Below are 57671 nucleotides of genomic sequence, written 5' to 3'. Positions count from 1 at the left end.
AAGGCAGGCCCGGATCAGGGTCGAGGAAATCCGCCGCCCGTCGGGGCCGGAGATATCGGCAATGATGCTGGTTCCGATCCCGGCCTCGCGGCCAAGATGGCGAAGGGTTTCACTATCGCCCGCGCGACCTAGGCCAAACCGGAAATCCCGGCCCGCGACGACATGCGACACGCCCAGTCCCGACCGCAGGATGTCCGTGACGAAGGCTGCGGGCGAGAGGGCGGCAAAGGCGGCATCAAACCGGGGCGCGAAGATGAAATCGACCCCGGCGCGCGCAAGCATCTTTTGCTGCGTGCGGGGCGTGGCAAGCTGGAAGGCGGGCGCATCGGGGCGGAAGAAGGCGCGCGGATGCGGTGTGCAGGACAAGACCCCCAATGGGCGGCCGGGGGCCGCACGTCTTGCAGCGGTGACCAGCGCCAGATGACCCAGATGGAAGCCGTCGAAATTTCCAAGCAGCAGAACGCCCCCCCGCAGCGCAGAGGTCAGGGGCAGCGCCCGCGTGACAAGGGCAGGATCGCCGAAACCGCGCCCCGGCGCAGGCATCACCGCGCGGGCAGACAGGGCGGGGCTGGCAGACGGGGCGGGGCTGACAGACGGGGCGGTGCGGGCAGACGGGGCGGGCATAGTGGCCATGACTTCCATTCAGGGCTCCTGATCCGGACCCTTCACGCATACCGGTCTGCCAGACGCTGCGAAATTCGGATCTGCAACGGCTCTGCTTCGGCAAATCCGATGCAGGGTGCGACCTGCAGTCATCCTGCCGGGTTTCGGTGAAACCCGTGCACCGGTTCTCGGGGCGATGATGAAGGTGTCGCCTGCCGGAACGGGACCGGATGGAGGAGGATATGCTGGAATTCGCACTGGAACCGGATCCGGAACGCTCTCGTCTGTCCTGCCAGATCAAGGTGACCGGGGCGATGGACGGGCTGGAACTGCACCTGCCTGCAGAACTGGCCTAGGCGCTGACCAGTGCCAGCAAGGCGGTGACTGCGCGGGTGCGGTGGCGGTCGGGATGGGTCAGGGCGGCGAAGGGGCGGCGCGGCGCGGGCGCCCAGTCGACGGTGCGCGCGGCTATGCCCGGATGCGCCCCGACCGCGCGGCGCGACAGCATCGCCGCCATCCGCCCCGCCCCGACCGCCGCCAGAAGTGCCTCATTCGACGGGCATTCGAAGGCGAGATCAAGATCGGCAAGTGTCAGGCCCATGGTCTGCAGATGCGACTCGAATTCCGCCCGCGTGCCCGATCCCTGTTCACGCAGCACCCATGCCAGACGCCGGTAATCACCGGCATCAAGGAATTTCTGGGTTGCAAGCGGATGATCGGCGGCCAGCACCAGCACCAGTTCATCCCGCGCCACCACCTGCCGGCGCAGACCGCTGTGGCGCACATCACCCTCGACGAAACCGAGATCAGCCTCACCCTCCTGCACCGCGCGGGCGACCTGTTCGGTATTGCCGACGGCCAGCGCGATGGTGATGCCGGGATGCAGTTCATTCAGCCGCACCAGATGCGGCGGCAGCCAGTAGCTGGCGACCGTCTGGCTGGCATGCAGCCGCAAAAGCCCGCGCGTATCCTGTCGCAGATCCTCCAGCAGGACCTGCGCGGTTCCGGCCCGCGCAAGCACGGCCTCGGCGGCGGGAATGAAGGCGCGGCCCTCGGGGGTCAGGGCAATGCCACGGCCGATGCGGTCAAACAGACGGACCTGATGCTGCGTCTCCAGCGCTGCGACCGAGGCCGAAACGGCGGATTGGGTCATGCGCAGGTCTTCTGCGGCGCGGGTCATGTTCCCGCGACGCGCCACGGCCAGAAAGATACGAAGCTGGTCCAGCGTCATGCGGGCAGTCTGCCGGATCGCTGGATTTAATCAATCGATTTTTTCGATCATATCAAGCAGAATTAATTGATTTAATGCGTTCCAGATCCGGCGCAGACCATGGGGAGCCCTGCATGATGGATTTGACGATGCCGCGAACCGCCCTTGTCCCCCGCCGCTTTCGCCTGCCCGCTGCGGACGGGTCCATCCTGCCCGGGCTTGCGCTGGCGCTGGGGTTGGCCCTGCTTGCGCTGGCACTTCAGCGCGCTGCCGGAATTCCCGGGCTGGGGCCGATGATCCTGGGGGTTGGGTTGGGGATCGTGCTGCGTACCTGCGCCGGGCCCATCCCGCAGACCGGTCCCGGGCTTCGCTTTGCGATGCGCCGCCTGCTGCGGCTGGGGATCGTGCTGCTGGGGTTGCAGGTCACGGTCGCGCAGGTCGCGGCGGTGGGCCTTGGCGGACTGGTCGCCATCACCCTGACCCTTGCGCTGACCTTTGTCGTGACAAGGGCTGTGGGCCGCGCGATGGGGGTCGATGGGCGCCTGTGTGATCTGATCGCTGCCGGGACCGCCGTTTGCGGTGCCTCGGCGATTCTTGCCGCGAACACCGTCACCCGGGGCCGGGATGAGGACGTGGCCTATGCCGTTGCCTGCATCACTCTGCTGGGCACAGCGTCGATGCTGCTGCTGCCGCTGCTGGCGGCACCGCTGGGCCTGACGCCTGAAATCTATGGGTTATGGGTCGGGGCCAGCGTGCATGAGGTCGCGCAGGTCGTAGGCGCGGCCTTTGCGCAGGGTGATGTCGCAGGCCAAAGCGGCACGGTGGCCAAGATCGCCCGGGTGATGTTGCTTGCCCCGCTTGTGATGGCAATGGGACTGATGGCTGCGCGCCGGGGCGGCGGCAGCACAGGACGCGCGCCGATGCCATGGTTCGCGCTTGGCTTCATCGCCATGATCCTGCTGAATTCCGTGATCGACCTGCCGGATGTCCTGCGCCAGACCACGGGCAGCGTCACCACCGTCCTGCTGACCGTGGCGCTGGTGGCGATGGGTCTGGAAACCGATCTTTCGCGCCTGCGCGCCGTGGGGCTGCGCCCGCTGCTGCTGGGTGTGTTTGCAACGCTTTTCGTGTCGGCCACCGCACTGGTGCTGATCCTGCTGCTGGCGGCATGATGCGGATGACTGGGCGGCCTTTTCCGTCCGCCCGAACCTCCACTTCAGTGGCAGGATCAGACCAGCACGCGGCCCGGCGACAGCAGTGTCGGCTCCAGCGCCTCGGACCATTCGACGCGGCCGCGATCCAGCGTGATGCGATGCGCGGCAAGGCTGCGGGCAAGGGCGGCGCGGGGGGCGGCTCCGGCCCAGTCCAGCGCTTGGCCGGGGTCAGCGATGCCCCAGTCCACGATGTTGCGCACCGCCTGATCGAGGCACAGTGCCGAGCCTGCAAGATTGCTGCGACCGGGCTGCAGCACGGCACCCTGCGGGCTGTGCTCAATCGCCATTCCCGCGAATTGATAGGGCCCCGCCGGGGCAGCGGCGGCCAGCACCGCATCAGTGACAAGGATCACCCGATCCGCCCCTTTCAGCCGGATCAGGGCTGCCAGCGCCTCGGGGCCGATATGGTGGCCATCGGCAATGAGACAGGCGGACAGCCCGGGTTCGGCCAGTTGCGCCAGCAAGGTATTTTCAAGCTTGGGCAGGGTCTGCGGCAGGCCGTTGCCCAGATGGGTGGACAGCGTCGCCCCGGCGGCGGCGGCGGTCCGCACATCGGCGAAACCCGCCGCGGTATGGCCAAGCGCCACTGTGCAGCCTGCTGCCGTCAGCCTGCGCGTCAGCGCCAGTGCCCCCGCGCGTTCGGGGGCCAGCGTGACCAGCAGAACCGGGCGGAACAGATCGGCCGAAAGCCGGTCGTAAAGCGCCGGGTCCGGATCGGCCATCGCCTCGGCCGGATGACAACCGGCATAGCCGGGCGCGTCATTCAGGAACGGCCCTTCGACATGATAGCCGGGCACCATGGCCGGGCCCAGACGGCTGGTCCGCACGGCATGATCCAGCGCCGACAGCCGGTCTGCCAACGTCTCGGGCTCGGCGGTGATCAGGGTGGGAAGACAATGCGTAACCCCCGTGGCAAGGATCGCCTCAAGCGCGTGGTCCAGCGCCGCAGGCGTCAGGCCGCCATCGTTGAAATCCACCCCCGCAAAGCCGTTGACCTGCAGATCGCACAGCCCGCCGCTGACGCGACGCGCAGTCATCAGGCGGCCCCCTCCGGTGCCAGCAGCGCTGCCGAGGCCCGGTCGAGATGCAGGCTGCAGGCGGGATGGTTGCGGATGATCGAGGCGGGAATTTCGGGCGATACCGCCGCCTCGACCGTGGCACGCACGGCCTCGGCCTTCCGGGTGTCGGGCACCGAAAGCACAAGGCGGCGCGCGCGCAGAATTTCACGGATGCTCATGGAAATGGCCTCGGCGGGCACATCGTCCAGCGTGGGAAACCAGCCCTCGCCCATCTGCTGACGGCGGCAGGCGTCATCAAGGCGCACGCGCAGGAAGGGCACTGTCGTATCGAAATCGGCAGGCGGATCGTTGAAGGCCAGATGGCCGTTTTCCCCGATCCCGGCAAAGCAGACATCGACTGTTTCAGCCGCAATCAGCGCATTCAGCCGCGCGATTTCCGCCCCGGTATCGGCGGCGTCGCCGTCAATCGCGTGAAAGCCTGCCGGTGGCACCGGCAGGCGGGCCAGCACCCGTTCGCGCAGATATTTGCGGAAACTGGCAGGGTGCGTCACCGGCAGCCCGACATATTCATCAAGGTGAAAGATCGAGATGCGCGACCAGTCCAGCCCGGACGCGACCAGATTTTCCAGCATGTCGAACTGGCTTGCGCCGGTGGCGAGGATCACCACCGCACGCCCCCGCGCGGCAAGGGCTTCGCGCAGGGCCGCTGCCCCTTCATCGGCTGCGGCACGGCCAAGGGCGGCCTTGTCGGGATGGATCTGGATCTGCATGGGCTGACCTTTCTGCAAAGCGCGGCAGCCATCGGCAGGCGGCGCCGGCGGCATTTGACCTTAGTTTCCACGCCGAATATTTAATGTCAACGGCTGATAAAAAATATTGACGGCGCAGGGATCCCCGCGTTTACTCGGTCAAAACCAACCGAGGAGGTCCCGCCGTGAAACATCTCAGATCGACCCTTGCCGTCATTGCCGTTTCCGCCGTTCTGGCTCCGGGGTTGGCCTCGGCGCAGACGGTGCTGCGGCTGGCCGAAAACCAGCCCGAGACCAATCCCGTCACCATCGCGATGATGAAATTTGCCGAACTGGTGGCGGAATATTCCGACAATGAACTGAATGTGCAGGTCTTCCACTCGGCGCAACTGGGGCAGGAGCCCGAAACCATCGAACAGGCACAGGCGGGGATCGTGGATTTCGCGCGGGTGAATTCGGTCGTGCTGTCCAATGTCAGCCCCTCGATGGGGGTTTTCACGCTGCCCTATATCTTCCGCGATTATGACCACAAATTCGCGGTTCTGGATGGCGAGATCGGTCAGGCCGCGCTGAACGATCTGGGCGAGGTCGGGCTGAAAGGCTTTCCCTTCATGGAGGCGGGTTCGCGGCATTTCTACACCGTCGCGGGCAAGCCGGTGCGCAGCATCGACGATCTGAAAGGCATGAAGATCCGCGTGCAGCCCGCCCCGATTGCCCTGCGGATGGTCGAACTGCTGGGCGCGGTGCCGACGCCGATGAACTATGGCGAGGTTTATTCGGCGCTGCAGACCGGTGTGATCGACGGGGCCGAGAATGATTTCGTGAGCTATCAGACCTCATCGCATTACGAAGTTGCGCCGAATTACACGCTGGATGGCCACCTGAGCCCGCCTGCCGTTCTGGTGATGAACGCGGCCCGGTTCGAGGGGCTGAGCGATGCGCAGAAAGAAGCCGTGACGCGCGCCGCACAAGAGGCCGCGATCTATGAGCGCGAAATCATGACGGCGGCGATGGATACCGCGCGTGAGGCGGTCGTGGCGGCCGGGGCCGAGATCATCGAGATCGACAATGCCCCCTTCCGGGAGGCTGTGGCCCCGATCTTTGCCGAATTCCCAGATCTGGTGCCGGTGATCGAGGCCATCGGTCAGGTCGAGTAAGCGCGCAAAAGGGCGGACAGCATGAACCTGCGGGCGCGGGCATCAAGGCTGGTTGATGCGGTCAATTCGGCGGCGGCGGTTGCCTGCTATGGGCTGCTGATCGCCATTACCGGCGTGACGGCGATGCAGGTCTTCCTGCGCTACATGCTCAACCGGCCCACAAGCTGGTCCGAGGAGATCGCGCTGTTGCTGCTGATCTGGTTCGGGTTGATCGCGGTGGCAGTCGGCATCCGGCGCAATGAACATCTGGCGATCACCTTTCTGCGCGACCGGCTGCCCCTGCCGATCGCGCGGGCGCTGGATTACGGCGCGCAACTGGGAATGCTGGTCTTCATGGCGGTCGTGATGTGGTTCGGGCAGGATCTGATTGCTCTTGCGGGCCGGCAGTTGATGCCCGCCTCGGGCCTGCCGAAAAGCTGGCTTTATATTCCCGCACTTGTGGGGGGTGGTCTGGGCGTCGTCAACGCACTGGCCAATCTGCTGTTGCGGCAGGTGCCGACCGGGGCGCAGGAAACCCTTGCCGACAATGTGGCCGACCTGACGAATAAAGGAACAGGCAATGCCGGTTGATTATGGCGGCATCGCCCTGCTGATCGGGGGATTTTTCGGCTTCATGGCGCTGCGGGTGCCGTTGGCCTTTGCGCTTGGGCTTGCTGCACTGATCACGGCGGCCTATCTGGGCCTGCCCTTGCTGCTGGTGGCGCAGCGCATGATCAACGGGCTGAACTCTTTCACCTTTCTGGCGGTGCCCTTCTTCATCCTTGTCGGCAATATCATGACCGAAGGCGGAATCTCGGACCGGCTGGTGCGGCTGGCGGATGTGCTGGTCGGGCGGATGCGGGGCGGGCTGGCGCAGGGCAATGTCGTGGCCTCCACCCTGTTCGGCGGCATTTCAGGGTCGTCGATCGCCGATGTGGCCTCGGTCGGGTCCTTCCTGATCCCGGCCATGGTGCGCAAGGGATATACCCCGCAGTTTTCCGTCGCGGTGACGGTCACGTCTTCAGTGCAGGGCGTGCTGATCCCGCCCAGCCAGAACATGATCTTCTACGCGCTGGCGGCGGGGGGGCTTCCGATTTCAACGCTGTTTCTGGCAGGCTATGTGCCGGGGCTGCTGCTGGGCGGATCGCTGATGGTGATCTGCTGGGTGATGGCGCGCAAACACAACCATCCGCAAGGTGGGGTCTACGGCTTCCGGCAGGGGATGGGTATCGTCGCTGATGCGCTGATCGGGCTGTTTACCGTGGTCATCATCATCGGCGGTATCGTCGCGGGCATCTTTACCGCAACCGAAAGTGCCGCCGTCGCGGTGATCTATGCGCTGCTGGTCACGGGGCTTTACTACCGCACGCTGAACCGCCGGGCGATGGGGCGCATCCTTGCCTCGACCCTGACCACGCTGGCGATGGTGACCGCGATCATCATGACATCGTCCGCCTTCGGGTTCCTTTTGTCCTATCTGCAGGTGCCGTCCTTGCTGGCGCAAACCATTCTGGGCCTGTCGGACAACCCGATCATCATCCTGCTGGCGATCAATGTCCTGCTGCTGGTATTGGGCATGGTGATGGATATGGGCGTGCTGATCCTGCTGCTGACGCCGATCCTTCTGCCGATCGCGACCAGTATCGGCGTCGATCCGGTCCATTTCGGCATCATCATGATCCTGAACCTCGGGATCGGGCTTTGCACGCCGCCGGTGGGCACATCGCTGCTGGTCGGCGCGAGTATCGGGCGTATTTCATTGGAGCGCACGACGCCCGCGCTGATCCCCTTCTATATCGCGATGTTCGTGGTGCTGATGCTGGTGACCTATGTGCCTGCCCTGTCGATGACATTGCCCAGCCTGATGAAATGATCCTATCCTCGGCTCCGATGGAAACCGATGTCAGGGACCTGCTGGACGTGTTTGATGTGGTGGCCGCAGGTCGGGCCAGCACAAGGACCGAGGTTGCGCAGCTTTTATCGGCAAGGCCGACCTCGGTTTCGCTGCTGGTGGGGGAACTCGTCGCCCGCGACCTGATCCGCGACAGCGCGGTGAAGGGGCAGGGGCGCGGGCGGCCCACCGGGTTTCTGACCGAGAACCCCCACCGCATGGTGGCGCTTTATATCCATATCGTTTCCAGCACGGTCTTTGCCCGGGCTGTGACACGCAGCGGCATTGTACTGGCGGTCGCCTCGGCCTCGCCGCCGCGCGGGGCGGATAATGCAGTCATGGCGGCGGTGCTGCGCGATCTGGCAGGCAGGGCGCTGGCGGCGCTGCCCGAAGGGGCGCAGCATGTGGCGACGGTCTGTTCGCTGTCGGGCCTTCTGGATGTCGAGCACCGGCTGTGGTGTTTCACCTCGCGCTGGCCCGAACTTGCCGATCTGGACCTGCGCGACGTGTTGGCGGGCTTCGGGCCTGATCCGGTCTTGCTGCGCAATCTGGATGCCGAACTTGCGGGCCGAATCGCGGCCGAGGCGGACCTGCAGGCCCCGTCGAATGTGCTGCTGCTGCATTGGGGCTATGGCATCGGTGGTGCCTTTGCCACGCCGGACGGGATTGTCAATCAGGGCAAGGGGCGGTTCTGCGAGATCGGGCATTGGCGGCTGGACAACAATGCCGGGCGGCGCTGCACCTGTGGCAACGAGGATTGTCTGGAAACGGTCGCGGCCCTCTGGGCGCTGCATCCGGGGCTGAAGCAGCACTTCCCCGATCTGCCGCTGGATGAAGAGGCGATGGGCCCGATGGTCGAGGGGCTTGCCCTGCTGGACAGCGCAGCCCTGCGTGAGGCGCTGCGCCAGACGGTGCGGATCACCACCAACCTGTGCCGCCTGCTGTTTCCCGAGCGGATCATCCTGACCGGCCCTTTCCTGCGCAACAAGGCGATTTTCGCGCGGTTCTCGGAAAGCCTTACCGCCGCGCCGATCCTGCGGTCGATGGACCGGCCAGTGGTTGTGCAGGGGCAACAGAATGCGGCCCTACTGGAGATGCAGGGCGCGTTGCGCGCGCCCTTCCGCGCGGCGCTGGTCGCGATCCTTGCGGCCTGATCCGGTCGCGCAGCGCCTGACCCTCCAATTCCGACTGCCGCGCCGGTCCGCTGCTTTGTCAGGAGGGCATCCGGATCAGGTGAGCCCTTGCCGAGATTGCAGGGTTGTGCCGGATCCCATCCAATTCCGGGTGAAACCTGAATCCGCCGTGCTGCGTCATTCCTGACGGATATTCCGCATGCTCGGGGAAAAGCACCGGGTTACATATTTTTAAACGGTATTAATTCGATCAAAATACACGCTATGGTTGTAAAATGAACCACTGAGCCGGATCTTCAATGCCGAAGGGGTCGTGACAGCGCAAGTTCGACAATGTCCGACAATTGCCGCCGCCGGAACGGTTTGGCCAGAAAGTTCTCATTCTGACGGATCGTTCCATCCACAAGAAGGGACGAGTCGGCATAGCCCGACATGAAGATCACCGGCAGATCCGGAAACCGGATTCCTGCCTCATCCGCCAGATTGCGCCCGTTCATGCCGCCGGGCATCATGATGTCGGTCAGCATCAGGTCGGGCTGTTCCTCTTGCTCCAGCAGGCTCAGCGCATCGCTTGCGTTTGACGCGGTCCGGACATTGTAGCCCATGGACCGGAGCAGTTCCGAAACATGCTCGCGCACCTGGGTATCGTCATCGACAACCAGAACACTCTTACCATTCATTTGACTTGCCTCACTCTTCCGCACGGCAGTTCCAGTCCCGGAAATGTTGAGAAGAATACGCGTTACCTGTTGAAGCAAGTCAAGTTGGCTATCTGGACAGGTCGCGGAATGATGCCGACCTTGTGATCGCGGTGCTGCCGCGTCTTGGGGTGCTGTGGTCTTCTGCTGCCGTTTATCCCGGGGGGCCGCATCCCAAAGGGGCGGCGGGCCCTCTGGTCCGGGCCACAGGGGAAAAGCGCGCCCCGTGCTGCCCCAAACGTATCGGCTGACGCATTCCGTCAAGGCCGGGCTGGTCGTCAAAAGACCTGCAATCCAAAATCCACAAGGTTTTTGCACGGAAAACGTGACCGCCTGATTGCCGCCTTGGTTGCCGACACAAACCTGCCCCAGTTTTTCCTGATCTGGGCGGGGCAACCGAGTTTTGGAGAATCCAAATGGCTAACCCACTTGCGACCGGAATTGTCTTTGTCGATGCAGCCCTGCCCAATTTTGATGAGATCATTGCGCAATTGGGGTCCGATCTTATTGTCCACACGATCCCGGCCGACGGGGATGGGCTGAGCTTCATTGCTGATACGCTTGCAAATGAAACCGGGGTTGAGGCGGTCCACATCCTGTCGCATGGCGCGCCCGGAATGCTGGTGTTGGGCGATCTGGCCCTGACCGAAGAGATGATCGCGGCGCGTCCTGTCGAAATGGACGCCATCCGTTCGGCCCTGTCCGCAAATGCCGATCTTCTGATCTATGGATGCGATCTGGCCGCCGGCGAAACGGGCCGCAGCTTCGTTGATGCGTTTGCCGCCGCAACCGGCGCCGATGTGGCGGCCTCGACCGATCTGACGGGTCTGGGCGGCGACTGGGATCTGGAACATTCCACCGGACCGATCGAGGCCGCACCGCTGAGCTTTGATGCGTTCAACGCGACGCTGCTGACCACGCCCTATACGGAAAATGCTGCAGCAGTGCAGATCGACCCGACGCTGGCCCTTGCGCCCACCGGGGTGGGTGACGACTATTCCGGCGGTTCGCTGCTGATCGAAGGCAGTGGCGCTGCGGGTGAAACCCTGGGCTTCATGCAGTCGGGATCACCTGATTTCACGCTGGGCGCGATCAGCGTCGTCGGCGCGGGCATCTATCGCGGGACCGGCAGCGGTGCCGAAGTGATCGGCGGTGTCGATGCCGTCAAGAACGGTCAGAACGGCGCGGACCTGCTGGTGAATTTCAGCGTCGGCTTCACGAATGGTACGATTGATGCCGGGACGCCCGGTTCAACCGATATCGAAGGCTGGGTCGTCGGAATGACCCAGATCGTCATGGGCAGCAGCGAGATTGCAGGTTGGACCACACCGGTGGATACGACCTATCCCGGCAGCAATTCCAACGGCGATGTGTCTACCGGGGTTGATCCAAGCCAGTTCTCGGTCATCCTGTCCGACTATGACGCCGGTTATGTCGGCGATCTCGCCCTGCGGCTGGGAACAGGCAATAACCAGTGGATCGGCGAAGGCTATGGCGTGATCCGCGGGCCTTATGTCTACTCCGAAGGCACTGTCGTTCTGCAGCAGGGCGACTCCGTGTCCTTCGCGTGGAAGGCTTTGTCGGGGGGAGATGCCTTCGATGCCTATGGTTATCTTCTGAATGTGCAGACTGGCGAAACGATCACCATCCTTGACCAGACCGGCACGCAGGCAAACCAGGAAACCGCCTGGGCGACCGTATCGCGTTCCGTGGGTGCGGGTCAGGAAGGTGAATACAGGTTTGTCTTCATTACCGGTTCCTATGACCTGACCGGGGGCACGCTGGTTGGCGCCTCGCTGATGGTCGACGAAGTGACCGTGACGCAGGCAAACCCGCCCGCGCCGGTGCAGGAATTCAACGTCAACGATCTGGCGAAACTGGCGACCTTCTCCAGCACCGCTGATGATTTTGACGATACCGCCGTCACCATCACCTATACCGCGACGCCGGGAACACCCGCGGGGGCCACAACCAGCTATAGCGGCAGCAACACGATTGCGATCACCGAGACCAATGACGCGCCCGAATTCACCGCAGGGCTGTCGATGGGCAGCGCGCTGCCGGGCGGTGCCATCGAAAGCACGGTGTCCGATTTCGCCACCGCCGCCTTCAGCGACCCGGATTCGCAGTTCGCCCCCTTCGATACGCTGGGCGGCATCGCGATTGCCGGCGTTTCGAATGACCCGGAAGACGGCACATGGTTCTACTCGGCTGATGGCGGTGACAGCTGGTCAACGCTGCCAGCGGTCTCGGCCGGTTCGGCGCTTGTGCTGGACGCTGCGGCCATGCTGCGCTTTGAACCTGCGCCCGGTTTCACCAGTTCGGTAAGCCTCTCGGTCCATGCCGTCGACAGCACCTGGTCGGCAGGGTTCTCGACCGGCATCAATGCGGTCATGCTGGATACCTCCACATGGACCGACAGCGCCGCCTTCTCGGCCAATGCGGTCACTGCGCAGGCGGTCTATGAACAACTGATCAGCCCCACCGCGTCCTTCAGCTATGCCGATACGACTGCGGTGGATGACTTCACCGCGCAATCCGGCACCGTGTCCGGTGTGACGGACACGCTGAATACCGGCCGCAGCTACAGCTATGCGCTGGATGGCGGCACGGATGCCGGGGACGGCACCGATACGGTGAACTCGCCCTATGGCACGCTGACGCTGAACCGCAGCACCGGTGCGTGGAGCTTTGAGCCGAATGACGCCTCGATCAACGCCCTGGGCAACGGGACTATGGCCTCGGTCACCTTCGGTCTGATCGTAGAGGACGGCACCGGCGGTGCGCTGACGCAGAACTTGACGCTCAACCTGACGGGTGCGGATGACCCGATCCTGTTCGAGGCCGGGGAAGGTGCGCAGTTCCTTGCCCGTGGTGAAGCTGTGGCCATTGCCTCCGAGCTTGCGCTTTCGGATGACGGCGCGGCCATGGTCGGCAAGGCCACGGTGACGATGGAACAGGGCGTGCGCGACAATGCCTTTGGCAATGTTTACGAATCCCTGTCGCTGTCCTCTGAGGCGCTGGATGCTGCGACACTGGCGGGGGTGGCGGTCGACATCGTCAATGGTGATACCGGTTCGGTCGTGACCCTGACCGGCGACGCCATGCCGGCGGTCTATGAAACGATCCTGCGCGGGATCATCTATACCAACTCCAACCCCAATGCCGTGGTCGGAACCCGCACCGTCGCGTTCGAGGTCGAGGATACCGGCGGCAATGTGATCGAAACCGACAGCGTGCCGGTGCAGGTTGCATGGGCGCCGTGGTTCGACATGAACGGCCCCTCGGGCACGGGCCTGTCGCATGAGGTCACCCATGTCGAAGAGGCCCCCCCGGTCTATATCGCGACCTCCGACGCGCAGATCCTTGATCAAGACGGCACGATTTCCAGCGTGACCGTGACCCTGACCAACCCGCTGGACAATACCGAGGGGGCGCCGGTCGAATATCTGTCGATCTCGGCTCCGGTCCTGACGCTGCTGGCCTCGCATGGCATCCTGATCGGCGAAAGCGACGGGGTGCTTGACGGGAACGGCAATCTGACCGGCGCGACCGAAATCACCTTCAGCGCCGCCGCCGGGCAGACCGCAACCCGCTTCCAGATCGCGATGCGCGGGGTGCAATACACCAACACCGCAGACAACCCGACCGCAACCGACCGGATCGTTACGGTCAATGGCGTGGACTCGGATGGCAATACCGGCCTTGGCGGGCAGACCATCATCCATATCGAAGGCAGCAATGATGCCCCGGTCGCCACGCCGGAAACCGCAACCGGCAGTGAGGACACCGATTATGTCTTTGCAACCGGTGTCTTCGGCTTCTCCGATCCGGTGGATGGCGGCGCCAATCATCTGGCCGCTGTGCTGATCGACACGCTGCCCGCCTCGGGCACGCTGATCCTTGACGGGGTGGAACTGACCGGCCCGACCGAGGTTTCGGCGGCCGATATCGCTGAGGGCCTTCTGGTCTATCGCCCTGCAGCCGATCAGTTCGGCCTTGGCGTCGCCGCGTTCAATTACCGTCTGCGCGACGACAGCGGTGCAGCGAATGACCTGTCCGAAGCGGCAACGCTGACCATCGACCTTGCCCCGGAAAACGATGCGCCGGTGCTGTCGGTCATCGAGGGCGGTGCGCTGAACCCGATCGACGAGGATGTGAGTCTTGCCTTGAATACCGGCTCGACCGTCGCCGAAATTCTTTCGGCGTCCGGTCTGACGATCTCGGATGTGGATCTGGAGCCGGGCACGGAAGCGCAGGCCATCGCGGTCACTGCGCTGGACTCGACCAATGGCAGCTGGCAGTTCAAAATTGCCGACGGGCAATGGTCGGCGGTCGATATCGGCGCGGTGAATGCGGGCAATGCGCTGTTGCTGGATGCGGGCGATGCGCTGCGTTTCCTGCCCAGCCTTGACTGGAACGGCACTGTCGAACAGGCTGTGACCTTCCGTGCCTGGGACAAGACCGCGGGCAATGCGGGCGACTATGTCGATCTGGCGGCGAATGCCGGCGGCACCGGGTCGGTCTCGCTGGAAAGCGGCACTGCGGATATCACCGTGGAAGGGGTGGACGACGCGCCCTTTATCTCGGGCCGCGCCTCGGTCACGCTGAACGAGGACGGCACCGCAACGATCAACGGCTTCACGATCGGCGATGGGGACGGCGACGCGCTGAGCGTGCGCATCACCATGCCAGATCCGGCCGCCGGTACGCTGGACCTTGAAACCACGACCGGGATCACCGGCACCACCAGCGGCACCGTTCTGGAATTTTCGGGCAGTATCGCGGATCTGCAGACGGCGCTGAACTCGCTGCGCTACACGGCAGCGACCGATTACAACGGCAGCTTCGATCTGCAACTGGAGGTCAGCGACGACGAGGGGGCGACATGGCAGCCCTATTCGGTCTCGCAGACCGGGCAGTTCTTCTGGGCAGGCAACGGGCATTATTACGAATTCGTCAGCGCCCCGGGCATCACCTGGCAGGATGCGATGGCGGATGCCGAGGAGCGCAGCCTGTTCGGGCTGGAAGGCTATCTGGCCACTGTCACCTCGGCCGAGGAAAACGCCTTTATCGCCCCGCTTCTGGGTGGTCAGGGCTGGATCGGTGCCAGCGATGAAGGCGACGAAGGCGCGTGGATGTGGATGACCGGACCCGAGGCCGGAACCTACTTCTGGCAGGGTCTGTCCGATGGCGGCCCGGTGAACGGCGAATACAGCAACTGGTCCTATGCCGAACCGAACGATCTGAACGGTGAGGACTATGCCCATTATCTGATCGACGGGACCTGGAATGACTTCCCCCTGTCGAACGGATCCATCCAGGGTTATGTCGTCGAATATGGCGGCATGCCGGGCGATGCGCCCGTGGCGCAGGCGGCCCCGCTGACGATCACCGTCAATGCGGTGAACGATGCGCCGGTGCTGGCGGCGAATGATGTCACCTTGCAGATGAGCGAGGATGATCAGGGCAATTCGGGCCATCTGGTTTCCGACCTGCTGGGCGCGGCTGTCTCGGATGTGGACAGCGGCACACATTCGGCCCAGAACGGCACGCTGCAGGGGATCGCGGTCTATGCGACTGAACCCGGAAACGGCGCGATCGAATACAGCCTGGACGGGGGCGAGACCTGGGACACTGTCCTGCTGACCGAGGGGGAGGTGCTGCTGCTGCGGAGCAGCGATCTGATCCGGCATGAACCCGACGGGCAGAACGGCGGCACCGCAAGCTTCGGCTACTACGCCTGGGATCAGTCCACAGGCATGACGGGCCATGTGGTTGCCGGGATTGCGGGCGATCAGAATGCGGCCAATCGTGGCGGCGACAGCGCCTATTCGACCGATGCGGCTACGGTCAGCTTTGACGTGGCCGATGCCGATGACGCCCCGACCCTGACGGCCAGTTCTGATGCGGAATATTATGCCCGCGGCCCGGCGGTGGCGGTCTTTGGCCCCGGCGATGTGGTTCTGTCGGATGTCGATGGCGGTGCGACCCTGACCGGGGCAACCGTCACGCTGGACCCGGTCACTGCCGTGGACAACCTTTTCGGCAACTGGGAGGCGCTCAGCTTCGAGGGCGGTCCGGTTCTGACCACCAGTTCCGGCGCGGTTCTGACCGTCGCGGGCAACGGCACCGCCCTGACCCTGTCGGGCAGCGGCACGCTGGAGGATTATGCCGAAGCGCTGGAAGCGCTGCGTTATGCCAACGGCAACCCGAACATGACGGTGGGGGCGCGGTCGGTCATCCTGACCATAACCGATGATACGGGCCTGACCTCGGCGCCGGTCACGGCGACGGTGGATGCCGAATGGGCAACCGTGGTCGATCTGAACGGTGCAGGCGCAGGCCGCGATCATGCGGTCAGCTATACCGAAGGTGCGGCGGGTGTTGCCATCGCGGCGGCGGATGCCGAACTGATCGACCAGGACGGTGTCACGCTGACGATCACCGCGACGCTGCTGGACGCGGTGAATGGCGAGGACGAGACCCTGTTCATCGCCCCCTCCACAGCGACACAGCTGCACAATCTCTATGGCATCACGATTGATGGCAGCGGGACGGCTGCCATCACCCTGACGGCGATCAACGGTCTTGATCCGACCTTCTTCCAGGCGGCGTTGCGGTCGATCCAATATGCCAATGCCTCGACCAACCCGACCGACGCAGCCCGCCATGTGCTGGTTGAGACGGTGGATATGGCCGGACATCCCGGCATCTCGGCCACCACGACGATCAATGTCACCCCGGTGAATGCGACCCCGGTGGTGGGTGAGATCGAGAACCTGGTTGCGGTGACCGAACTTGCCGATGCCTCGGCCCAGATGGTCGAACTCAATGGCAGCGTGACGCTGAGCGATGGCGACCTTGGTGAGACGGTGGAACTGGTCGCAACCGGTCCGGCCTCGGTCCTGTGGTCGGGCGGTGCGGAACTGCCCGAGGGCGTGGATGTGGCAGCCCTGATCGACCCGGCAGCCCTGACGCTGGGATCGGTCGTGGCGGATGGCACGGCCCAGACCCTTGGCTGGACCTATGCCGCAACCGCCAATCTGGACTGGCTGGCCGACGGGGAAACGCTGACGCTTGTCTTCAACCTTGCAGGCGATGACGGCCATGGCGTTTCGGAAGGGCAACCGCTGGAGATCACCTTCATCGGGACCAATGACGCCCCCACGGACATCACCCTTTCGGCGACCGAGATCGACGAGAACCGGCCCGATGGTGCGGCCCGTATCGTGGCAACGATTGATGTGCTGGATGCCGATATCTCCGACCACGCCCATACGATCGGGATCGCGGCGGGCGGTGACGGCTTCTTCTTCGAACTGGTCAATGGCAATGAACTGAAATTCCGCGACGGGGTCACACTCGATGCGGAAGGCAAGTCCAGCTATACCGTCAACCTGACGGCGACGGATGCTCTGGGCCAGTCGGTCACCACCCAGCATGTCATCACGCTGGGGGATGTGAATGAGTTCGTGCTGACGACCCCGGTCTTCGACGTGACCCCGATCATTCCGGGAATGCGTGCGAACCTGATCCCGGTGGATACTGCCGATGGCAGCTTCGTCGGTGTCCGGGCAATCTCGACCGATGCCGATGCAACGGATGAGGTTGTGCTTTACGAACTGGTCGCCGATCTGGCCGGAAGCCCCTATGCGGGCGGAAACTTCCAGATCGACGCCACGGGACCGGGTGCCGGGCGGATCTATCTGGCGGAAGGCGCGGACCTTGTCCCGGGAACCGCCTATGACCTCTTCGTCCGGGCAACCTCGACCGATGGGTCCAGCCAGATCAGCTCGATCCGGATGCAGGCCTCACCCGGTCTTGTGACGCTGGGCGATAAGACGATCAATGCCGCCGAGGCAGATGCTGCGCCCTTTGTGATCGCAGGACTGTCCGCAGGGGCGACTGTGATCGTCACCTTCTCTGACGGCATGGACAGCGTCTCGGTAACGGTCACGGCAGATGGCGCCCACAGCGCCGATCTGACGGGGCTGGCCGATGGCCCGGTCACGGTGTCCTATGAGGCGACCAGTGCAACCGGAACCCATAGCGGCAGCATCGCCGCCGGTGAGATCACACTGGACACGGATGCGCCGGCCGGAGTGCTGAACGTCACCTTCGAAGGACCCGCCTTCCCCGGTGGGCCGGTTATCGGCACGGTTACAGGTGTCGATGAAGGCGCGGGCTGGGAATATAGCCGCGATGGTGGTGAAAGCTGGATGACCGGAGACGGCAACAGCCTGATCCTGTCCCAGGACAGCCAGGGCGAGGTTCTGCTGCGGCAGTTCGATCAGTCCGGCAACCATGGTGCCGAGATCACGCGGCTGATGTCCGGCAGCATGCTGGATGACAGCATGACCGGAAGTTCCGGGGCCGACAGCATCTATGGCTGGGACGGGGCGGATATGATCGCGGGCGGTGACGGGGCCGACATGCTGGTTGGCGGTGCCGGAAACGACACCATCGCCGGGGGCGCCGGGGCCGACATGATGCTTGGCGGAGACGGAACCGACACGCTGGACTACAGCGCCGATACCACCGGCGTTGCGGTTCGGCTGTGGAACCTGACCGCCATGGGCGGCGATGCCGAGGGGGATGTCTACTCGGGCTTCGAGAATGTCACCGGGGGGTCGGGCAACGATACGCTGAACGGCGATAACGGGGCTAACATCCTGACCGGCGGCGAGGGCCACGACTTCCTCTTCGCGGTCAACGGCAACGATCTTGTCTATGGCGGCGCGGGCAATGACACGCTCTATGGCGGGATCGGGGATGACCTTCTGAACGGCGGCACTGGCAATGACCGTCTGTATGGAGATGCCGGAAATGACACCCTTATCGGGGGTGCCGGTGCCGACACGATGCATGGCGGTGACGGGATCGACACGCTGGATTACAGCGCCGATACGACTGGCGTTGCGGTGCGGCTGTGGAACCTGACAGCCATGGGCGGTGACGCCGAGGGCGATGTCTATACCGGTATCGAAAACCTCATCGGCGGATCGGGCAACGATACGCTGAACGGCGATAACGGGGCCAATGTGCTGACCGGTGGAGAGGGCAATGACTTCCTCTTTGCGGTCAATGGCAACGACCTTGCCTATGGCGGTGCCGGGAACGACACGCTTTACGGCGGGGTCGGTGACGACACGCTGGATGGCGGCACGGGTCATGACCGTCTTTACGGTGACGCGGGTGCAGACCTGCTGATCGGCGGGGCGGGCAATGACACGGTGGCCGGCGGTGCCGGTGCCGACACGATGCATGGCGGCGACGGGATCGACACGCTGGACTACAGCGCCGATACCACCGGCGTCGCGGTGCGGCTGTGGAACCTGACAGCGCTCGGCGGCGATGCCGCAGGGGATGTCTATACCGGCTTTGAAAACCTTATCGGCGGATCGGGCAATGATACGCTGAACGGCGATAACGGGGCCAATGTGCTGACAGGCGGGAATGGCAATGACTTCCTCTTCGCGGTGGGTGGCAATGACCTTGTCTATGGCGGCGCCGGGAATGACACGCTTTATGGCGGTGCGGGCGACGACACGATCGAGGGCGGTTCGGGCAATGACCGGCTCTATGGCGATGCGGGGGCGGACAGCTTCATCTTCAAGTCGGGCCATGGGCAGGACACGATCCTCGACTTCTCGGTCGCCAATGACAGGCTGCAACTCTCTGCGGCGCTGGTCGAAGGTCTGACAACCGGGCTTGATGTTCTGGCCGAACATGCCAGCATCACCTCGGCAGGGGTCACTCTCGACTTCGGCGGCGGCAACAGCATCCTTCTGCACGGGGTGAACAGCCTGACCGGGTTGGAAGACCGGATCGACATCTTCGGCGATACGCTTCTCTGAGCTGACAGCAAACCAGTTTCCCCGCCTGCCGCAAGGCGGGCGGGGAATGCCTTACAGGTGGGATGTTCTGTTCTGCGGTGACACCACGCCCGGCCCAAGCGGACCATCGACCAGCATGATCCCCACGCAAGGCGGCCCAAACCGGAAGACCGGATCCGGACAGGTCAGGAACCGGCCGCATTGCACGGCAACCATCCCGCAGCGCCCGCAAGGCGAAACCGGCGTCGGATGGTTTCACGGATGAATCGGCCCAGCACTGCGCAACCGCTGGGCGTCACCGGATCAAGCCACATCCTCTGATTGTGACAGCCTTGCCCCTGGGTTTTCCGGCCTTGTCTGGTCGCCACGATCCGGCGCATTCAGCCAAAGCGACACCGACCGCCATGCAGGCCGCCGCCATGCCGTTTCAGCCCCCGAAGACATATCCGATATTGTGGACCGTCCGGATGAAATGCCCGTTTCCGGAAGGATTGGGCAGTTTCTTGCGCAATCTGCTGACCAGACCGTCAATGGCGCGGTCATAGCTTTCCCAGTCCCGCCCCTTGGCCAGCGTCATGATCTGATCGCGGGTCAGCACGCGGCCGCGGCTTTCCATGAAGGCCTGCAGCACCGAGAATTCGGCGGTGGTCAGCAGGATTTCCTCACCCCCGGCGGTCCAGACGCGGCGTGCACCGATACTGACGCGGTAGCCTTCGAATTCATGGTCGATGGCAGGCCCGCCAGAGGTTTGTTCAACCCGGTTTGCGGGCGCGGCGAGTTGGGCCGAGGCCCGGCGATGCAGCGCATTCACGCGGGCGGCCAGTTCCCGGGGCCGGAAGGGCTTGGTCACATAATCATCCGCACCGATTTCAAGTCCGACGACCTGATCCGTTTCATCGCCCCGCCCTGTCAGGATGATGATTCCCGCCTGACTATGCGGTCGCACCTCGCGGATCAGATTAAGCCCGTTTCCGTCCGGCAGGGTCAGGTCAATTATGAAAAGATTGTATTCGACCTTGCTGACACAGTCCCGGAATTCACCAGCCGAGCCGACGGTGTCTATGCTGTAGCCTTCCCGGATCAGGGAGTGTTCGAGAAGTTCAAGAATGGCGGGCTCGTCGTCGACAGCCAGGATTTTGGGCTTTGACACGTTTTTTCCGTTCCAGGCAAAAAGAGTCGGACAGGTTGCACTGATGTTTCAGAACTATACACATCATTCACAAGCGGTTCCAGACTTTTACATTATATTCAAATTCTTTTAAATTCAACGACTTATTTTAAGGACGCATCCATATTTCAACCTTTCTGACTGTTTGCGTGAAAGCGTTTTGAGATTTCCGCGCAAAATTTCGTGACCGGGACGAGTTATCCAAATCGCCCGACATCCCGGCAAGAGTTGCGACCCGCCCGGCATATGGGTCGGACAGCCGTTTCTTAGCCTTGCTTCGCAAGCGCAGGACAACGGGATCGGGAGTTCCTTCCTTTTTACGCGGTCCGCGCAAGGCGCGAGAGGGAAGGGGATCTGCCTTGCCCCTCGCGCAAAGCGTCGGGGGCAAGACAAAATGTCGGATATCAGTTTCAGGATCGATCCGGGTCAGATCGCGCAGAATCTGACGGATGGGGGGGATGCGGTTGTTTCCGGGGGGCTTTTCGGGGGGATCGCGATCTCGCGCAGCGCGGCGGAGGTGGAGAGTTTCCGCCAGTCCGTGGAAGAGCTTGGCCTGACCCATATCCGCTGGCCGGGCGGCACGCTGTCGGAAACGGCGGTGATCCGCGAGAATGGCAATATCCAGCTCAATACCAATCCCGACCTGCCCTATGCCTATGATCTGGGCTATCCCGAACTGCTGCATCCGCGGGCGCTGCAGGATGCGGCGGGCCTGCCGACCGGGCGCGACAGTTTCACCGATATGCTGCAACTTGCCATTGCAAAAGGGGCCAGTTTCTCGGTCATCCTGCCGACGCAGCGCTATGTCGATGCCCCCGAGGAGGCGGCTGCGGATGTGCAGGATTTCCTGCATGCGCTTTTCGTCGAGGACCGCTGGAACGGCGGTGAACTGCCCGAGCGGATGATCCTCGATATCGGCAATGAGAATTATCACCCCGAGGAGTATGCGAAGGTTTCGGTCGCCATCCTGAAGGCGGTGCGGGAGTTCCGTGACGCCCATCCGGATGAGGAATTCACCTTGGCCCTGCAGGCCATGCAGGACGGCCCCGACACACAGGAACTTGTCAGCCATCTGGAGGATTACAGGGGGCCGGAGGATGAGGGCCTGCTGTCGGAGGTGGATTCGGTGCGGATCCATGTCCTCAAGCACAGTCTTTCGGCGCTGCGCAAGGTCGAGCATGGCAAGAAGGCCGAGGCGATCTCGGAACTGCTGGAGGCGGTGCAGGCGGATCGCGACCTGATGGGCTTTGACCCCGCAGAGGAGGTCGAGGTCTATTTCTCGGCCTGGACCGCGACGGCGAATGATGTCGAGGCCGGTCTGGCCCTGCCGATGTCCAGCGCCATCGCGACGCTGTCGCTGTTCACCGGAATGGCGGAACTGGGCGCCGATCATGCCGCCGCCTGGGGGGTCGGGATGGGGGAACTGGGCACCCATGTCACGATGACCTGGCTGGATCCGGAAACCGGTGAATTGCAGCTTTCACCGCATGGCGAGGTGTTCCGCCAGATGGCCGAGACCCTGCCGGGGATGAAACTGCTGACCCATCGCCATCTGGATGCGGGCCGCGACATGCCCGCCACCTATTTCGCTTTCACCGATGACACGAAAGCGGTGATCTTTCTGGCGGCGAATGACATTCCGGATGACGGCATGGAGATCGGGTTCGATCTCACCGATTTTCCGGCCTTCGTGGGGTTCGAGGCCGAAAGCGTCAGCGTGCCCGATGGCTGGGCCGGCGCGCCGGTGGTGTCGGAGCCGCAGATGGAGATCGACGGCGCCCGCCTGACGCTGCGCCTGAGCAGCGATTATCAGGTCATCCGCATCACCGGCCATTATGCCGGAGCGGAGAATGAGGACGGCGGAACCGCAGCGCCGGAGCCGGTTCTGGTGCCGCCCCTTGGGCTGGAAGGAAGCGGCCCGACCGATGGAACCGATGGCGATGACAGCCTGACCGGCACCGCGCAGGATGACCGGCTGCAGGGTGGTCCGGGGCAGGATACCCTGACGGGGGGCGCGGGGGATGATGCGCTGTTCGGGGGCTGGGGGGATGACCATCTGTATGGCGGCGCGGGCAATGATGCGCTGCATGCCGGGCTGGGTCAGGACAATCTCTGGGGGGGTGCGGGGGCGGACAGGTTTGTGCTGGATCCGCGCGCCGGGTCCATCCTGCAGGATTTCCGCGCCGATGAGGGCGACCGCATCAGCTTTGGCGGGACTTACAAGACGGTCGAGGATCTGCTGGCCGCCAGCAGCCGGGGCGATTTCACCGGCAGTGGTGAGGAACGCGACCTGATCCTGAGCCATGCCGCCGGGGGGATGACGGTGCTCTTGGGCGGCGCGGGCCTTATGGCCCAACTGCCGCATCTGGTGCTGGATCTGTCGGCCCCGTCTTTCGAAAACCTCACCCCGATCGCCTCGCCCTTGGGCGAGGGCGATATCCTGCTGCCTCCAGCAGTGGAGGACGGGGAGGAGGAGGACGAAACGGCCGATGAGGACGAGGAGGAAGACGACGCAGGCGATGCCGCGCAGGGCACCTGCTTTGTCGCGACCGCCGCCTTTGGCGACCGGATGCATCCCGATGTGGTCTGGCTGCGCCACTGGCGCGATACCGTTCTGATCCGCAGTGCGGCGGGGCGCTGCTTCATCCGGGCCTATTGGAAGATCGGCCCCGTCATGGCCCGCCATGTCCGCGCCAACCGCCCCAGCGGACGCATCTTCCGAAAACTCATCACCGCCATCATCCGCACCTTGCAAACCGCCCGCCCCGGCACAACCGGGCAGACCGGATCGGCCTGACCAGAGGGCGGGACGGGCAGAACATGCCCGCGATATCCCGCAGAGGCCGGATGCGGCCTCAACAAGACGCTGTGCCGCAGATCCTGGGCAACGTCGTTGATCGGCATGAGGAAGCGTCCCCTGATGCCCGCCAGCCGGTCGGCGACCCTCCTCGACCTTTGCGATGCCTATGCGCCGCACAGCAAAACGAGCCACTGGGGGATGCCGTTCCTCGCCCGAGGTTGGCAGGTCGATGGAGGATGTCCGCGATATCCTGGCGGTGTCCAGCGCCACCCCTGTGGCGCTGCCGCCCCGGGAAAGCGCACCGAAGCCACGATCTTCGGCCGGCTGAAACACTCTGACTTGGCAAATGTCAGAGGAGCATTTACTGAGACCCCCGGAGCAGTGGTCGAGTGGTCTAAGGCAGCCGACTTGAAATCGGCCGGGCCAGAGATGGTCCCGTGGGTTCGAATCCCACCTGCTCCGCCACTTGCCCCCGCGAAAGCGTTCTCCCGATCCAGCTGCGGCCGAATTTTTCCGTTGTTTTCGGGGGTTATGCGGGTGAGGCTGTTAACCGGCACATTCCCCATAAGGTCAGAAAGTGTTCTCTCCGGGCCGATATTCTCCAGACCTGTTGCCTTCGCTGTTTTGGTGAATTTTCCGCAACTCCCTGAATAGATGAGGTTAAAGTCCGGTTTGGCGGTGAGTTCGACCGCAGTCCCGCCTGCGGCTGTTGTGACTGGGATCGGAATGTGTCAGGCGCATTATGCGCTCCAGGCGCTGCTTGCGGTGCTGCCAATCGGGGAGCACACGATCCAAGAGTTCGTAGAAGGCGGCCCCATGGTTTGGCTCGGCGATGTGGCACAGCTCGTGGGTAATGACGTAGTCAATGGTATCAACTGGTGCCTCGATCAGGCGACGACTGAGGAGCAACCGCCCAGCCGGAGACATAGAACCCCAGCGCTGCTTGATCTGCCTGACAATCAAGCCTCGCGGCCGGAATGCCTCGGGATCTGGAAATATCGTTAGATTGTGCTCGGTTCGTTCGGCGAACTTCACATGGGCCCGTTCCCGATACCAGGGATCCACAAGCTCGCGAGTGACTTCAGAGCTGTTAGGGCGATGCGTTTGCACAACGATGAAGCCGCGGGTTAGCTTAACCCCTGCTTGTACATGCGGCACAACCTTCAGCCGATACTGCCGTCCGAGGTAGAGGTGCGTCCCTCCGGGGCTTCGCCATGGCGGGATAGTGGGCCATGATGGCCTTGCATGTTCGCAAGAGACATCCATATACCATCCATGCAGATGGTTTATGGAGTTATTTTTGGCAAACAAGTCTGAAAACGCGATACCGGCCAAGGCGCCGGAGTCTGAAAAACTGACGATCAATCTTGGCTTTGTGGACCTCGGCCAGATCGAACTTCTGGTGCAGGAAGGGTTCTATTCCAACCGCAGTGATTTCATCCGCACTGCGATCCGCAACCAGATCGAACGCCATGCCGATACCGTACGCCAGATTGTTCTGCGCAAAAGCGTTGATCTGGGCCTGCGGCACATCACGCGGGAGGAACTGATGACAGCGCAGGCGGCGGGTCAGATGCTGGATATCCGCGTTCTGGGGCTGGCTGTTTTGGCCCCGGATGTCACCGCCGACCTTGCCCGCGCCACAATTTCCGCCCTGTCCGTTCTGGGCACCCTGCAGGCTTCCGCCGAGGTAAAGGCCGCCCTTGCAGACCGCATCACCTGATACCAAACCCCCGAAAGCACATCATGACCCGATTTTCCCGAAGCGGTATGGCCCGCGCCACTGAACTGACGCGCTCCGGCAATCTGGCCGAGGCGACGGCCCTGATCAATTCGATGTTGCGCGCGAAGGACGCGCCGTCTGATGATGTCACGGCCCATGCCGGAATTGCCGACAAGGATGTGATCGAGGGAACATTTACCCCCGCTGGCACCCCTCCTGGCACCCCCGCTGGCGATCCCCAGCCAAAACGCCCGGCGCGCACCCGGTACAAAGGCTTGCGCGAAACCCTGCGTTCCATCGCAGCAGGCGGGATGCCGCAAAAGGGCGTGGTGATACCTGCACCGCTGGATCTGCCCGCCGGTGCGCAGTTTCTGTCGCTGATCCATGACGGTCCGCAGGGCAGCCGCGACTATCGGTTGTATGTTCCGGCGCGCAGGGTTGATGGGCCGCGTCCTTTGATCGTCATGCTGCACGGCTGCACCCAGTCGCCCGAAGATTTCGCCGCCGGAACCGGAATGAATGCGCTGGCTGAGGAGGCGGGCTATCTGGTCGCCTGGCCCGCGCAGCCGCAGGGCGCGAATGCGCAGAAATGCTGGAACTGGTTCCGCCCGGAAGATCAGGCCCGTGACCGGGGGGAGCCCGCCGTGATCGCGGGGATCATCCGCGATATCCTGCGCGACCATACCGCCGATGCAAGCCGGGTCTATGTTGCCGGTCTGTCGGCGGGCGGTGCGGCGGCGGCCATCATGGGCGCGGCCTATCCGGACCTGATCGCGGCGGTCGGCGTGCATTCGGGATTGCCGGTCGGCGGCGCGCAGGATGTGATGTCCGCCTTTTCGACCATGCGCAACGGACCATCCGGCAAGGAACGACCCAGTTCGGTTCCGGTGATCGTGTTTCATGGGCTGGCCGACAGGACGGTACACCCGGACAATGGCACGGCAGTGATTGCGCAGACTCTGCGGGTGCATAAAGGCCTGAAACGGGTGCGCAACCCGGGAACATCCGATCAGGGACGCAGCTATCGGCACGCATGCCATGACGACAAGACAGGCCGGAGCATCGCCGAGCATTGGGAGATCGAGGGCGCAGGCCATGCCTGGTCCGGCGGGCAACCGGGCGGGAGCTATACCGACCCGAAAGGTCCGGATGCGTCACGCGAAATGCTGCGCTTTTTCGCACAGCACCGGCAGGTACAATAACGGGCGTGTTTCAGCCCGCTTTTCGACCCGCCCCTGTCCGGGCGACAGCATGATCAGCAACATCTGACCGCATCGCTTGCAGGGACATATTGGAGCGCGGAACCCGGGGCAGGATGAACGTCTCATCCTGCGCCGTCAGCCGTTCAAGCGCGGCCCTGCCCCGGCTGACCCGGCTTTTGATCGTGCCGACCGTACAGCCACAGGCATGGGCCGCCTGCAATTGCGAAAACCCCAACACCCCCATCAGCATGAGCGGGCGACGCTGATCAAAGGGCAACCGGGCAATGACGGCCAGCAGTTCATTCAGCGCAACAGCGTGTTCCTGCGACGGTTCTTCGAACAGCGCGTCGGCGCGGACGCCGTCAACATCCTCGACCTCACGCCGGTATTTCCGAATTTCGGAAAAGAACGTGTTGCGCAGGATCGTGAACAGCCACGCGCGCAGGTTGGTTTCAGGACGAAAACTGTCGCGGCTGCTCCAGGCTTTCAGAAGTGTGGTCTGAACCAGATCTTCGGCCCGGTGCTGGTTCGACGTCAGTTTGAGCGCGCGACGGCGCAGTGTCACCGCCTGTTGCGGTAGAAGCGCGTGAAACGAATGCGTGTCAGTCATGGGATGCGTCTCGCTTTCTGCAAGGGCAGACATGCAGTGTCACCGCCGTCCTGAAGGCAGCGGGGTGCAGCGTCTGATGTCAGGGGCGTCATCGTTGCCGCGGTCGGGTCATCATGCGGAGGAGGCCCCCATGATGACCGTGCCGTCAGGCAGCGGCGGCAGCGTTCAGGCGTTGCTGGGCGAGTTTGGACAAGGCTTTGTCTGCACCGTATTCCTCATCCAGCGTGGTTTTGAGCAGGGTTTCTGCCTGCGGATGGCCAAGTTGTCTGGCCCACGCAACCAGCGTGCCATAACGTGCGATCTCATAGTGCTCGACCGCTTGCGCCAGTGAAATCAGGGCGGCATCCATTGTTTCCGGATCTTCGATATCGGCCATCAGGCCCTCGGCTTCTTCGATCAGGCCGACCATGGCGTCGCATTTCGCGCCGCGCGCCGGTTTGCCAAGGATGTCGAACACCTCTTCCAGCCGTACGACCTGCCCTTCGGTCTCATCGCGATGGGAGGACAGTGCAGTCTTGAGCTTCGGATCGGTTGCCTTGCGCTCCATCTTCGGCAGTGCCTTGAGGATCTTGCGCTCGGCGTAGAGCACATCTTTCAGCGTGTGAAGGAAAAGGTCGTCAAGGGTTTCGATGGTCATCGTTGTGCTCCTGAAATGGATACTGTCGGGGTACAAGAAGGGTGGAGGGGCCTCAGTCGGCCCAGTTCCGGCCCTGTGCTTCACGGTCCATCCGTCTGGACCTTGTCGGCCAGGACAGCGGTTGCAAGCCGTCGTCGGGTTCATTCCGATAGGTCTGGATGAACCGTTCGGCATGCGCCTTGTTCTGCCGCCGCAACCGCAGCGACCGCAGGGCACGCTGGCTCTCCAGCATTTCGGTGAGTGTGCTGATAAAGACCTGAGCAGTGACTTCTCGGATCATGGGGTTCTCCTCAGCGAGGGTGGAAGGCGGTTCGGATCGGGCGGTGGGTTAAAGCAGCAGGGCGATGATGATTACGACAAGGAGCGGCGCTCCGAGCAGCCAGGCGATTAGTGCGGGCATGGGGTATTCCTTTCTGGACCGGGACTGTGTCAGGGAAATCGCTTCAGCGTCGCTGCATCAGGACATCCAGCCCCAGACCTTCGTCACGATGACGGCCACCTGCGGTGGCGGCAAAGAACGCGGCTACGGCGCCGATCAGCAGGGTGGCGGCGGCGATGAAGCCAAAGACCACACCCGCGACACGGGCCTTTTCGACAGCGGCCATGGCGGTGGTGCGGGCGTCGGCGATTTCGGCATTCACTTCATCGACACGCGTGCGCGCGGCGGTTTGGTCAAGATCGCTGTTTGCGGCAATGGTCTGCGCAAGATAGGTGCTGTCACGCTCGGCCATCTGGCCGTCAACTGCACTGCGGGCGAGGATGGCAACCACTTCGCGCTGAAGGACGGGAGCTTCGGTTGTCGGCGGTTGGCCCGGTGCGGTCGTTGCTGCGTCCGTTTCCGACGCCGCGACGGTATCGCGCAACATCAGGTCGTCGAAATAGTCGGATGACATCGCCTCGCCCGCTGCATCAACAACCTGCGCGGTGCCGGTCGCCCCGGCACTCAGCACTCCACCCACGCCAAGGGTTGCCAGAATTGCCGCAGCCAATGCGCCCGTCGCCCAGACAATCAGCCCGTGCATTCCGTCGCGTGCTTCCACCTCGGGCGCGGTGGCATCGCCTGCGCGGCGCCGCATCCGCCCGGCAAGGTAGCCGCCCGCGCCAAAGCCGGTGACCATCACCCAGGCAAACCAGATGCCTGCCGCGATGGCGAGCCAGGGGGCAGAGACACCATCACCGCGATAAGGCGAGGTCAGCGACAGGCCAAGCCCAGCCCCGAAACTGATCAGCAGAAGCGAGATCGACAGCGCAAAGATGCCACCTGCAAGAATGGCGGACCAATCCACATAGGACACGTCGCTTTGGGCCATCGCGGGCACCGGGCCGAGTCCGGGACGGGTGGCGGATGCGTCAGAAATCATGGGTTTATTCCTTGTATTTACAGGCGCAATCAGCGCAGGCCGACAAAACTGAGCAATGCCAGCACAATCACGACAGCGCCGACGATATAGATGATCTGGTTCATGGACTTTCCTTAGGTTGGTGGCAAAGCGGGGAGAAAGAACGGGCTGTGCAGGTCGGCCCGATGGGGTCGCATGGGGGGCCTGTCAAAGGCGCGCGCCCCGGTACGAACCGAGTTTTCCCGAAAGACCGGGCAACCGGGGTTTTCCGGTCTTTCGGGCACTCGCAAAAAGCAACAGGTCGTTCTGCATTTCTGCCTTAACGGGAGTAGACTGTGCAGCATCGGAATCTACGCAGTCGCAGAACATACCCCCCCATTCCTGAAATGAGGGGGGGACAGATAGACGTTTCCGCCTGCGGCAATAACTGATACAATTGAGTGAAGTATTGTGACGATCAAGCACCGGCGGCGTCACAGAACGACAGATCCACCATTCCCTTCGACAGTCGGCCCGATCAGGAGACGACCATGTCAGAGGATAAGCCGCGCACCGTTCTGCCTGTTGTCGCGATCGGTGCCTCTGCCGGCGGACTGGAAGCCTGTCGCGAGCTGATAAAGGACCTGCCGGGGACTGTTCCGGGGGCCTTCATCCTGATCCTGCATCTTGATCCGTCGCATGACAGCATGATGGTGGATCTGCTGGCAAAGCATACCGGGCTGCAGGTCGTTCAGGCCACCGAAGGTCTGGCGCTTCAGGCCGGGGTGCTTCACGTCATACCGCCCGGCGTTTTTCTGACCGTGAAACGGGGGGTCATTCACCTGCGCGACCCGGAGGGCGGCAAATCGGTTCGCCTGCCATTTGATGTGCTGCTGCGCTCCCTCGCCCAGGATGCAGCAAAGGCCTCGGCCTGTATAATCCTGTCCGGAAGTGGCACCGATGGCACGCTGGGGCTTGCGGATATGCAGGCCGCTGGCGGGCTGGTGATCGCGCAAGACCCGACCGAAGCAGGCTATCCCGGCATGCCGGACAGCGCAATTGCAACTGGCCTTGTGGCAAAGACCCTGCCCATCAGCAAGATGGCCGCCGCATTGCGCGCATTTTTTGAAACCGGCGGAAACCCGGCGGCCGATAAACCGGAGCCAAAACGCGGCAGCGCCCTGCGTGCGGCCAGCGTGGCGACCACCGGATATGACGATGTGCTGGCCTTTCTGCGCGAACATGTGGCGCAGGACCTCTCGCTTTACAAACGCGGCACACTGGAACGGCGCATCGCCCACCGGATGGCACGGATCGGACTTGGGTCTGATGAAACTGCACGTTACCTTGGAATGCTGCAGTCCGACAAAGATGAGCGCAGCCAGTTGTCAGCCGATCTTCTGATCCATGTCACCAGCTTTTTCCGCGACTCAGCGGTGTTTGAAAATCTGTCGGCGAAGGTCGTTCCGGACCTTCTGGCGGCGATGGCCGGTGATCGTCCGCTGCGGGTCTGGGTTGCCGGGTGCAGCACCGGCGAAGAGGCCTATAGTCTTGCCATCACCTGCATTGAGGCGATTGAGGCCGCAGGCGCCACCGCCCGGTTGCAGATTCTTGCGTCCGATGTCGATCCCGAAGCCGTCGCCACCGCCCGCGCCGGGTTCTATTCCAAGGATATTGCGGCCCATGTCTCACGCGAGCGGCTGGACCGGTTCTTCGTGGCCGAAAATGACGGCTGGCGGGTCACGTCGGCTCTGCGGGATCTGGTCGTGTTCACCGTCGCCGATCTGCTGTCCGACCCGCCGTTTTCAAAGATTGATCTGGTGTCATGCCGCAACGTGTTGATCTATATGGGCCCCGAGGCGCAGGCACGCGTCATCGCGCGCTGCTGTTTCGCCTTGCGGTCCGGTGGGCTGCTGCTGCTGGGGGCGGCGGAAATGCCGGGGCAAAGCGATGCCTGCTTTGCGATCGAGGACAAGGCGGCGCGTCTGTGGCGGCGCGTCGGCAAGAGCCTGCCCGGGGACCTGAATTTCAGTTTGGGCAAGCGCGGGGAAGCCCCGGCCGTGCCGGGGCAAACTCCGCTGAGGCGGTCTGCTTTGGCCGAGTTGTGCCGCCGCATCGTGTTTGAAACCTATACGCCCGCGGCTGTCTTGCTGAATGACCGGTTGGAATGCCTGTATCTGCTTGGCGAAACCGAGAAATATCTGAAAGTCACCCAAGGCCACCCTGATCCGGGTATTGCCGGCATGTTGCCAAAGGCGCTGCGCGCCCGGTTCCGTACGGCTGCGGCGTCCTGCACCCCGGAAAACCCGCTGGTGACGATTTCAGGGGGGCGGCTGCAGGGGGCGGACGGCTTTGATATTGCCCTGCATTCCGTGATGGCCGGGGACGAGCCGCTGGTGCTGGCCTGCTTTATCAGCACCGCGCGCCCGTCATCGGGCCAGACCACCGGCCCGGACCAGCGCAGGGGCGATCTGGAAGCAGATCTGGAAGCGGCGCGCGGGGATCTGTCCGACGCGCTGCGCGATCTGGAGGAGGAGGTGGAAGCGCGCAGCGCTGACGCCGCCGAAGCGCTGTCGGTCAACGAGGAGTTTCAGTCCACCAATGAGGAGCTGTTGGCCTCGAAAGAGGAACTTCAATCCCTGAACGAAGAACTGACAGCGCTGAACAGCCAGTTGCAGGAAACGCTGGAACGTCACCGCACCACCGCCAATGACCTGCAGAATGTGCTGTTCAGCACAGATGTGGCGACCTTGTTTCTGGACCCTGATCTGAACATCCGCTTCTTCACGCCCGCCGCCCGCGCGATCTTTCGCGTGATCCCGACCGATGTGGGGCGCCCGATTGCCGACCTTGCCTCGCTGTCGAAAGATGATGACCTGTCTGCGGATATCCGCGCCGTGCTGGCAACCTGCGATCCGCAGGAGCGGGAGACCGAGGGGCTTGGCGGTCAGTTTTTCCTGCGTCGCATTCAACCCTACCGTGCCGAAGGCGGGCGGGTCGAGGGTGTGGTGATCACCTATGTGGATATCACCGAACGCAAACGCAGCACTGCCGCCTTGCACGCCGCCATGGCCGAGGCCGACCGCGCGACCCGGGCCAAGTCGCGGTTTCTGGCCTCGGCCAGCCATGACCTGCGCCAGCCGCTGCAATCCATGGCGCTGCTGCACAAGCTGATGGCCCCGCATAAACGATCCAGCGAAGCGGCACGGCTGGCCGCGCTGCTGGATCAGACGCTGAACTCGATGACCGCGATGCTGGATTCGATGCTGGATGTGAACCGGATCGAATCCGGGATCGTGCATCCCGAGATGCGCCCTGTGGCCATTGCGCCGCTCATGAAGCGGCTTGTCGATGAATTCGGACCGCAATGCGGGCTCAAGGGACTGAAACTGCGCGCGGTGCCGTCCAGGGTCTGGGTGCAGACCGACCCGCAACTGCTGGAACAGATGCTGCGCAACCTGTTGTCCAACGCGGTGAAATACACACCCAAAGGCGGCATCCTGATGGGGTGCCGACGGCGCGGCGACGTTGTGACCATCCTTGTCTGCGACAGCGGCATTGGCGTGGCAGAGAAGGATACGAAGACCATCTTCGATCCCTATCAAACCGTCAGCAAATCAGCCTCACCTTTCGGGCAGGGCCTCGGGCTGGGCCTGTCGATCGTGCAGCGGCTTGCCGAACTGATGGATCATCCGGTGACTGTCCGGTCCACCCCCGGCAAGGGGTCTGCGTTCATGATCACGCTGCAGGTGGTTGACCCGGTTCCCGATCCCCCGGCTGCCGTGCAGACAGGACCAGAGGTTTTGACGGCAACGCGACAGACCGGCACGATCCTTCTGGTCGAGGATGAAGAATCCCTGCGCGATCTTCTGGCAGATGTGCTGCAAGGAGAGGGCCATACGGTTGTGTCCAAAGCCACGGCCCAGCAGGCGCTGGCATGGGCCAGCGGTGATGTGGAACGGCCTGATCTTTTGCTGGCGGATTTTGATCTGCAAGGCGGCACAAACGGTCTGACGCTGGCGCAGGATCTGCCCGATGTTCTGGGCGGCACGGTGCCCAGCATCATCCTGACCGGCGATATCACCTCGGCCACCCTGAAAAGCGTCACAGCCTCGGTCCATCACCATCTCGTAAAGCCGGTCATGCCCGAGGTCTTGCTGGCCCTGATTTCCGACCTGATGCAGAAGGCCCGTATCGAACAGGGCAAAAGCGCGCAGCGACCGGACACGGACATCACCACGGTTTACGTCATCGACGACGCCTCGATGATCCGCGAAACCACCCGCCGCTTGTTCGAGGCCGAGGGCTGGAGGGTGTTTACCTATGCCACTGCCGAAGATTTCCTGGCCGCGCCGCATGCCCGTTCCGGCGCCTGTCTGCTGGTCGACAACCTGTTACCCGGCATGGATGGGGTCGCTCTGATCACCCTGCTGCGATCACAGCAATCGAAACTGCCCACGGTCATGCTGACCGGACATGGCGATGCGGCAACAGCCGTTGCGGCGTTGAAGGCGGGGGCCTCTGATCTGATCGAAAAGCCGGCGAGCGCCGCCGTTCTGCTGGCCAGCGTGCGCCACGCCATCAAGTCGGGCGACAACAGCCAGCCGGTCCTGGAAACGCGCAAGGCCGCGCAGCAGCGCTTCTCCGGCCTGACAACGCGTGAGCGCGAGGTTCTGGCGCTGGTGCTGACCGGGGCGCCCAACAAGATCATCGCCCATGATCTTGGGGTCAATCAGCGCACCGTTGAAAACCATCGCGCATCGGTGATGCGTAAAACGCGCGCGGCATCCTTGCCGGCACTGGTGCGGCTTGCCCTTACAGCAGAGACGCCCGGCGGGTGAGGTCAGGACTGCCCGAAAAAGGTGCCTGTCCGTTCTGTTTCTGCACCGGACGCGTGCGCCGTCGCGTCCGGGGTAATTTGCGCCAGTTCCCCAAGGCCCGCTGCCCAGGGATCAGCACGTCACCCGAAGACTGTGCCTGCCCTCGGGCAAACGAAGCCTGAGCCGACCCTTGTCGGGCGTCAGGGGCACGCCATCGAGCAGGGCAGAATGAATGCCATGTCCGGTCCGGCCTTCGTTCTTTATGGTGATGGCAATATCGCTGTCCCCAAGCCGGACCGTTGCACGGATCTCTGGCCAGTCCTTCGGGAAACAAGGGTCAAGCAGAATTTCCGATCCTTCGCGGGTCAGCCCCAGAATGCCCTCGATCCCGGCACGATACATCCAGCCGGCCGATCCGGTGTACCAGGTCCACCCGCCGCGCCCTTCATGCGGAGCCATGGAATAGACGTCCGCGGCCACGACATAGGGTTCGACCTTGTAGCGCATGGCGGCCCCGGGTGTCAGGGCATGGTTGATGGGATTGACCAGCGAGAACAGCCCCGCCGCCGCATCGCCATCTCCCATGCGGCAATGTGCAAGGATTGCCCACATCGCCGCATGGCTGTACTGCCCGCCATTCTCGCGCAATCCCGGCGGGTAGCCCTTGATGTAACCCGGGTCGAGCGGGCTGCTGTCGAAGGGCGGCGTGAACAGCAGCGCAAGCCCCGGATCGGGGCGGATCAGGTGCTCTGACATGCTGGCCATGGCCGTGGCTGCACGCGCCGGGTCAGCCGCAGCGGACAGGACGGCCCAGGATTGCGCGATGCTGTCGATCCGGCATTCCTCGGACGCCGCCGATCCCAGCGGCGTGCCGTCGTCATAGGTGCCACGGCGATACCATGCGCCGTCCCAGCCTTCGCTTTCGATGGCCTGCAGAACGGTGGTCCGGTGGGCGCGCCAGCGCTCGGCGCGGACCGGGTCGCGGATATCTGCATGGGGGACCATCGCGTCGATGGTGGCAATCAGCAACCAGCCCAGCCAGACCGAGGTGCCCTGACCGCCTTCGCCAACACGGTTCATGCCGTCGTTCCAGTCGCCCGTTCCGATCAGCGGCATGCCGTTCGCGCCCGTCAGGTCGACCGCCTGATCCAGCCCGCGCGCGCAATGTTCGAAGAGACTTGCTGTCGTCCCCGAGATTGCGGGCAGGAAGAAATCATCATGCGCCCCGGGGGGCAGCGCCGGACCTTCCAGAAACGGAATTTGCGCGTCGAGGATCGCGGCATCGCCGGAAACGCAGATGTATTGCGCAACGCCGAAGCCCAGCCAGAGGCGGTCATCCGAAATCCGCGTGCGCACGCCCTGACCCGAATGGGGCAGCCACCAGTGCTGCACATCGCCCTCGGGAAACTGCCGTGATGCCGCACGCAGAAGATGGGCGCGCGTCATGTCCGGTCGCAGCGCGGTCAGTGCCATGCCATCCTGCAACTGATCGCGAAAGCCATAGGCGCCGCTGGCCTGATAGAACCCGGCACGCGCCCAGATCCGGCAGGCGAGCGTCTGATAAAGCAGCCAGCCGTTCAGCAGGATATCCATGGCGCGGTCGGGCGTCGTGACCTGCACGGCGGTCAGAAGATCGGTCCAGTGCTGGCGAACGCCCTGAAGCGTCGTTTCGGGATCGGTGGTGCGGTGGCACGCGATCAGGGCGCGCGCGGCCTCGGTTGACTCTGCCTGCCCAAGCAGGAACAGGATTTCCACGCTTTCCTGCGGTGCAAGTGTCACATGGCGCTGCAGTGCGGCGCAGGGGTCGAGCGCGGGCCCGGTGCGCCCCGACAGCCGTCGGGCGCCGATCCCGGCGGGGCGTGCCATGCTGCCCTCACGGCCCAGAACCTCTGCCCGGTCCGCGCTCACGCTGCTTGTCTCCGCGCCCAGATCGACAAAGGCGACGCGGCCCGGAAATCCAAGGCCAAAGGGGTTGCGGGCGAAAACAGCCCCGGTTTCCGGGTCCCTTGTGGTGGTTATATGGGCCGCCGTGGCGCTGCGGGACGTGCCAAGAACCCATTCCGCATAGGCGGTGACCGCAAGGCGTCGCATGGTGTCGCCGGTGTTGCGCAGCGTCAGGCGGGTAATCCTGACCGGATCGTCCAGCGGCGCGAACTGCACCATATCCGCCGCGATGCCATGGGCGGCATGTTCGAAGCGGCTGTAGCCGAAGCCATGCCGCGCGACATAGGTGCCGCGCCCCCGGATCGGCAACGCGGTCGGCGTCCACAGCGCGCCACTGTCGAGATCGTGCAGATAGAGCGCCTCTCCCGCAGGATCGCAGACCGGGTCGTTCGACCATGGCGTCAACTGGTTCTCGCGGCTGTTTTCGGCCCAGACAGCGCCGCTGCCTTCAGCCGAAACCGCAAATCCGAAGGCCGGATTGGCGATGACATTGATCCAGGGCGCGGGCGTGGTGTGCCCGTCGCGCAGGATGGTCACATATTCGCGGCCGTCTTCAGCAAATCCACCGGTGCCGTTGAAGAACTCCAATTCTATGTCCGGGGCTGCGCTGGCCGGTGACGGGACCGGCGCCGCAAGGCGCGGCGGCGCTGGCGCCGTTTCAACCGGCGGCACGGCGTTGATCTGGGCGCCGATGCCCCCCCGGCTGGCCAGCAATGTCACGCGCGCCACGGCGCTCAGCATGGCACGCTGTTCGGCTGTGACAAGATCGGCGCGCAGGGTGTGGATCGCACCCTGTGTCGCGCCTTGACGGACCGTATTGCGCGGGCGGGTCTGGGCCGAGCGCACAGTCACGTCAATGGCGCTCTGCAGATCCTGTACATAGGACGACGCACGGTCGTTCAGGATCACCAGATCGACATCCAGTTGCCGCATCCGCAGGTATTCATGCGCGGCCAGTACCTCATGCAGGGCGGCGGTGTCTTCGGTGTCGCTGATCAGGAACAGGATGACCGGCAGATCGCCCGAAATGCCCATCGCCCAGAGGGTCGATTGCGGCCCCATACCGGCGTCGATCTGGCCGGGCGTCGCCCGCAAGCGCGGATCGTCGCGCAGGATCATGCCGCCGAGGCGCTGAAAATCGACCGCAGCGGCGGGGGTGACACCCAGATGGCGCAGTTGCACCTGGCTTTGTGTCCAGGACAGGGTCACGGCGCGCTCGAAGGCCGAGGGTTCGCGGTGGCGATCCACCTGATCCAGAAGCGCCTCGGGCGTTTCGGCGACCACGGTCCAGAACGTCACGCGCGCCATGCCGCCGGGAGGCACGACAACCCGGCGGCGCAGCGCAAAGATCGGATCAAGAACCGTGCCCGTGGTGCCCGATAACGGACTTTCCGCCATCGCCGCAGTGCCGATATCCCGTCCTCGGCCAATGAACCGTGCGCGGTCGGTCTCATACTGGACCGGGGCGCTCTCAACGCCTTCGACGACGCCGATATGGGCGACCCAGACCTCGGGGTCGGTGGTGGAGCGTCGGCGGCGGGTGGCAATGATGGCTCCAAGTTCGGCCATGTAATCCGTCACCACGAAGAGCTTCGAGAATGCCGGATGCGCCAGATCGGATGCCTGTGGCGCCAGCACGAGTTCGGCATAGGATGTCAGGTCGATCTCGCGCGTATGGCGGCCGGTATTGGTCAGCGTGACGCGGCGCGCCTCGGCATCATCCTCAGCCGAAACCACGATTTCGGTGGTCATGCCCAGCTTTTTCTCATGCAGGCGGAATGAGGCCTCGTGTTCGCAGAACACCGCGCTGTGCTGGTGGTCTCCGGATCCGGCCGGCTGCCCCGCCGCGGACCAGAGCGCACCGGATTTCACATCCCGCGCAAAGATGAATGATCCCATCACCGCCTGTGATGGATCGGGCCGCCAGCGGGTGATGGCCAGATCGCGCCAGCGGCTGAAACCTCCGCCCGTGGGGGTCAGCATCACGCCGTAGCGCCCGTTCGAAAGCATATGCCCGGTGGGCGTTGTGTTGCCCGGGCCTTCGAACTGGCGCACCATCGGAGCGTTGTCGATTTCGACCCTCGTGACCGGAACATCCTCGGCCCGGGGTGGCGCTGCAGTTGCGTCGCGCGGCACGCGCTCTTGCAGCAGAAGGTCGACCGCCCGGATCATCGGTTCCGCGTGGAACCGGGTCCGCAACAGCCCGTCCTGCACTGTGTTGGCGATGGCGGTGATCGTCATGCCCTGATGATGCGCCATGAAACTTTGCACCAGGGCGTGATCTTTCCCGGCAGGTAGGCGCTGCGCCGTGAAATCGACCGCCTCGTAGAATCCGAACCGGCCTTCGGCCCCAAGGGCGGCAAGCCGCTTGAAATTGCGCAGGGCCGCCTGCGGTGCGATCATCGTGGCCAGCCCCGTGGCATAGGGCGCGATGACACGGTTTTCATTCAGGCCCCGTTTCAGACCCAGCCCCGGCACACCGAAGTTGGAATACTGATAGGTCATCTCGAGATCCCGCGCGTTGTAGGAGGATTCCGACACACCCCAGGGCATCCCATGCGCCACGCCATAATCCCTCTGGCGCTCCACGATCAGCCGGTTGGTCTGTTCCAGCACCGACCCCGCAGGCGCTCGCATCACCAGTGAGGGCATAAGATATTCGAACATGCTGCCCGACCACGAGATCAGCGCCGATCCCGGCCCCACGGGTGTCGCGGCGCGGCCCAGCCGGAACCAGTGCCGGGTCGGCACGTCGCCCTTGGCGATGGCCAACAGGCTGGCCAACCGCGCCTCGGAGGCCAGCAGGTCATAGCAGTTGGGGTCGCGCGTGTTCGTCGCCACGGAAAAGCCGATGGACAGCAGCCTTTTCTCGGGGTCGAGCAGAAAGGCAAAATCCATCTGCATCGCAAGATCGCGGGCCAGCCGTTCGACATTGGAAAGGCGGGGGTCCGCGCCACGCGTCGCATCCTCGACATGCCCGGTAATGCAATCGCGCACAGCACTGCACCAGAAGGCCAGATCGGATGCGGGATCGTCCAGAGCGGCCAGACCGGCAGCCTCGGTCGCCAGGGGCAGCAAGGTCGGGAAAGCCTCATGCCGCGCATTGGCGGCGATCAGTCGGTCCAGCAGGGCCGAGATCGCAGGGGCCCCGGGTGTGCGCGCCAGTCGAGCCAGCGCCAGCGCATCGCCAAGCCCTGCGCGCCGTTCCGGTTCTGCCAGCCGCATTTCCCGCCAGTCCCGGCAGGCCTGCGCCACGGCGATCAGATGACCGGCCAGATTGCCGCTGTCCACCGCCGAGACATAGGCCGGATCCAGCACGCGCAGATCACGGGTATCATGCCAGTTGAAAAGATGCCCCCGGAAGCGGGGCATCCGCTGCACGGTCAGCAGCGTCTTTTCCAGCCGGGTGACGGCCGCGGCCTGCCCGATCCACCCCATGTCGCGGGCCACCGTTGCGGACAGCAGATAGAGGCCGATATTGGTGGGCGATGTGCGGTGAAAGACCGTGGGCTCCGGGGTTTCCTGAAAGTTGTCGGGGGGCAGAAAATTGTCGGTCTCGGTCACGAAGGTCTCAAAATACCGCCAGGTGCGGCGGGCGATGAGGCGCAGGGCCCGGATTTCGCTGTCCTTCAGGGGCAAGGGGGACAAGGCTGCCTGCGGGCGACTGATCCGATGGGCAAGCGCGGGCGCCGCCAGCCACAGAAATGCGAATGCTGTGACCACCGGCCAGACCGTAGGGTTGAGCGCCGCCGCCGCTCCGCAAGCGCTGAGGCCAAGTGCCAGCCCGCCCGCCATCATGCGATACTGCGCCCCTGGTCCGGGCTGCATTTCTGCGCCTGCGGCGGCGGCCGTCACCCATTGCAGCAGGTGTCGGCGCGTCACCACCAGCCGGATCAGCGTGCGCAGCGTGGCATCCGTCATCTGCCACGCCGTATCGGCCAGAAACGCCGTGTTCAGCGCGATCAGACCGAAGGCACGGCGCGCATCGGCCAGCAGCGCCGCAAGGTGGCTGCGTGACGTGATCCCGGCCCGGCCCGGCAGCACGGCAAACGGCAGCCCGACCAGATGTGGCAGGGCCAGCATTGTCAGCACCGCGACGGACCAGACAGCTGCCACCGGCAGCGGCAACATCCAGCCTGCGAACAGGGTGACAAGCGTCAGCGGTGCCACAAGGGCGCGCCGCAGATTGTCGGCCATCTTCCAGCGTCCAAGCAACGACAGGCCACTGTGCGGCCGTATCAGCCATGGCAGAAGCTGCCAGTCGCCCCGCACCCACCGGTGCTGCCGGCGCATCGCGGTGTCGTAGCGCGCGGGAAAGGCATCGACCACGTCAATATCCGAGGCCAGACCCGCGCGTGCAAAATCCCCCTCGAACAGATCATGGCTCAGCATGCTGTTATCGGGCACGCGGCCCGCAAGGCTGGCGGCAAAGGCATCCACATCATAGATGCCCTTGCCGGTGAAAGACCCCTCGCCGAACAGATCCTGATAGACGTTGCTGTCGGCACTGGCATAGGGCTCGATCCCGCCGGGGCTGGAATAGATGCGCTGAAAAAGCGAGCCTTCCGTGCCCGTCGGCAGTGCTGGCGTCACGCGGGGCTGCACTATGCCATAGCCCGCGATGACACGCCGCGTCACCGGATCGAACACGACCCGGTTCAGCGGATGGGCCATCTTGCCGATCAGCCTTGCAACGGTTTCGCGCAACAGGCGGGTATCGGCATCAAGGGTGATGACGAAGCGCACATCCTGCGGCAGGCGGGCATGGGGCAGGAAATTCGTGTCGGTGGCGCCGCGCAGCATCCGGTTCAACTCGGTCAGCTTGCCGCGCTTGCGCTCCCATCCCATCCAGACAGCTTCCGCCGCGTTCCATTGCCGGTGACGATGCAGGAACAGGAACCGATTACCGCGATCAGATGGATACCGCGCGTTCAGGCGCCCGATTGCCGCCTCGGCCGTGGCGACGAGCGACGCATCCTGAGATGTCGTCTGGCTGGCCGCATCGGGCCCGTCGGACAGCAGCGCATAGTGCAGCGCGCCGCCGGTGCTGGACAGGTAATGGACCTCAAGCTGGTCGATCTGCGCCTGAAGATCTTCGGCGTCGTGCAGCAGAACGGGCACCGCCACCAGCGTCCGCAGGGTCGGAGGAATTCCCTTGGACAGATCAATCCCCGGCAACAATCCTGGCCGGACAGTCCGGGTCACGGCCAGATTGACCAGCGCGATACCGGCCTCGGACGCGGTGACAAGACCTGTGATCGCAAGGAGCAGCAAGGAAAGCCTCTCTGCACCCGTGGCCCAGAGAGCGGCGGCAAGAACTGTCATCGAAACCAGCACAATGGAGCCGAGATAGCCACCCAATCCGAGCTGGCCCGCGACACGGCCCAGCCGCATCCTCAGCGTCGGCACAAAACCGACATCGCGTTCCAGCGCAGTGCGGCCGGGTCCGATCAGGCTGAACCCCGGGTCGGACAGGGCACCGGGCGCACCTTTTGCTGCAAGTCGCAATGCAGCATCCGCGATGGCGATCTCGCTTATGCCGGAGCCGCGCGCCAGCACCTCGATTTCTGTACGATAGCTGTTGCGCGTGTTGAAATCCATCGCCGCGAAATCGGACCGGGCGCGCAGGCGGTCGTCGATCAGGCTGACATCCTCGACAAAATCCGTCCAGTCCAGCTCTGACGCCAGACGTATGCTGGTCACGATATTGCGCATGGTGACGTTTGACGCGCCTTGGCGGAGTTGCGCATTCCGCACGACGGTTTCGATCGTGGACCCCTGATGATGCAGCCGGTCTTCCAGCCAGGCGTGCAGGGGTGTTTCGGCCGGATCGAACCCTCGCAGGCGCTTGGCAATCTGGGCCGCCACGATTTCATCCAGCGGTGCGCGGGCAAGAAAGGCTGTCGCAGAATGAAGCGCGTCCTGTGGCGACACCGCCTTGTCGTTCTGCGCCGCCAGAACCCGGTCGACGATGCCGTCGGCCACGGCCCGCTGTTCGTTGCCAAGGGTGATCTGTTCGGCCAGACGGCGCATGTTCTCGATCAGCACGATCCGCAGCGTGATCGCCACGGCCCATAGTTCACCGATCGTGAGCGGGCTGACCTGCTGATAGGACTTCACGAACCGGACAAGGACAGAACCCGACAGAAGACTGTCGGTATGGGCGACATAGGCCCATGCCAGACCGAACACGCGCGGATAGCCCGCAAATGGACCATCGGCGAGCTTGGGCAACTGCCGATAATATCCTGCCGGAAGATCGTCGTCGATCTGGCGCAACTGCTGTTCGACCAGATGGAAATTGTCCAGCAGCCATTCGGCGGCGGGCGCAACGGGACGCCCCGCCTGCAGCGTTTTCGCGCAGGATCGGTAGGCCATGAGCAGATAGCGTGCATTGTCCTTGACCCGCGCCGTCAGCGGACGGACAGGCGGGCCGCGCCAGGGCGCAACCGCCTGTGCGGCGGCCAGGGTCAGCGCGTGATGCTCCAGCCTTTCGGTGCCGAAGATCTCGGACCGGATCGGCGTTGTGTCCCGCCACAGGTCACTCCGGGATGGTCGCCACCCGATACTGTGGACCATGCGCTGTCGAAGTCCGCGCAACAAGGTTACAGCCGTCACGCCACCTCATGAGCGATTGGCGTCAGATCCCCCGCGCGCGTCCGCGCAGTATCACTGACCAGGGTTTCCGCCCCGTTGGCGGGATCCCCGGGCAGATCTTCAAGTCGGGCATCGCCGGGGTTCGGTGCAGGCAGGCCCGACCGCATCCGTCGGGTCATGGTGTCCCAGTTGTTTTCAATCTCATCCCAGTTCATCACAGGTCCTTTCGGGTATCGGCGGCTGCCCTTTTGCAGCGATGCTCGGCATCGGGCGCGGCACAGCCTGAGGGTGTGCGGACATATCCCACCCTATCGGCCCCGTGGCCTTGGCGCGCTATCCCAGATCAGTGCCGCCGGAATTTCCGAAGGCGGACGCGGGATTCCCGCCTGTCCCGGGGCTCCGCCTACCGGCGACGAACAGAATTTCCGCCCGCAAGAATGCCGTTGATCAGGGCTGCGACGGCGGCGTGAAGCTCGGTCTGGCCGTCCGACCCTGTGTCATTCGAATGCGCCGCAGCGGCATCGCGAAGGATGCCGACAATTTCATGTTCCGGCAGAATGTTGCGGTCATTCATCGCCAGCAGAAGCGACTCGCAGATCGCCAGTGCGGCCACTCCTGACACGTCGGGGATGTTGGGCATTGACGAAGCCTTCCAGTTGCAGATGCCGGGGATGCGGCGCGCGTTGATCGGGAACGTTGCGCCAGCTTCGCAGTTCTTGGTTCACGCGGGCTGAGGCAGATCAGTCCGAGCGGTTTTATTCGCGCCTATCTGACGATCGCACGGACACGCACCTGTGTGCCCGCGACCGTCCTTGGCGCCTGACATAAAAGGAGCGTTGGCATTGAATGCCAGTCACAGCCCGTTCGCGCGAAAGCTCGGCGCATTCGTCGCCCTGTCCAAGAAAGAGCACCTGACGCTGGACCGCTTGCATGGTCGGCGCAAGGTCTTTCCCGCGGGAAAGGATATGGTGCATCAGGGACAGACCAATCAGGCGGCCTATATCCTGGCGTCGGGTTGGGTCTGTTCCTACAAGATCCTTGCGGACGGAACCCGCCAGATCGTCGATTTCCAGATCCCCGGCGATTTCCTGGGCCTTCGCTCGGTGCTGTTCCGCACGTCGGATCACAACATCGAACCGGTCACGAAGGTCGAGGCCTCTGAAGTGCTGGTGCGCGACCTGCTGGAAACCTTCAGCGAGACGCCGCGCCTTGCCACCGCTGTTCTCTGGGCGGCGTCGCGTGACGAGGCGATGGTGGTCGAGCATCTGGTCAGCATCGGCCGGCGCGACGCAAAGGAACGTACCGCACATTTCCTGCTGGAACTGAGCGCAAGGCTAAAACTGGTGGGCCTGGGCTCGCTTTCGGGATATGACTGCCCGCTGTCGCAATATCTGCTGGCAGACACGTTGGGACTGAGCGCCGTTCATGTGAACCGCGTCCTGCGCGAGTTGCGCGAGGACGGGCTTGTCACGTTCCAACATGGCCATGTCGAGATTCACGATCTGGACGGGCTGGTGGAGTTTGCGCATTTCGACAAGACCTATCTTGATCACGACGGGCCGCTGCTCAGGTAATCAGGCGGCCGTCATGCCGCCATCGACGGTATAGGCGGCCCCGTTGACATAGGCGGCATCGTCGGATGCGAGGAACGCCACCACTCCCGCCACTTCGTCAGGGGTGCCATAGCGTTTCATCGGGATCGTGGCGGCAAAACCGTCATGGACGGCAGCGGCAGCACCGGGGCTGGCGCCTTCCTCGATCGACTCCATCATCCGGCTGTCGATGGGGCCGGGATTGATGCAGTTCACACGGATGCCCTTGCCCCCCCATTCGACCGCTGCCGCCCGTGTCAGACCAAGAACGGCATGTTTGCTGGCGACATAGGCACAAAGGCCCGCCGATCCGGTCAATCCGGCCACGCTGGACGAATTGATGATGCTGCCATGCCCGGCCTTTGCCATGACCGGGATCACCAGTTTCAGCCCTATGAAGATGCCGGTCACGTTGACGTCCATCACCTTGCGGAACCCGTCGGTCGGGAAGTCGGGTATGGGCGCGACCGGGCCTTCGATCCCGGCATTGTTGAAAAAGATGTCGATGGTGCCGAATTTTCCGACAGCTGCTGCCACGACTTTGCCGAACGCGGCCTCATCGGTCACATCCGCCTCCACGACCAACAGTCGCTCCTCCTCCGGGATTGCTGCACGCAGCGGCCCGAAATCCGCGCCCGCAATGTCGGTGGCGGCGATCAACGCGCCGCGGGCGGCCATCAGTCGTGCACTCGCCATGCCTATGGCACCGGCCGCGCCGGTAATGAGGGCAACCTTGCCAGTCATGGTTTGGGTCATTGTATTTCCTTTTCATAAGAATCTGCAGCCGCATCACAGTGGCCGTTGCAGTTGCGTCCACCCGATGCACAGGACGAGGGGAACAGGCACATCGGGTGGATCAGTCTTTTCCCGGCGGTGCCAACAAGGACGTGGCCGCCGCAGGGCCGTAGCTGATGATGGGCTTTCAAGCAGGTCCTCGCACTGCTTCAGGTTGGTGTTCTGATCGGCGGGCAGACTTTTTCGTCCGCAAGACGGTTCTCAGGCGCCAGCGGCTCGATGCCTACCTGCGCGTGCGTCGATGGGGATTGCGGGGCTGGTGGTCCGGGCCGGACGGTTTCTGTCACGACCTCGATGACGTGCTGCGCCAAAGGCAATGGAGGGCAGCCTTCGGCCGTTTCAGACGGACGGCCCGTTCCGGCGTTGCGCCACCTCATCCACCTCGGCCAGAATGTGTTTCCACAGCAGATGCGCCCCGGTGCTGCGCCGCGCAGGAGGTTCCTGACCATAATAGGCCCAGGGGCTTGGCGGTCGGATGGCGAAGGGTTCAACCAGCAGGCCCCGGTCAATGAACCGATCACAAAGCGATGTCAGGGCGATGGTCACGCCCATGCCATGCACGGCCATTTCCAGCGCCACATTGGTTGAATTGGTCTTGAGCGCCGCCCCGGCATCGGTCACCGCAAGGCCGGGCGCATCCTGAAAGATCTTCCAATATTCCTGCCGCCCGGCAATCAGGATTCTGGTCCGGGAAGACAGGCCCTTGCCCTCGTCCAGATCCCGGGCCAGCGCCGGGCTACAGACAAAGGACAGGGTTTCGCCCCAGAGCGGTGTCGCGCCCATGGGCACCTCGTCATTGCGGTTCACCGAGATTGAGATATCGGCGATCTCATCGTCCGGATTGTCCCAGATCGTTGCATTCACCACGACCTCGATCCCCGGGCTTGCGGCCCGAAACCGGGCAAGGCAGCCCGGAAGCCAGTTTTCGGCAAGGCTGAGCGGGCAGGCCACGATGACCGACCGGTCGCGGGAGGTGGTGGCAATGCCCTCGGTCGCGCTGTCGATCTGATGCAGGGCCTGCCGCAGCGTGGGCAGAAACGCCTCACCGATTTCGGTCAGCGCAATGCTGCGCGTGCCGCGCACGAAGAGATCGCGCCCCAGATATTTCTCAAGCCCCCGGATATGGGTGCTGATCGCGGCCTGCGTATAGCCCAGTTCCTGCGCGGCCCGGGTAAAGCTGAGATGCCGCGCCGCAGATTCGAACGAGCGGATGAAATTCAAGGGGGGCGGAGGCCTGTCCATTGATGAAACCGATTCTTCCGGGTGTTTTCACTCAACGCATCTTTGCAGAGATGCATAAATAAAACCACGTCATTGGCGCCAGATTTATCGCGTGTTCTTCCCTGAAGGATCACTATTTTCGACACATCAGGATGGCGGCGGGGCTGTGGCGGCTTGTCCGTCGCGCAACGCGCGCCATCCGACCGTTGAAATCACGTTTCGAATGCCGGGCGACCGGTCAGCGACAAAGGCAGACACTCATGCGCACCCATGCCCAGGCCGTTGTTATCGGAGGTGGCCTTGTCGGCTGTTCGATCCTCTATCATCTGGCCAAGAAGGGATGGACCGATGTTGTGCTGCTGGAACGGTCGGAGCTGACCAGCGGTTCCACCTGGCATGCGGCGGCGAATATCCATGGGCTGCATGATGTGACCAATATCTCGCGGCTGCAGCATTACACGATGGGGCTGTACAAGCAGCTTGAGGCCGAAACCGGTCAGGGCTGCGGGATCTTCCAGCCCGGGTCGCTTTATCTGGCGCAGACCGAGGCGCGTGAGCATCAGTTGCGGATTCAGGCGGCCAAGGCCCGGCGCTATGGCATGAATTTTTATGAAATCACCCGCGATGAGGCCGAACGCCTGCATCCGCTGGTCGATTTCAACGGCATCCGCTGCATCATGTATGAACCCGAGGGCGGCAATGTGGACCCCTCGGGCGTGACGCATGCCTATGCCACCGGCGCGCGGAAGCTGGGAGCGGAAATCCTGCGCTTTACCCCGGTGACGGGCACCGAACCGCAGCCCGATGGCAGCTGGATCGTGCGCACGGAAAAGGGCGATATCGCGACGCCCTGGGTCATCAACGCGGCCGGGCTTTGGGGGCGTGAGGTGGGTCGGATGGCGGGGCTGGAATTGCCCCTGATCCCGACCGAACATCAGTATTTCGTGACCGAGACCATTCAGGAAATCGCAGGGCTTGACCGCCGCCTGCCCTCGGTCGCGGACCGGGACGGCGAATATTATCTGCGTCAGGAAGGGCTTGGCCTGCTGGTCGGCGCCTATGAAAAGCAGATGAAGTTCTGGGCCGAAGACGGCACGCCGCAAGGCTTCGGGCATGAACTGTTCGCCGATGATCTGGAACGGATCGAACCCAACATGCTGCGCGCGATCGACCGGGTGCCTGCGGTCGGCATGGCGGGGATCAAGCGGGTGATCAACGGGCCGATGATCTGGTCGCCCGACAGTTCGGCGCTGTTCGGTCCGGTGCCGGAACTGACCGGATACTTCTGCTGCAACGGCATCATCCCCGGCTTTTCGCAATCGGGGGGACTGGGCAAACTGGCGGCGGAATGGATCGTCGAAGGCGAACCCTCGCTTGACATGTTCGGCTGGGATCTGGCGCGTTTTGGCCATTGGGCCGACAAGTCCTTCACCAAGGCGCGGGTCGAGGATCAATATGCCAACCGTTTCAAGATCCATTTCCCGAATGAAGAACGCGCGGCGGGCCGCCCGGTGCGCACCCGCCCGGCCCATGCGCTGCAAAAACGGATAGGCGCGATCTTCGGCCTGAATTTCGGCTGGGAGCATCCCTTGTGGTTTGCCGCCGAAGGAGAGCCGGATCATGAAACTTATGGCTTTGTGCGGCAAAACTGGTGGGGTCCGGTCGGGCGTGAGGTCCGGATGCTGCGTGAGAATGCGGGGATCATCGACATCTCCAATTTCGCGAAATACAGCGTGAAAGGGCAGGGGGCCGAGGACTGGCTGAACGCGCTGTTCGCCAATCGCATGCCGGTTGCCGTGGGCCGGTCCTGCCTGACGCCGCTGATCGGCAAGCGCGGCGGCGTGGCGGGTGATTTCACCGTGACCCGGCTGGCGCAGGATGAATTCCTTGTCGTCGGCTCGGGCATGGCCGAACGCTTTCACCAGCGGTTTTTCAAGGCGGTGCCGCTGCCGCAGGGCACCAGTTTCGAAAGCCGGACCGAGGCGCTGTGCGGCTTCAACCTTGCCGGTCCCAAGGCGCGCGACATTCTGGCGTCGCTGACCAATGTCGACCTGTCCGACGCGGCCTTTCCCTTCATGCGCTCGGCCCGGATCACGGTGGCGGGGGTCGCGGTGGTTGCAATCCGCGTCAGCTTTACCGGTGATCTGGGATGGGAACTGCATTGCGACGCGGGCGATCAGGTCACCCTTTACAGCGCGTTGCTGGCGGCTGGCCGCGATTTCGGCGCAGGCCCGGTGGGCAGTCGCGCGCTGATGTCGCTGCGGGTGGAAAAGGGCTACGGGTCATGGGGGCGGGATTACAGCCCCGAATACTGGCCACAGGAAAGCGGGCTGGATCGTCTGGTCAAGGCCGACAAGGATTTTCTGAACAAGGCCGCCTGGCAGGCCATCGCCGCAAATCCGCCGCGTGAACAGATGGTGATGCTGGAGATCGACGCAGGCAACGCGGATGCCTCGGGCGGTGAGCCGGTCTTTCTGACGGATGGGACGCCCGCAGGGCAAGTCACCTCGGGCGCCTATGGCTATTCGGTCGGGAAATCGCTGGCCATCGCCTATCTGAAGGCCGGAATGGCCGGCCCGGGAGACACGGTTCATGTCGCCATCCTGGGGCAGGACCATACGGCCCGCGTTCTGGATCGCCCGCCCTTTGACCCCGATGGCACCCGCCTGCGGGGGGCTGCGTGACCGCAGGATCAGAAAATATAGGCCCCGCTCAGCCGGCGCGCGTCATCGACCGCTTTCAGCCGGTCCTTGGTGGCGGTGCCGCGCGAACTGGCAATGGCGGTCAGCAGATTTTCCACGATGTAGAATGCGGCCACCAGCGACGGGTAGTAGTGCGGGCTGTCGGTGGGGGCCAGAAAAACGGTCGATGCCAGCGCGGCAAGGGGCGAGCTGCGCCTGTCGGTCACCGCAAAGACGGGGGCATTGCGCGCCTTGGCAAAAGCGACCGCTTCGATGGTTTGCCGGGAATAGGGCGCGAAAGACAGCGCCAGAACAACATCGCCCGGCCCCACATCCGCCACCAGTTCACTGGCGGTCTGATCGCCCGACAGGGTCAGGATGGTGCCCGGAACCGCGATACCGGCCACCGACTTCAGCAATCCGGCCATCCAGTACATCGACCCCGTGCCGATGACAAAGGTCCGCTCGGCCCTGATGATCGCCTCGGCGCAAAGGACCACGGCGGCGGGGTCAAGATGGCTTTGGGCCTGCTTGAGGTTCCGGACCGCGACTTCGGCGATCTGCGGTCCGGCCTTGCCGCCTCCCTCATCGGCGAGGGAGGCCCGCAAGGCGGCCACACGGGGGCCGAACCCCTGTTCCAGAAGCTGTTTCTGAAAATCGGCGCGCAGCTCGTCATAGCTGTCATAGCCGATCTTGCGGGCCAGCCGCACCATGGTCGGCGAGGTCACGCCGCAGGCCACCGAGACGCTGCGCATCGAATCGAGCGCCACCTGATTGGGGTTGTCGATCATGAAACGTGCGGCTTGTGCCAGTTTCGTGGGCAGGTCGGGCAAGGCCTGCGCCAAATGCGCCATCGGATCGTTCATCTGCTCTGTCACCATCGGGATGCTGTCGGATTCCACGGTATTTCGGTCGCGAAGCAATTGAAAGATAAAATACAAGAACGTAGCATCTGCAACATCGCGTCGACAAAGGCGATTCTGTCTTGTGGCCGACATGCAGAGGTTCCGAACGTGCCATCGGCATGACTGTCACCAACTGAAAACAGGGAGAATACCAATGAAAAAGACCGTGAAAATACTTGCCGCCCTTGCGATGACCGCAGGCTTTGCCGGTGCGGCGCAGGCCGACAAGCTGGATGACATCAAGGCCGCCGGTAAGCTGGTCGTCGGCATCAAGCAGGATTACAAACCCTGGGGCTATCTGACCGTCGATGGCGAACTGGCCGGGCTTGAGATTGATCTGGCCAAGGATGTGGCCAGCCGTCTCGGGGTCGAGGTGGAACTGGTTCCGGTTGTCGCGTCGAACCGGATGGAGTTCTTGCAGCAGGGCCGGATCGACTTGGTTATCGCCACGATGGGTGACAATCCGGACCGTCGCAAAGTCGTCGGCATGATCGAACCGAATTATTATGCGGGCGGCACGAATGTGATCGCGCCCAAGGCCGTGGGCCTGAAATCATGGGAAGACCTTCGCGGCAAGGATGTCTGCGCGCTGCAGGGATCCTATTACAACAGGCGCGTGACGCAGCTTTACGGGCCGACCCTTGTTGCCTTCGCGGGCATCCCCGAGGCGACCTCGGCGCTCACCAATGGCAACTGTGTCGCCTTCCTTTACGACAACACCTGGATCGAGTCGCAACTGGCGACCGAGGCGCAATGGGCTGATTTTGAAATGCCGCTGGTGACCGAAGATCCGCAGGCCTGGTCGATCGCCGTGCCGCTGGAAGAGCTTGACGCCCCCTATGGCAAGATGATGAGCGAAATCGTCACCGACTGGCACAAGACGGGCTTCCTGATCGAACGCAATGCAGAAAACGGCATTGCCGCCAGCCCGTTCCTGCAGGAACAGCACGACCTGCTGAAATAAGCCCGGCTGAAATAGGCATCGGGTCACCACTCAACGAAACCGGGTCAGCGCCTTGATTGGCGCTGTCCCGGACGAAGTGCGAGGGACTTCATGGAAACCGTGCTGGATTGGCTGCAACCGGACTGGCTTTTGAGTCTGTCGGTCGTCAGCGACGATTACAACCGGGGAAGATATCTGAGCGGCCTTTGGATGACGGTCAAGCTGTCGGTCATCTGCATCGTGCTGTCTTTGATCGTTGGTATTGCAGGGGCCGCAATTCAGGGTGCCAAGAGCCGTGCCTTGCGCGTTTCCGTCGGTTTCTTCGTGGCCTTCTTCCGCAATACCCCGCCGCTGGTGCAACTGTATTTCTTCTATTTCGCGATCGGTACCGTGCTGCGCATTACCGGTGAAAACGGCTTGCCCCAGCCGTTGGTCAGCAATTTCGGCTGGGCCGTCATTTCGCTGTCGCTGTTCGCGGGGGCGATGAATATCGAGATCTTCCGCTCGGGCGTCGAGGCGGTTCCCAAGGCGACAATCGAGGCGGCCGAGGCGCTTGGCTATACCCGCCTGCAGATCTATCGCTACATCGTCTTGCCCCTTGCGCTGCGCATCTCGATGTCGGCGCTGGGCACCAATCTTGTGAACCTCGTCAAGACGACAACGCTGGTCTACGCGATTGCGGTGCCCGAGCTTTTGTATGTCGCAGCGCAGATCTGGTCGGAAGACCTGAATGTGCGCGAGATGATGAACGTGCTGCTGCTGTCCTATGTCGGCATCGTCGCCGTTCTGGTCTGGGTGCTGCATCGCTGGGAAAAGGCGCTGCGCATTCCGGGATATGGGGGCTGAGATGCGAGAGACCATGAACCCCGGGCGGATCAAGGGGCATCTGCCCGTGCTGCTGCCCGCCCGCAAGCTGATGCTGTCGGACATTCCCCTGCATGACCGGCTGTTCAATGTCTGGACGGCCGGCGCCCTGCTGATCGCCTTTCTTGTCACCGCCATCGGGCCGTCCTTTGCTCAGGCCGAGGCGGCACCCGCGCGGTCAATCCTGACCATCCTGTTCGAATGGACGCCGTCAATCGCAAAGGCCTTCGGATTCAACGTCCTGATCTCGATCATGGCGATGGCCATCGGCACCGTGCTTGGGGTGGGGCTGGGGGTCCTGCAGGTCTCGCCCCGGTCCATGATCCGCCGTCTGGCCTGGATCGTGACCCAGTTCTTCCGGAACTCGCCTTGGCTGGTGCTGCTGTTCTATTGCATCTTGCTGATCCCGTTCAAGATTACGCTATTCGGCATGTCGGTCCCGTTTCCGGGCTGGATCAAGGCCGTGATCGGCCTGTCGCTGCCGGTGATGGCCTACATGTCCGAATACATGCGCGGCGCGATCAACTCGATCCCCTCCGGACAATGGGAATCCGCGCAATCGCTGGGCTTTACCCGGTTCCAGACCATGCGTGACATCATCCTGCCGCAGACGATCAAGCGGGTGCTGCCGCCTTGGATGAACCTTTATGCCGTTCTGACGATGGCCACACCGCTGGTGTCGATCGTCGGCGTCAATGAGGTGATGAGCCTGACACGCGCCGCGCTGAGCGCCGAAAGCCGCGTCGATCTGCTGATCCCGATGTATCTTTATATCCTGTGCTGGTTCTTCCTCTACTGCTACCCGATCAGCACCCTGACCGGCCGTCTTGAACGCCGCTATTCCGTCAAACTCTGAAGGAGAACGGGTCAATGCCCTGGACACCCGATCAACCAATCATTTCGCTGAAGAACGTGCATAAATCCTTTGGCCAGACCGAGGTGCTGCGCGGCATCAGCATGGATGTGATGAAGGGCGAAGTCGTCTGCATCATCGGGCCGTCGGGTTCGGGCAAATCGACGCTGATCCGCTGCATCAACGCGCTGAACGATATTCAGGGCGGGTCTATCACCGTCGAAGGGCAGGAATTGCGGGATCCGAAACTGGATCTGCTGGCGCTGCGCAAGAAGGTCGGAATGGTGTTCCAGCAATACAACCTTTTCCCCCACAAGACCGCGCTGGAAAACGTCATGATGGCCCCGATCAAGGTGCTGAAACAGAACCGTGCCGAGGTTGAGATCCGCGCCCGTGCGCTGATGAAAAAGGTGCGGCTTGAAGGCAAGGAAGACGCCTATCCGGGTGAATTGTCGGGCGGGCAGCAACAGCGGGTCGCGATTGCCCGCTCGCTGGCGATGAACCCGGATGTGATGCTGTTTGACGAGGTGACCGCGGCGCTTGATCCGGAAACGGTCAAGGAGGTGCTGGTCACCATCAAGGATCTGGCCGCCGAGGGGATGACCTGCATCCTTGTCACCCATGAAATGGGCTTTGCCCGTGAAATCGCGGATCGCGTCTATTTCACCGACAGGGGCGTGATCGTCGAATACGGGCCGCCGCAGAGCTTTTTCGACGATGCCAAAGACCCGCGCACCAAACAATTCCTGAGCCAGATCCTGTAAGGCATCCCCATGCGTTCCGAACAAGACAGTCTTGGCAGCGTCAGCCTGCCCTCCGATGCGCTTTATGGCGCGAACGCCCTGCGCGGCGCCCGGAACTTTGCTGGCCTTGGCCGCAGCATGGCCGCCTTTCCGGTCTTTGTGACGGCTATGGCCCGGGTCAAGCAGGCCGCCGCCAGGGCCAATCAGGCGGTGGGCGCCCTGCCGCCGCAGATTGCCGATGCGATCTGTCAGGCCTGCGATGAAATTGCGTCGGGTGCCTATCACGACCAGTTTCCTGTTCCCCTGGCCGAAGGATCGGGCGGCACCTCGCTCAACATGAACATGAATGAGGTGATCGCCAACCGGGCCGGGCAGCTGCTGGGCGACGCATTGGGCAGCTATGCCAATGTGCACCCGAACGATCATGTCAATCTGGGCCAGTCGACCAATGATGTGGTGCCTACCGCCGTCAAACTGGCCTGTATTCTGGCCTCGGGGCCGCTGATCGTCGCGGCCGGGCATCTGGCAAGCGCCTTTGAGACCAAGGCCACGGAATTCCGCGATACCCTGCGCGTGGGCCGCACCTGTATGCAGGCCGCCCAGCCGATGACCTATGGCCAGTTGTTCGGCGGCCATGCTGCCGGCATCCGCCGCGCCACCGGGGCGCTGCAATCGGCCTGCGACGGCCTGCGCGTCGTGCCCATGGGCGGCACGGCCATTGGCACGGGTCTTGGGGCCGCACCGGGCTATGATGCGACGATTGCCCCGGCGCTGTCGCAGGCCTTTGACATGCCGGTTTCCCGCGCCGACGATGCCTTTGACGCCATGGCCTCGGCAGATGGCTTTCTGCGACTGTCGTCTGAACTGCGCAACTTGTCCTCTGTCGTGTCCAGAATTGCCGCCGATCTGGTGATCCTTGGCAGCGATGGAGCCTCGGGTCTGGGGGAGGTCATCCTGCCCGCCGTTCAGCCCGGATCCTCGATCATGGCAGGCAAGGTCAACCCGGTCATGTGCATGAGCGTGCAGCAGATCGCCTTTGCCGTTCATGGTCGTGATGCCACGGTCGCCCTGGCCGCGCAGGCCGGGCAAATGGAGATCAACCATTTTGAACCCGTGATGGCTGAGGCCCTGTTTGACAGCATCGAGTTGATGACGAAAGGATACATCCTGTTTGCCGAACGCTGCATCAGCGGCCTGACCGTTGATGCCGGCCGGTCCTATCAGAACCTTGCCGCCTCCTTTGCGGTCTCGACCGTTTTCCTGCGGCAACTGGGCTATGCGCGGCTGTCGAAACTGGTCAAGCAGGCGCAGGCGATGCAGATGCCCCTTGCCGCCCTCGCCGTTCAGGAAGGGCTGATTTCCGAGGCGGAACTGCGGGAGGTTCTGGCGACCGCTGCGGGATAGGCCGACAGGCGGCAGGGCGCGATCCGGCATTGACACCGGGCGCGCCCGGACGTTCCATGCGCCCCGCATCCGGCCCGGGCCCTGCGCTGCGGTCCGGCCCTTCCCTTTGAACCACAAAAGGCAAATTCTCATGCCCCCCCTCCATGATTTCCGCTCGGACACCGTCACCCGGCCTGGCAAGGCGATGAAGGCCGCGATGGTCGCGGCTGATCTGGGCGATGCGGTCTATGACGACTGCCCGACGACGAAACGGCTTGAAGCGATGGCAAGCGAAAGGCTGGGCAAGGAGGCGGGCCTGTTCTTTCCGACCGGCACGCAGTCCAATCTGGCCGGGCTGATGGCGCATTGCGGTCGTGGCGATGAATATATCGTCGGCCAGCAGGCCCATACCTATGTGAATGAGGCGGGCGGGGCCGCCGTTCTGGGCTCGATTCAGCCGCAACCCCTGCCGAACGAAGCCGATGGCACCATCGCGCTGGACGCGATCCGCGCCGCGATCAAGCCCGATGATTTCCATTTTGCCCGCAGCCGGTTGCTGGCGCTTGAAAACACCTTCAATGGCCGGGTGCTGCCCGCCGCCTATGTCGCCGAGGCCACCGCGCTGGCGCGTCAGCACGGGCTTGCGACCCATCTGGACGGCGCGCGGCTGTTCAACGCCGCTGTCGCCTCGCAGACCGATCCCGCCGATCTGGCCGCCCCCTTCGACAGCCTGTCGATCTGCCTGTCCAAAGGGCTGGGCGCGCCGATTGGATCGTTGCTGCTGGGCAGTCGTGACCTGATCGAACGCGCGCGGCGGCTGCGCAAGATGCTGGGCGGCGGCATGCGCCAGACCGGGGTTCTGGCCGCTGCTGCGATCCATGCGCTGGATCATCATGTCGCGCGTCTGGCCGATGACCATGACCGCGCAGCAAGGCTGGCCGAGGGGCTGCGCGCCTTTCCCCGGCTTGGCGTGCGGGAAGCGCAGACGAATATGGTCTTCATGTCGCCCCAAGGCGTCGATACAGCGGCCCTTCTGGCCTTTCTGGCGGAACGGGGCATCGCGGTTTCAGGGCGCTATGGCACCCTGCGATGGGTTACCCATCTCGACATCGGCGATGCCGGGATCACGGCCGCGATTGATGCCTGCGCGGATTTTCTGCAGCAGAAGGCCGCGTAAGCAGTTTTGTTGACTAGGAAACTTGCGTAGGCTAGTTTTCGGGTCAACATGAGCGCAACCGCATCCCCCTCTGATCTCACCGACCATCTGGGCTATTGGCTGCGGATGGTTTCGAATGCTGTCTCGCATGGCTTTGCCCGCAGGGTTGAGGCCGAGGGCGTAACGGTTGCCGAATGGGTTTTCCTGCGCGCGCTTTTTGACAGTGAAGGCATGGCGCCGACGGTGCTGGCCGACCGGATGGGCATGACGCGCGGGGCGATTTCCAAACTGGCCGACCGGGTAGAGGCCAAGGGCCTGATCCTGCGGCAGGGTGCTGCCGGACGCGGCCAGATCCTGTCGCTGACCACGGCGGCCCGGGCGCTTGTGCCGCGACTGGCAGCACTGGCCGATGCGAATGACGCGGCATTCCTTGCGCCGCTTTCCGCAGCAGACCGCCTTGCGCTGGCCGGGATCCTGCAAAGCCTTGCGGCGGCGCATGGGCTGACCGCCGCGCCGCTGGATTGACCCCCAGCCATGAAAGGACCCGCCATGGATGCAGACCAGATCGCCCTTGCCGAAACCTGCCTGCAGGCAGCCCATGATGGCAGTCTCGGCTTTCCCCAGATCCTCGGCCGCCTGATCGCGGCGGGGTTTGAAGGTTACAGCGTCGATTACCGGCAGAACCTGCAGACCTTCTTCCTGCCATCGGGTGAGGCCACGACCCACGCGATGATCGGCCCGGGACAAAATGTCGCGGAACGCTTCGATCCTGTCGCCATCGAAGGGCTGGTCCGCTGGGCGCAGTCCGGGGCGCCCGATTACAGCTATGCCGCCTTTTCGCAACGCGCCGCCCAGGCGGGCTGCGCGGGCTATCTCGTGTCCTTCCCGGGGCGTCGCGTCCTGTATTTCGGCCGCAGCGCCGAAACCCATGTGGAACATTTCCCGTCCTGAACAGGCATTTTCCGCTGCGGCCCGACCGCACCGGAAAGACCCCCGCCAAGGGCCGCTCACCCCGTCCGGGACCGATCCCGTTTTCCGTATCCGGTCCATGGCCCTGCGCTGTTCAGGGCCGGTGTGACGCCATTCTGTCGCTCTCTGGTTACGGTACGGAACCAGAAAGTGTCATGCGCCTATTGCATATCGCTGCACTTTTAAGGATTTAAGAAGCTGGGGGGTTTCGCCTCGATCCCGGTTGGTTCCGGCGGCGCGAAATCAGAATGGTGTGGGGCAGATCCGATGGGTTTCGAAACGAACAGGGCCGCTGCCGCGGATTGCCGTTTCACGAGTCCTGAAACGGCGCCTTCGTGCCCGACAGAATGCCGCGTTTCCCCGTCCTCCCTCCATGCCACTGGCTGAATTCAACGACAGGTAGATCTATGACGAACAGCATGCTTACCCTCAAGGAAAACGGTCAGGTGACGCAACTCGCGCAAGAAGGCGTGCTTCCCGAGCGGATCATTCTGGAAGGGCCAAGCGTCGTGACCCTGCCCGTCGGGCCCGAGGCGGTTCTGCGCTATGACCGGGTTGGCCTCGATCTGGTGCTGGTCCTCGCCGATGGCAGTCGGATCACCATCGTCAATTTCTTCGTCACTGGTCCCGATGACGCCCGCAACGACATCGTTTTCGTCGATGGGAATGAGGTCATGTGGTGGGGCCAGTATACCCAGCCCTGGCAGGGGTTCCAGATCGCCGAGATCGAACCCGGAGCGGTTCCGGGGGCATTCGGCTTCTTTGGTCCGGGTCTGCTGGCCGGCCTTGCGGGCGGCGGCGCGCTGATCGCAGGCGGGGGCGGTGATGATGGCGGGAACAACCCACCTGTTGCGACGGACGACGCGGGTTCGGTTCGGGAGGCGGGTGTTCAGGCGGGGGGCAATGCGGGTGATCCGGGTGTTGCGCAGGCCTCGGGGAATGTGCTGACGAATGACAGCGATATTGATGGCGGCACGCTTGTTGTGACGGGTGTTGCGCTGGCGGGGGGCGGGTCTGCCGCGCCGGGCGATGTTCTCGTGGGTGTGCATGGCGATCTGACCCTGGGGTCTGATGGTGTCTGGACCTATGTGCTGGACAATGGCCGGGGCGCAACCGAAGGGCTGGCTTTGGGTCAGACGGCGCAGGAGGTGTTCACCTATACGGTCTCGGATGGTCAGGGCGGCACGGCGGTGGCCGATCTGGTTGTGACGGTGACGGGCACGAATGACCTGCCGGTGATCGATGCGGCGGCAA

The 57671-nt window shown here is 63.4% G+C and carries 38 protein-coding genes, 1 tRNA gene and 1 pseudogene (1 of these 40 running past the window's edge); 23 read left to right on the top strand and 17 right to left on the bottom strand.

All coding sequences use genetic code 11. From position 1 onward, the window contains the following. A protein-coding gene (locus JL811_RS17450; protein ID WP_202689991.1) for an FAD synthetase family protein crosses the window boundary here: on the bottom strand, positions 1–633 show its 5' portion. It extends 252 nt beyond the left edge of the window; 633 of the gene's 885 nt are visible here — the first part of the coding sequence; it begins with the start codon at positions 631–633; its stop codon lies beyond the left edge, outside the window. Positions 634–812: 179 nt separating this feature from the next. On the opposite strand from JL811_RS17450, the pseudogene JL811_RS17445 reads away from it, so the two are divergent. Further along, positions 813–959: pseudogene (locus JL811_RS17445) on the top strand (2Fe-2S iron-sulfur cluster-binding family protein); the annotation flags it as partial. Here the strand turns inward: JL811_RS17445 and JL811_RS17440 are convergent. Further along, positions 956–1834 (bottom strand): LysR family transcriptional regulator, encoded by an 879-nt coding sequence (locus JL811_RS17440; protein ID WP_202689990.1) that lies wholly within the window; start codon positions 1832–1834, stop codon positions 956–958. The pseudogene JL811_RS17445 and the gene JL811_RS17440 overlap by 4 nt on opposite strands. A 128-nt stretch (positions 1835–1962) precedes the next feature. On the opposite strand from JL811_RS17440, the gene JL811_RS17435 reads away from it, so the two are divergent. After that, a complete protein-coding gene (locus JL811_RS17435) occupies positions 1963–2985 on the top strand; it encodes a YeiH family protein (protein WP_237685038.1) in 1023 nt (340 codons plus the stop codon). A 56-nt stretch (positions 2986–3041) separates the two neighbouring features. Here the strand turns inward: JL811_RS17435 and JL811_RS17430 are convergent, their stop codons facing one another. Then, a complete protein-coding gene (locus JL811_RS17430) occupies positions 3042–4064 on the bottom strand; it encodes an N-acetylglucosamine-6-phosphate deacetylase (protein ID WP_202689988.1) in 1023 nt (340 codons plus the stop codon). Then, positions 4064–4816: a glucosamine-6-phosphate deaminase gene (locus tag JL811_RS17425; protein WP_202689987.1), complete on the bottom strand. Its 753-nt coding sequence runs from the start codon at positions 4814–4816 to the stop codon at positions 4064–4066. Before JL811_RS17425 ends, JL811_RS17430 begins: the two co-directional genes overlap by 1 nt. Before the next feature lie 164 nt (positions 4817–4980). On the opposite strand from JL811_RS17425, the gene JL811_RS17420 reads away from it, so the two are divergent. From JL811_RS17420 to JL811_RS17405, 4 genes are read left to right on the top strand one after another with little or no spacing between them, the layout of a single operon-like run. Continuing rightward, positions 4981–5952, top strand: coding sequence for a TRAP transporter substrate-binding protein DctP (locus tag JL811_RS17420; protein ID WP_202689986.1), 972 nt, complete (start codon positions 4981–4983; stop codon positions 5950–5952). A 21-nt stretch (positions 5953–5973) separates the two neighbouring features. Next, positions 5974–6522, top strand: coding sequence for a TRAP transporter small permease (locus tag JL811_RS17415; protein WP_202689985.1), 549 nt, complete (start codon positions 5974–5976; stop codon positions 6520–6522). Beyond that, the gene (locus tag JL811_RS17410; RefSeq protein ID WP_202689984.1) at positions 6512–7804 is read left to right on the top strand and encodes a TRAP transporter large permease; all 1293 of its coding nucleotides are present in this window, start codon (positions 6512–6514) and stop codon (positions 7802–7804) included. Before JL811_RS17415 ends, JL811_RS17410 begins: the two co-directional genes overlap by 11 nt. After that, positions 7801–8976, top strand: coding sequence for an ROK family protein (locus JL811_RS17405; protein ID WP_202689983.1), 1176 nt, complete (start codon positions 7801–7803; stop codon positions 8974–8976). Before JL811_RS17410 ends, JL811_RS17405 begins: the two co-directional genes overlap by 4 nt. A gap of 275 nt (positions 8977–9251) precedes the next feature. Here JL811_RS17405 and JL811_RS17400 read toward each other — a convergent pair whose 3' ends face one another. Further along, positions 9252–9635 carry a response regulator gene (locus JL811_RS17400; protein WP_202689982.1) on the bottom strand — a complete coding sequence of 128 codons (384 nt, stop codon included), beginning with the start codon at positions 9633–9635 and terminating at the stop codon, positions 9252–9254. Positions 9636–10069: 434 nt separating this feature from the next. On the opposite strand from JL811_RS17400, the gene JL811_RS17395 reads away from it, so the two are divergent. After that, on the top strand, positions 10070–19513 hold the full coding sequence (locus tag JL811_RS17395; RefSeq protein ID WP_202689981.1) for a DUF4347 domain-containing protein: 9444 nt from the start codon (positions 10070–10072) through the stop codon (positions 19511–19513). Positions 19514–19919: 406 nt separating this feature from the next. Here the strand turns inward: JL811_RS17395 and JL811_RS17390 are convergent, their stop codons facing one another. Then, a complete protein-coding gene (locus JL811_RS17390; RefSeq protein WP_202689980.1) occupies positions 19920–20642 on the bottom strand; it encodes a response regulator in 723 nt (240 codons plus the stop codon). 412 nt (positions 20643–21054) lie between these two features. Between JL811_RS17390 and JL811_RS20190 the strand changes: the two genes are divergently transcribed. Both JL811_RS20190 and JL811_RS17380 read left to right on the top strand, forming a co-directional pair. Beyond that, a complete protein-coding gene (locus JL811_RS20190; protein ID WP_202689979.1) occupies positions 21055–23457 on the top strand; it encodes a calcium-binding protein in 2403 nt (800 codons plus the stop codon). Positions 23458–23835: 378 nt separating this feature from the next. Beyond that, a tRNA-Ser gene (locus JL811_RS17380) sits at positions 23836–23925 on the top strand. A gap of 195 nt (positions 23926–24120) precedes the next feature. Here the strand turns inward: JL811_RS17380 and JL811_RS17375 are convergent. Further along, entirely contained in the window at positions 24121–24726 is a 606-nt protein-coding gene (locus JL811_RS17375; protein ID WP_202689978.1) for a M48 family metallopeptidase, read from the bottom strand. A gap of 34 nt (positions 24727–24760) precedes the next feature. Between JL811_RS17375 and JL811_RS17370 the strand changes: the two genes are divergently transcribed. Continuing rightward, the gene (locus JL811_RS17370; protein ID WP_237685037.1) at positions 24761–25183 is read left to right on the top strand and encodes a CopG family transcriptional regulator; all 423 of its coding nucleotides are present in this window, start codon (positions 24761–24763) and stop codon (positions 25181–25183) included. Positions 25184–25206: 23 nt separating this feature from the next. Continuing rightward, complete coding sequence (locus tag JL811_RS17365; RefSeq protein WP_202689976.1) at positions 25207–26385, top strand: extracellular catalytic domain type 1 short-chain-length polyhydroxyalkanoate depolymerase; 1179 nt, start codon at positions 25207–25209, stop codon at positions 26383–26385. 10 nt (positions 26386–26395) lie between these two features. On the opposite strand, the gene JL811_RS17360 is transcribed toward JL811_RS17365, so the two are convergent. The 4 genes from JL811_RS17360 to JL811_RS17345 all read right to left on the bottom strand — a co-directional run bounded on the left by JL811_RS17360 (position 26396) and on the right by JL811_RS17345 (position 28993). Continuing rightward, positions 26396–26995, bottom strand: a complete 600-nt coding sequence (locus tag JL811_RS17360) for a sigma-70 family RNA polymerase sigma factor (RefSeq protein ID WP_202689975.1) — start codon at positions 26993–26995, stop codon at positions 26396–26398. Positions 26996–27140: 145 nt separating this feature from the next. Beyond that, positions 27141–27632: a YciE/YciF ferroxidase family protein gene (locus JL811_RS17355; RefSeq protein ID WP_202689974.1), complete on the bottom strand. Its 492-nt coding sequence runs from the start codon at positions 27630–27632 to the stop codon at positions 27141–27143. Positions 27633–27684: 52 nt separating this feature from the next. Further along, a complete protein-coding gene (locus JL811_RS17350) occupies positions 27685–27912 on the bottom strand; it encodes a hypothetical protein (RefSeq protein WP_202689973.1) in 228 nt (75 codons plus the stop codon). A 163-nt stretch (positions 27913–28075) separates the two neighbouring features. Further along, positions 28076–28993: a hypothetical protein gene (locus JL811_RS17345; protein WP_202689972.1), complete on the bottom strand. Its 918-nt coding sequence runs from the start codon at positions 28991–28993 to the stop codon at positions 28076–28078. A gap of 509 nt (positions 28994–29502) precedes the next feature. On the opposite strand from JL811_RS17345, the gene JL811_RS17340 reads away from it, so the two are divergent. Next, a complete protein-coding gene (locus JL811_RS17340) occupies positions 29503–33792 on the top strand; it encodes a chemotaxis protein CheB (RefSeq protein WP_202689971.1) in 4290 nt (1429 codons plus the stop codon). A gap of 111 nt (positions 33793–33903) precedes the next feature. On the opposite strand, the gene JL811_RS17335 is transcribed toward JL811_RS17340, so the two are convergent. From JL811_RS17335 to JL811_RS17325, 3 genes are all read right to left on the bottom strand, one after another. Next, positions 33904–42294 (bottom strand): glycoside hydrolase family 94 protein, encoded by an 8391-nt coding sequence (locus tag JL811_RS17335; protein WP_202689970.1) that lies wholly within the window; start codon positions 42292–42294, stop codon positions 33904–33906. Between the two features lie 35 nt (positions 42295–42329). After that, complete coding sequence (locus JL811_RS17330) at positions 42330–42527, bottom strand: hypothetical protein (protein WP_202689969.1); 198 nt, start codon at positions 42525–42527, stop codon at positions 42330–42332. A gap of 188 nt (positions 42528–42715) precedes the next feature. After that, complete coding sequence (locus JL811_RS17325) at positions 42716–42952, bottom strand: hypothetical protein (RefSeq protein ID WP_202689968.1); 237 nt, start codon at positions 42950–42952, stop codon at positions 42716–42718. A gap of 202 nt (positions 42953–43154) precedes the next feature. Here JL811_RS17325 and JL811_RS17320 point away from each other — a divergent pair, with 202 nt between their 5' ends. After that, complete coding sequence (locus JL811_RS17320; protein WP_202689967.1) at positions 43155–43886, top strand: Crp/Fnr family transcriptional regulator; 732 nt, start codon at positions 43155–43157, stop codon at positions 43884–43886. On the opposite strand, the gene JL811_RS17315 is transcribed toward JL811_RS17320, so the two are convergent. Both JL811_RS17315 and JL811_RS17310 read right to left on the bottom strand, forming a co-directional pair. Further along, positions 43887–44660 carry an SDR family NAD(P)-dependent oxidoreductase gene (locus tag JL811_RS17315; protein WP_202689966.1) on the bottom strand — a complete coding sequence of 258 codons (774 nt, stop codon included), beginning with the start codon at positions 44658–44660 and terminating at the stop codon, positions 43887–43889. Between the two features lie 378 nt (positions 44661–45038). Beyond that, a complete protein-coding gene (locus JL811_RS17310) occupies positions 45039–45920 on the bottom strand; it encodes a LysR family transcriptional regulator (RefSeq protein ID WP_202689965.1) in 882 nt (293 codons plus the stop codon). Between the two features lie 260 nt (positions 45921–46180). Here JL811_RS17310 and JL811_RS17305 point away from each other — a divergent pair, with 260 nt between their 5' ends. After that, positions 46181–48604 (top strand): GcvT family protein, encoded by a 2424-nt coding sequence (locus JL811_RS17305; protein WP_202689964.1) that lies wholly within the window; start codon positions 46181–46183, stop codon positions 48602–48604. Positions 48605–48612: 8 nt separating this feature from the next. Here the strand turns inward: JL811_RS17305 and JL811_RS17300 are convergent, their stop codons facing one another. After that, positions 48613–49542: a MurR/RpiR family transcriptional regulator gene (locus JL811_RS17300; RefSeq protein WP_202689963.1), complete on the bottom strand. Its 930-nt coding sequence runs from the start codon at positions 49540–49542 to the stop codon at positions 48613–48615. 118 nt (positions 49543–49660) lie between these two features. Between JL811_RS17300 and JL811_RS17295 the strand changes: the two genes are divergently transcribed. The 9 genes from JL811_RS17295 to JL811_RS20185 form a co-directional block, all read left to right on the top strand. Beyond that, entirely contained in the window at positions 49661–50470 is an 810-nt protein-coding gene (locus JL811_RS17295) for a transporter substrate-binding domain-containing protein (protein WP_202689962.1), read from the top strand. 90 nt (positions 50471–50560) lie between these two features. Further along, on the top strand, positions 50561–51295 hold the full coding sequence (locus tag JL811_RS17290) for an amino acid ABC transporter permease (protein WP_202689961.1): 735 nt from the start codon (positions 50561–50563) through the stop codon (positions 51293–51295). Between the two features lies 1 nt (position 51296). Continuing rightward, a complete protein-coding gene (locus tag JL811_RS17285) occupies positions 51297–52169 on the top strand; it encodes an amino acid ABC transporter permease (RefSeq protein ID WP_237685036.1) in 873 nt (290 codons plus the stop codon). A gap of 14 nt (positions 52170–52183) precedes the next feature. Further along, on the top strand, positions 52184–52930 hold the full coding sequence (locus tag JL811_RS17280) for an amino acid ABC transporter ATP-binding protein (RefSeq protein WP_237685035.1): 747 nt from the start codon (positions 52184–52186) through the stop codon (positions 52928–52930). 9 nt (positions 52931–52939) lie between these two features. Continuing rightward, on the top strand, positions 52940–54313 hold the full coding sequence (locus tag JL811_RS17275; protein WP_237685034.1) for an aspartate ammonia-lyase: 1374 nt from the start codon (positions 52940–52942) through the stop codon (positions 54311–54313). 130 nt (positions 54314–54443) lie between these two features. Then, complete coding sequence (gene ltaE / locus JL811_RS17270) at positions 54444–55469, top strand: low-specificity L-threonine aldolase (protein WP_202689960.1); 1026 nt, start codon at positions 54444–54446, stop codon at positions 55467–55469. A 48-nt stretch (positions 55470–55517) separates the two neighbouring features. Continuing rightward, on the top strand, positions 55518–55973 hold the full coding sequence (locus JL811_RS17265) for a MarR family winged helix-turn-helix transcriptional regulator (protein WP_202689959.1): 456 nt from the start codon (positions 55518–55520) through the stop codon (positions 55971–55973). Positions 55974–55997: 24 nt separating this feature from the next. Continuing rightward, positions 55998–56399, top strand: coding sequence for a DUF1398 domain-containing protein (locus JL811_RS17260; RefSeq protein ID WP_202689958.1), 402 nt, complete (start codon positions 55998–56000; stop codon positions 56397–56399). 425 nt (positions 56400–56824) lie between these two features. After that, a partial coding sequence (locus JL811_RS20185) for a BapA/Bap/LapF family prefix-like domain-containing protein (protein WP_202689957.1) occupies positions 56825–57671 on the top strand: 847 nt, incomplete at its 3' end.

The sequence above is a fragment of the Szabonella alba genome (assembly GCF_016765775.1).
GTDB lineage: Bacteria > Pseudomonadota > Alphaproteobacteria > Rhodobacterales > Rhodobacteraceae > Szabonella > Szabonella alba.
Note: the sequence above shows the minus strand (reverse complement) of the source record. Positions and strands in the feature narration are given on the sequence as shown.

Bases quoted from the DNA above. Each gene is read 5' to 3' on its own strand.
- JL811_RS17440 (WP_202689990.1), bottom strand. From the start codon at position 1,834: ATGACGCTGGACCAGCTTCGTATCTTTCTGGCCGTGGCGCGTCGCGGG.
- JL811_RS17435 (WP_237685038.1), top strand. From the start codon at position 1,963: ATGCCGCGAACCGCCCTTGTCCCCCGCCGCTTTCGCCTGCCCGCTGCG.
- JL811_RS17430 (WP_202689988.1), bottom strand. From the start codon at position 4,064: ATGACTGCGCGTCGCGTCAGCGGCGGGCTGTGCGATCTGCAGGTCAAC.
- JL811_RS17425 (WP_202689987.1), bottom strand. From the start codon at position 4,816: ATGCAGATCCAGATCCATCCCGACAAGGCCGCCCTTGGCCGTGCCGCA.
- JL811_RS17415 (WP_202689985.1), top strand. From the start codon at position 5,974: ATGAACCTGCGGGCGCGGGCATCAAGGCTGGTTGATGCGGTCAATTCG.
- JL811_RS17410 (WP_202689984.1), top strand. From the start codon at position 6,512: ATGCCGGTTGATTATGGCGGCATCGCCCTGCTGATCGGGGGATTTTTC.
- JL811_RS17405 (WP_202689983.1), top strand. From the start codon at position 7,801: ATGATCCTATCCTCGGCTCCGATGGAAACCGATGTCAGGGACCTGCTG.
- JL811_RS17400 (WP_202689982.1), bottom strand. From the start codon at position 9,635: ATGAATGGTAAGAGTGTTCTGGTTGTCGATGACGATACCCAGGTGCGC.
- JL811_RS17395 (WP_202689981.1), top strand. From the start codon at position 10,070: ATGGCTAACCCACTTGCGACCGGAATTGTCTTTGTCGATGCAGCCCTG.
- JL811_RS20190 (WP_202689979.1), top strand. From the start codon at position 21,055: ATGTCGGATATCAGTTTCAGGATCGATCCGGGTCAGATCGCGCAGAAT.
- JL811_RS17375 (WP_202689978.1), bottom strand. From the start codon at position 24,726: ATGGATGTCTCTTGCGAACATGCAAGGCCATCATGGCCCACTATCCCG.
- JL811_RS17365 (WP_202689976.1), top strand. From the start codon at position 25,207: ATGACCCGATTTTCCCGAAGCGGTATGGCCCGCGCCACTGAACTGACG.
- JL811_RS17360 (WP_202689975.1), bottom strand. From the start codon at position 26,995: ATGACTGACACGCATTCGTTTCACGCGCTTCTACCGCAACAGGCGGTG.
- JL811_RS17355 (WP_202689974.1), bottom strand. From the start codon at position 27,632: ATGACCATCGAAACCCTTGACGACCTTTTCCTTCACACGCTGAAAGAT.
- JL811_RS17350 (WP_202689973.1), bottom strand. From the start codon at position 27,912: ATGATCCGAGAAGTCACTGCTCAGGTCTTTATCAGCACACTCACCGAA.
- JL811_RS17345 (WP_202689972.1), bottom strand. From the start codon at position 28,993: ATGATTTCTGACGCATCCGCCACCCGTCCCGGACTCGGCCCGGTGCCC.
- JL811_RS17340 (WP_202689971.1), top strand. From the start codon at position 29,503: ATGTCAGAGGATAAGCCGCGCACCGTTCTGCCTGTTGTCGCGATCGGT.
- JL811_RS17335 (WP_202689970.1), bottom strand. From the start codon at position 42,294: ATGGTCCACAGTATCGGGTGGCGACCATCCCGGAGTGACCTGTGGCGG.
- JL811_RS17330 (WP_202689969.1), bottom strand. From the start codon at position 42,527: ATGAACTGGGATGAGATTGAAAACAACTGGGACACCATGACCCGACGG.
- JL811_RS17325 (WP_202689968.1), bottom strand. From the start codon at position 42,952: ATGCCCAACATCCCCGACGTGTCAGGAGTGGCCGCACTGGCGATCTGC.
- JL811_RS17315 (WP_202689966.1), bottom strand. From the start codon at position 44,660: ATGACCCAAACCATGACTGGCAAGGTTGCCCTCATTACCGGCGCGGCC.
- JL811_RS17305 (WP_202689964.1), top strand. From the start codon at position 46,181: ATGCGCACCCATGCCCAGGCCGTTGTTATCGGAGGTGGCCTTGTCGGC.
- JL811_RS17295 (WP_202689962.1), top strand. From the start codon at position 49,661: ATGAAAAAGACCGTGAAAATACTTGCCGCCCTTGCGATGACCGCAGGC.
- JL811_RS17290 (WP_202689961.1), top strand. From the start codon at position 50,561: ATGGAAACCGTGCTGGATTGGCTGCAACCGGACTGGCTTTTGAGTCTG.
- JL811_RS17285 (WP_237685036.1), top strand. From the start codon at position 51,297: ATGCGAGAGACCATGAACCCCGGGCGGATCAAGGGGCATCTGCCCGTG.
- JL811_RS17280 (WP_237685035.1), top strand. From the start codon at position 52,184: ATGCCCTGGACACCCGATCAACCAATCATTTCGCTGAAGAACGTGCAT.
- JL811_RS17275 (WP_237685034.1), top strand. From the start codon at position 52,940: ATGCGTTCCGAACAAGACAGTCTTGGCAGCGTCAGCCTGCCCTCCGAT.
- ltaE (WP_202689960.1), top strand. From the start codon at position 54,444: ATGCCCCCCCTCCATGATTTCCGCTCGGACACCGTCACCCGGCCTGGC.
- JL811_RS17265 (WP_202689959.1), top strand. From the start codon at position 55,518: ATGAGCGCAACCGCATCCCCCTCTGATCTCACCGACCATCTGGGCTAT.
- JL811_RS17260 (WP_202689958.1), top strand. From the start codon at position 55,998: ATGGATGCAGACCAGATCGCCCTTGCCGAAACCTGCCTGCAGGCAGCC.